56 protein-coding genes (2 of these 56 cut by a window edge) are annotated in these 56,287 nt (G+C 67.4%); 27 read left to right on the top strand and 29 right to left on the bottom strand.

Features of this window, described 5'->3' with window-relative positions:
- The 7 genes from IM738_RS05395 to gabT form a co-directional block, all read right to left on the bottom strand.
- Positions 1–237, bottom strand: the start of a protein-coding gene (locus tag IM738_RS05395; RefSeq protein WP_236964867.1) for a GNAT family N-acetyltransferase. It extends 369 nt beyond the left edge of the window; 237 of the gene's 606 nt are visible here — the first part of the coding sequence; its start codon is at positions 235–237; its stop codon lies off the left edge, out of view.
- Between the two features lie 13 nt (positions 238–250).
- Complete coding sequence (locus IM738_RS05400; RefSeq protein ID WP_236964868.1) at positions 251–1,066, bottom strand: ABC transporter permease; 816 nt, start codon at positions 1,064–1,066, stop codon at positions 251–253.
- Positions 1,067–1,162: 96 nt separating this feature from the next.
- Positions 1,163–2,407, bottom strand: coding sequence for an ABC transporter permease (locus IM738_RS05405; RefSeq protein ID WP_442908513.1), 1,245 nt, complete (start codon positions 2,405–2,407; stop codon positions 1,163–1,165).
- Complete coding sequence (locus IM738_RS05410) at positions 2,407–3,438, bottom strand: ABC transporter substrate-binding protein (RefSeq protein WP_236964870.1); 1,032 nt, start codon at positions 3,436–3,438, stop codon at positions 2,407–2,409. Before IM738_RS05410 ends, IM738_RS05405 begins: the two co-directional genes overlap by 1 nt.
- 189 nt (positions 3,439–3,627) lie before the next feature.
- Positions 3,628–4,710 carry an ABC transporter ATP-binding protein gene (locus IM738_RS05415; RefSeq protein WP_236964871.1) on the bottom strand — a complete coding sequence of 361 codons (1,083 nt, stop codon included), beginning with the start codon at positions 4,708–4,710 and terminating at the stop codon, positions 3,628–3,630.
- Positions 4,711–4,749: 39 nt separating this feature from the next.
- Positions 4,750–5,910, bottom strand: a complete 1,161-nt coding sequence (locus IM738_RS05420) for a CaiB/BaiF CoA transferase family protein (protein WP_236964872.1) — start codon at positions 5,908–5,910, stop codon at positions 4,750–4,752.
- Positions 5,907–7,205 (bottom strand): 4-aminobutyrate--2-oxoglutarate transaminase, encoded by a 1,299-nt coding sequence (gene gabT, locus IM738_RS05425; protein ID WP_236964873.1) that lies wholly within the window; start codon positions 7,203–7,205, stop codon positions 5,907–5,909. Before gabT ends, IM738_RS05420 begins: the two co-directional genes overlap by 4 nt.
- Positions 7,206–7,350: 145 nt before the next feature.
- Between gabT and IM738_RS05430 the strand changes: the two genes are divergently transcribed.
- Positions 7,351–8,769 carry an aminotransferase-like domain-containing protein gene (locus IM738_RS05430; protein ID WP_236964874.1) on the top strand — a complete coding sequence of 473 codons (1,419 nt, stop codon included), beginning with the start codon at positions 7,351–7,353 and terminating at the stop codon, positions 8,767–8,769.
- Here IM738_RS05430 and IM738_RS05435 read toward each other — a convergent pair.
- From IM738_RS05435 to IM738_RS05455, 5 genes are all read right to left on the bottom strand, one after another.
- Entirely contained in the window at positions 8,753–10,192 is a 1,440-nt protein-coding gene (locus IM738_RS05435; protein ID WP_236964875.1) for a gamma-aminobutyraldehyde dehydrogenase, read from the bottom strand. The genes IM738_RS05430 and IM738_RS05435 overlap by 17 nt on opposite strands.
- Positions 10,193–10,241: 49 nt before the next feature.
- A complete protein-coding gene (locus IM738_RS05440; RefSeq protein ID WP_236964876.1) occupies positions 10,242–11,039 on the bottom strand; it encodes an ABC transporter permease in 798 nt (265 codons plus the stop codon).
- On the bottom strand, positions 11,029–11,931 hold the full coding sequence (locus IM738_RS05445) for an ABC transporter permease (protein WP_236964877.1): 903 nt from the start codon (positions 11,929–11,931) through the stop codon (positions 11,029–11,031). The genes IM738_RS05440 and IM738_RS05445 overlap by 11 nt, the downstream gene beginning before the upstream one ends.
- 7 nt (positions 11,932–11,938) lie before the next feature.
- Positions 11,939–12,964: an ABC transporter ATP-binding protein gene (locus IM738_RS05450; RefSeq protein WP_236964878.1), complete on the bottom strand. Its 1,026-nt coding sequence runs from the start codon at positions 12,962–12,964 to the stop codon at positions 11,939–11,941.
- 186 nt (positions 12,965–13,150) lie between these two features.
- Entirely contained in the window at positions 13,151–14,302 is a 1,152-nt protein-coding gene (locus tag IM738_RS05455; RefSeq protein ID WP_236964879.1) for an ABC transporter substrate-binding protein, read from the bottom strand.
- 230 nt (positions 14,303–14,532) lie between these two features.
- On the opposite strand from IM738_RS05455, the gene IM738_RS05460 reads away from it, so the two are divergent.
- Positions 14,533–15,462 (top strand): LysR family transcriptional regulator, encoded by a 930-nt coding sequence (locus IM738_RS05460; RefSeq protein WP_210829953.1) that lies wholly within the window; start codon positions 14,533–14,535, stop codon positions 15,460–15,462.
- A gap of 89 nt (positions 15,463–15,551) precedes the next feature.
- Positions 15,552–18,173, top strand: a complete 2,622-nt coding sequence (gene alaS / locus IM738_RS05465; RefSeq protein ID WP_236964880.1) for an alanine--tRNA ligase — start codon at positions 15,552–15,554, stop codon at positions 18,171–18,173.
- Between the two features lie 98 nt (positions 18,174–18,271).
- On the opposite strand, the gene IM738_RS05470 is transcribed toward alaS, so the two are convergent.
- A complete protein-coding gene (locus IM738_RS05470; RefSeq protein ID WP_236964881.1) occupies positions 18,272–19,216 on the bottom strand; it encodes a pseudouridine synthase in 945 nt (314 codons plus the stop codon).
- Between the two features lie 60 nt (positions 19,217–19,276).
- On the opposite strand from IM738_RS05470, the gene IM738_RS05475 reads away from it, so the two are divergent.
- Entirely contained in the window at positions 19,277–19,537 is a 261-nt protein-coding gene (locus IM738_RS05475; RefSeq protein ID WP_236964882.1) for a hypothetical protein, read from the top strand.
- A gap of 19 nt (positions 19,538–19,556) precedes the next feature.
- On the opposite strand, the gene IM738_RS05480 is transcribed toward IM738_RS05475, so the two are convergent.
- The 3 genes from IM738_RS05480 to trmB form a co-directional block, all read right to left on the bottom strand.
- Positions 19,557–20,864 carry a glycosyltransferase family 2 protein gene (locus tag IM738_RS05480; RefSeq protein WP_236964884.1) on the bottom strand — a complete coding sequence of 436 codons (1,308 nt, stop codon included), beginning with the start codon at positions 20,862–20,864 and terminating at the stop codon, positions 19,557–19,559.
- Positions 20,861–21,409, bottom strand: coding sequence for a dTDP-4-dehydrorhamnose 3,5-epimerase family protein (locus IM738_RS05485; RefSeq protein ID WP_236964886.1), 549 nt, complete (start codon positions 21,407–21,409; stop codon positions 20,861–20,863). Before IM738_RS05485 ends, IM738_RS05480 begins: the two co-directional genes overlap by 4 nt.
- 244 nt (positions 21,410–21,653) lie before the next feature.
- Positions 21,654–22,415, bottom strand: a complete 762-nt coding sequence (gene trmB, locus IM738_RS05490; protein WP_236964887.1) for a tRNA (guanosine(46)-N7)-methyltransferase TrmB — start codon at positions 22,413–22,415, stop codon at positions 21,654–21,656.
- Between the two features lie 213 nt (positions 22,416–22,628).
- On the opposite strand from trmB, the gene IM738_RS05495 reads away from it, so the two are divergent.
- Positions 22,629–23,786, top strand: a complete 1,158-nt coding sequence (locus tag IM738_RS05495; protein WP_236964889.1) for an ABC transporter substrate-binding protein — start codon at positions 22,629–22,631, stop codon at positions 23,784–23,786.
- A gap of 6 nt (positions 23,787–23,792) precedes the next feature.
- Here IM738_RS05495 and gluQRS read toward each other — a convergent pair whose 3' ends face one another.
- The 3 genes from gluQRS to IM738_RS05510 form a co-directional block, all read right to left on the bottom strand.
- Positions 23,793–24,695: a tRNA glutamyl-Q(34) synthetase GluQRS gene (gene gluQRS / locus IM738_RS05500; RefSeq protein WP_236964890.1), complete on the bottom strand. Its 903-nt coding sequence runs from the start codon at positions 24,693–24,695 to the stop codon at positions 23,793–23,795.
- A gap of 120 nt (positions 24,696–24,815) precedes the next feature.
- On the bottom strand, positions 24,816–25,955 hold the full coding sequence (locus tag IM738_RS05505) for an NAD(P)/FAD-dependent oxidoreductase (RefSeq protein ID WP_272907794.1): 1,140 nt from the start codon (positions 25,953–25,955) through the stop codon (positions 24,816–24,818).
- A 71-nt stretch (positions 25,956–26,026) separates the two neighbouring features.
- Positions 26,027–26,974, bottom strand: a complete 948-nt coding sequence (locus IM738_RS05510) for a LysR family transcriptional regulator (RefSeq protein ID WP_236964892.1) — start codon at positions 26,972–26,974, stop codon at positions 26,027–26,029.
- Between the two features lie 150 nt (positions 26,975–27,124).
- Here IM738_RS05510 and IM738_RS05515 point away from each other — a divergent pair, with 150 nt between their 5' ends.
- The 4 genes from IM738_RS05515 (at position 27,125) to IM738_RS05530 (ending at position 29,650) form a co-directional block, all read left to right on the top strand.
- Entirely contained in the window at positions 27,125–27,826 is a 702-nt protein-coding gene (locus tag IM738_RS05515) for a pirin family protein (protein ID WP_236964894.1), read from the top strand.
- 61 nt (positions 27,827–27,887) lie between these two features.
- Positions 27,888–28,295 carry a DoxX family protein gene (locus tag IM738_RS05520; RefSeq protein ID WP_236964895.1) on the top strand — a complete coding sequence of 136 codons (408 nt, stop codon included), beginning with the start codon at positions 27,888–27,890 and terminating at the stop codon, positions 28,293–28,295.
- Positions 28,296–28,353: 58 nt separating this feature from the next.
- A complete protein-coding gene (locus IM738_RS05525) occupies positions 28,354–28,908 on the top strand; it encodes a flavodoxin family protein (RefSeq protein ID WP_236964896.1) in 555 nt (184 codons plus the stop codon).
- 46 nt (positions 28,909–28,954) lie between these two features.
- On the top strand, positions 28,955–29,650 hold the full coding sequence (locus tag IM738_RS05530) for a DUF599 domain-containing protein (protein WP_236964897.1): 696 nt from the start codon (positions 28,955–28,957) through the stop codon (positions 29,648–29,650).
- Between the two features lie 8 nt (positions 29,651–29,658).
- On the opposite strand, the gene IM738_RS05535 is transcribed toward IM738_RS05530, so the two are convergent.
- A complete protein-coding gene (locus tag IM738_RS05535) occupies positions 29,659–30,390 on the bottom strand; it encodes a phosphatase PAP2 family protein (protein WP_236964898.1) in 732 nt (243 codons plus the stop codon).
- Between the two features lie 180 nt (positions 30,391–30,570).
- Between IM738_RS05535 and IM738_RS05540 the strand changes: the two genes are divergently transcribed.
- From IM738_RS05540 to IM738_RS05610, 16 genes are all read left to right on the top strand, one after another.
- Positions 30,571–30,825 carry an acyl carrier protein gene (locus IM738_RS05540; RefSeq protein WP_236964899.1) on the top strand — a complete coding sequence of 85 codons (255 nt, stop codon included), beginning with the start codon at positions 30,571–30,573 and terminating at the stop codon, positions 30,823–30,825.
- On the top strand, positions 30,822–32,081 hold the full coding sequence (locus tag IM738_RS05545) for a beta-ketoacyl-[acyl-carrier-protein] synthase family protein (protein ID WP_272907795.1): 1,260 nt from the start codon (positions 30,822–30,824) through the stop codon (positions 32,079–32,081). Before IM738_RS05540 ends, IM738_RS05545 begins: the two co-directional genes overlap by 4 nt.
- 16 nt (positions 32,082–32,097) lie before the next feature.
- A complete protein-coding gene (locus tag IM738_RS05550) occupies positions 32,098–32,379 on the top strand; it encodes a phosphopantetheine-binding protein (RefSeq protein WP_236964903.1) in 282 nt (93 codons plus the stop codon).
- A gap of 76 nt (positions 32,380–32,455) precedes the next feature.
- Complete coding sequence (locus IM738_RS05555; RefSeq protein WP_336886550.1) at positions 32,456–33,805, top strand: AMP-binding protein; 1,350 nt, start codon at positions 32,456–32,458, stop codon at positions 33,803–33,805.
- A complete protein-coding gene (locus IM738_RS25965; protein WP_336886551.1) occupies positions 33,792–34,097 on the top strand; it encodes a 3-hydroxyacyl-ACP dehydratase FabZ family protein in 306 nt (101 codons plus the stop codon). Before IM738_RS05555 ends, IM738_RS25965 begins: the two co-directional genes overlap by 14 nt.
- The gene (locus IM738_RS05560; RefSeq protein ID WP_236964904.1) at positions 34,094–35,011 is read left to right on the top strand and encodes an LpxL/LpxP family acyltransferase; all 918 of its coding nucleotides are present in this window, start codon (positions 34,094–34,096) and stop codon (positions 35,009–35,011) included. The genes IM738_RS25965 and IM738_RS05560 overlap by 4 nt, the downstream gene beginning before the upstream one ends.
- Positions 35,011–35,577, top strand: coding sequence for a LolA-related protein (locus IM738_RS05565; RefSeq protein WP_236964905.1), 567 nt, complete (start codon positions 35,011–35,013; stop codon positions 35,575–35,577). Before IM738_RS05560 ends, IM738_RS05565 begins: the two co-directional genes overlap by 1 nt.
- Before the next feature lie 118 nt (positions 35,578–35,695).
- Positions 35,696–38,038 (top strand): MMPL family transporter, encoded by a 2,343-nt coding sequence (locus IM738_RS05570; protein ID WP_236964906.1) that lies wholly within the window; start codon positions 35,696–35,698, stop codon positions 38,036–38,038.
- A 189-nt stretch (positions 38,039–38,227) separates the two neighbouring features.
- A complete protein-coding gene (locus tag IM738_RS05575) occupies positions 38,228–38,674 on the top strand; it encodes a hypothetical protein (RefSeq protein ID WP_236964907.1) in 447 nt (148 codons plus the stop codon).
- Complete coding sequence (locus IM738_RS05580; RefSeq protein WP_236964908.1) at positions 38,671–39,471, top strand: polysaccharide deacetylase family protein; 801 nt, start codon at positions 38,671–38,673, stop codon at positions 39,469–39,471. The genes IM738_RS05575 and IM738_RS05580 overlap by 4 nt, the downstream gene beginning before the upstream one ends.
- A 37-nt stretch (positions 39,472–39,508) precedes the next feature.
- Entirely contained in the window at positions 39,509–40,297 is a 789-nt protein-coding gene (locus IM738_RS05585) for an SAM-dependent methyltransferase (RefSeq protein ID WP_236964909.1), read from the top strand.
- Between the two features lie 56 nt (positions 40,298–40,353).
- On the top strand, positions 40,354–41,544 hold the full coding sequence (locus tag IM738_RS05590) for a beta-ketoacyl-[acyl-carrier-protein] synthase family protein (protein WP_236964910.1): 1,191 nt from the start codon (positions 40,354–40,356) through the stop codon (positions 41,542–41,544).
- Positions 41,541–42,350, top strand: coding sequence for a beta-ketoacyl synthase chain length factor (locus tag IM738_RS05595; protein WP_236964911.1), 810 nt, complete (start codon positions 41,541–41,543; stop codon positions 42,348–42,350). The genes IM738_RS05590 and IM738_RS05595 overlap by 4 nt, the downstream gene beginning before the upstream one ends.
- Positions 42,351–42,400: 50 nt before the next feature.
- Entirely contained in the window at positions 42,401–42,787 is a 387-nt protein-coding gene (locus IM738_RS05600) for a 3-hydroxylacyl-ACP dehydratase (protein WP_236966253.1), read from the top strand.
- A complete protein-coding gene (fabG, locus tag IM738_RS05605; protein WP_236964912.1) occupies positions 42,784–43,521 on the top strand; it encodes a 3-oxoacyl-ACP reductase FabG in 738 nt (245 codons plus the stop codon). The genes IM738_RS05600 and fabG overlap by 4 nt, the downstream gene beginning before the upstream one ends.
- Before the next feature lie 39 nt (positions 43,522–43,560).
- Positions 43,561–44,040, top strand: a complete 480-nt coding sequence (locus IM738_RS05610) for a hypothetical protein (protein ID WP_236964913.1) — start codon at positions 43,561–43,563, stop codon at positions 44,038–44,040.
- Positions 44,041–44,482: 442 nt separating this feature from the next.
- Here the strand turns inward: IM738_RS05610 and IM738_RS05615 are convergent, their stop codons facing one another.
- From IM738_RS05615 to IM738_RS05655, 9 genes are all read right to left on the bottom strand, one after another.
- Positions 44,483–45,676 carry a cation:proton antiporter gene (locus IM738_RS05615; RefSeq protein ID WP_236964914.1) on the bottom strand — a complete coding sequence of 398 codons (1,194 nt, stop codon included), beginning with the start codon at positions 45,674–45,676 and terminating at the stop codon, positions 44,483–44,485.
- Positions 45,673–46,434: a class I SAM-dependent methyltransferase gene (locus IM738_RS05620; RefSeq protein WP_236964915.1), complete on the bottom strand. Its 762-nt coding sequence runs from the start codon at positions 46,432–46,434 to the stop codon at positions 45,673–45,675. Before IM738_RS05620 ends, IM738_RS05615 begins: the two co-directional genes overlap by 4 nt.
- Positions 46,431–47,219 (bottom strand): glycosyltransferase family 2 protein, encoded by a 789-nt coding sequence (locus IM738_RS05625; protein ID WP_236964916.1) that lies wholly within the window; start codon positions 47,217–47,219, stop codon positions 46,431–46,433. The genes IM738_RS05620 and IM738_RS05625 overlap by 4 nt, the downstream gene beginning before the upstream one ends.
- Positions 47,212–47,991 (bottom strand): lysophospholipid acyltransferase family protein, encoded by a 780-nt coding sequence (locus IM738_RS05630; RefSeq protein ID WP_236964917.1) that lies wholly within the window; start codon positions 47,989–47,991, stop codon positions 47,212–47,214. Before IM738_RS05630 ends, IM738_RS05625 begins: the two co-directional genes overlap by 8 nt.
- A complete protein-coding gene (locus IM738_RS05635) occupies positions 47,984–48,850 on the bottom strand; it encodes a MipA/OmpV family protein (protein WP_236964918.1) in 867 nt (288 codons plus the stop codon). Before IM738_RS05635 ends, IM738_RS05630 begins: the two co-directional genes overlap by 8 nt.
- A complete protein-coding gene (locus tag IM738_RS05640) occupies positions 48,847–50,181 on the bottom strand; it encodes an NAD(P)/FAD-dependent oxidoreductase (RefSeq protein ID WP_236964919.1) in 1,335 nt (444 codons plus the stop codon). Before IM738_RS05640 ends, IM738_RS05635 begins: the two co-directional genes overlap by 4 nt.
- 150 nt (positions 50,182–50,331) lie before the next feature.
- Positions 50,332–51,969, bottom strand: a complete 1,638-nt coding sequence (locus tag IM738_RS05645) for an NAD(P)/FAD-dependent oxidoreductase (RefSeq protein WP_236964920.1) — start codon at positions 51,967–51,969, stop codon at positions 50,332–50,334.
- A 39-nt stretch (positions 51,970–52,008) separates the two neighbouring features.
- On the bottom strand, positions 52,009–52,863 hold the full coding sequence (locus IM738_RS05650) for a beta-ketoacyl synthase chain length factor (protein WP_236964921.1): 855 nt from the start codon (positions 52,861–52,863) through the stop codon (positions 52,009–52,011).
- Positions 52,860–54,086 (bottom strand): beta-ketoacyl-ACP synthase, encoded by a 1,227-nt coding sequence (locus IM738_RS05655; RefSeq protein WP_236964922.1) that lies wholly within the window; start codon positions 54,084–54,086, stop codon positions 52,860–52,862. Before IM738_RS05655 ends, IM738_RS05650 begins: the two co-directional genes overlap by 4 nt.
- Positions 54,087–54,291: 205 nt before the next feature.
- Here IM738_RS05655 and IM738_RS05660 point away from each other — a divergent pair, with 205 nt between their 5' ends.
- Together IM738_RS05660 and dnaE are read left to right on the top strand one after the other, a co-directional pair.
- The gene (locus IM738_RS05660) at positions 54,292–55,032 is read left to right on the top strand and encodes a hypothetical protein (protein ID WP_236964923.1); all 741 of its coding nucleotides are present in this window, start codon (positions 54,292–54,294) and stop codon (positions 55,030–55,032) included.
- A gap of 51 nt (positions 55,033–55,083) precedes the next feature.
- Positions 55,084–56,287: the beginning of a DNA polymerase III subunit alpha gene (dnaE, locus tag IM738_RS05665; RefSeq protein ID WP_236964924.1), read on the top strand. 2,363 nt of this gene lie beyond the right edge of the window; the window shows 1,204 of its 3,567 coding nt (coding positions 1–1,204); its start codon is at positions 55,084–55,086; its stop codon lies off the right edge, out of view.

Genomic DNA, 56,287 nt, shown 5'->3' on the forward strand with positions numbered 1-56,287 from the left:
CACGGCCTTGCCGCTGGCATCGAGCACCGCGAAAGGCAGCATGCTGCCCGCTTTCTGCAGGCCCAGGCGGCGCTGGATCTCTGCCGCCATGCCCTCGGGCGTGGGGATGGCGGTGTACCAGAGCTTCCAGAGTTCGCCGTCGCGCACGGCCTCGACCAGGTCGTCGTGGTGGGCCGCGGTCAGGGGAACCAGGCTGGCGTGCTGGCCGCGCAGCGTCGTGTCTTGGGTGAAGGACATGGGATGTTTCAGCTCACTTGCGGCGGCCGCGCAACCACTCCAGCGTCAGCATCAGCGCGGTCGTGAACAGGATCAGCAGCGTGGCGACGGCGGCGATGGTGGGCGAGATGTTTTCGCGGATGCCGGTGAACATCTGGCGCGGCAGCGTGACCTGCTCGGGGCCGGCGAGGAACAGCGTGACCACGACCTCGTCGAACGAGGTGGCGAACGCGAACAGCGCGCCCGAGATCACGCCCGGTGCGATGACGGGCAGCGTGACGCGGAAGAAGGTCTCCAGCGGGCTGGCGCCCAGACTCAGGCTGGCTTTCACCAGGTTGTGGTTGAAGCTCTGCAGTGTGGCCAGCACGGTGGTCACCACGAAGGGCGCGCCGAGCGCGGCGTGCACGATCACCAGGCCGAGGTAGCTGTCGTTCAGGCCCCAGCGTGCGAAATAGAGGTAGGTGCTCACGGCCACCACGACGATGGGCACCACCATGGGTGAAATGAGCAGGCCGGTGATGAAGCTCTTGCCGAAGAACTTGGTGTGGGCCAGGCCCATGGCGGCCAGCGTGCCGAGCGCGGTGGCCAGCAGCGTGGCCAGCGGGGCGACGATGAAGCTGTTTTTCGCGGCGCGCGACCAGTCGTCGGAGGCGAACATCTCGCGGTACCACTTCAGCGACCAGCCTTCGATCGGGTAGGCGAGGAACGAAGAGTCGCTGAACGACAGCGGGATGATCACCACCACCGGCAGCAGCAGGAAGGCCAGCACGGCCACCCCGCCAAAGCGCAGGGCGAACCAGCCGAGCTTGTCCAGCAGGGTGTAGTAGGCGGGGAAGTCGGGCAGTTTCATTTTGAAAGAACGACCCGCCGGGCCGCCCCAAGGGTTGTTCGCGCCCCCTCGGGGGGCAGCGAGTACATGTAATGACGAGCGTGGGGGCTCATGGTTCTAGCCCAGGCTGAGTTCCGACTTCGAGACCTTGCGGTAGACCGCGTAGAGGATCAGCGTGGTGGTCAGCAGCACGCCGCCGAGCGCGCAGGCCATGCCCCAGTTCACTTCCACGTTGGTGTACTGCGCCACGTAGTAGCTCAGCATCTGGTCGCTCGGGCCGCCGAGCAGGGCGGGCGTCACGTAGTAGCCGATGCTGGTGATGAAGACCAGCAGGCCGCCCGCGGCCACGCCGGGGTAGGTCTGCGGCAGGTAGACGCGCACGAAGGCGGCGAAGGGCGCGCTGCCCAGCGAGATGGCCGCGCGCAGGTAGTTGGGCGGCACCGACTTCATCACGCTGTACAGCGGCAGGATGGCGAAGGGCAGCAGGATGTGCACCATCGCGATGATCACGCCCACGCGGTTGAACAGCAGCGGGATCGGCGTGTCGGTGACGCCCAGCCACATGAAGAAGCGGTTGACCAGGCCGTTGTTCTGCAGCAGCACGATCCAGGCGGCGATGCGCACCAGCACCGAGGTCCAGAACGGCAGCAGCACGAGGATCAGCACCACGTTGGCCTTGCGTTCGGAGAGCGTGGAGAGCCAGTAGGCCAGCGGGTAGGCCAGCAGCAGGCAGAAGAAGGTGACGACCGCGCTCATCTGGAAGGTGCGGCCGAGGATGTCGCTGAAGGCGGCTTCGCCTTCGCCCACCTTGACGATGTCGCCTTGCGGTGTGCGCTTGAGGTCGACCGCGGTCAGCAGGTAGTCGGGCGTCCAGCGCGAGCTGTTTTTCGCGATGGCCTGCCAGTAGGGCAGCTCTTCCCAGCGGGCGTCTTGTTCGATCAGTTTGGCCCTGGCCGCGTCGGGGCCGAGGGCCTCGCCCTTGACCTCTTCGGATTGCAGGGCTCGGTAGGTGCCCATGACCAGCGAACGGCCACCGGCCACTTCGCTGTTGAGGCGCCGCGCCAGCACGCCGGCCTGCGAGGTCTCGGAAATGGCCGACAGGTCGGTCAGCAGGGCGGCGTAGGCCTCGGAAGGGGGCGGGCTGTTGCGGTCCCAGTCGCTCAGCGCCTGCCCCGTGCGGGGCAGGACGTCGGCGACCTCGGGGTTCTCAACCGCCCGCACCAGCAAAGACGCCAGTGGAACCAGAAAAAACACCAGCAGGAATGCCAGCAGGGGCACGGTCAACGCGAACGCGCGCACCTTGCGGCGCCGCTCGGCGCGGCCCAGCTGGGCTGCCAGATCAAGGGTTCCACCGGCCATCATCATTGCGCTGCCCAGGCCGAGAAGCGCTTCTCCAGGGCTTCACCCTGGTCGGCCCAGAAGGCGATGCCGAACTGCAGCGCGTCCTTGCTGTTGGCCGCAGACGTGGGCAGCAGCCCCAGCACCTTGGCGTCGAGCTTGCCCAGCGCCTTGTTGTTGGTCGGGCCGTAGCTGATGTTCTTCGCGTATTCGGCCTGCGCGTCGGGCGAGCTGGCCATGGCGATGAACTTCAGGGCCGCGTCCTTGTTGGGCGTGCCCTTGGGCATGACCCAGTAGTCCAGGTCGTAGATGCCGCCGGTCCAGGTGATCTTCAGGTTCTTGCCTTCGCGCTGGGCGGCGTCGATGCGGCCGTTGTAGGCGGTGGTCATGGCCACGTCGCCCGCCACCAGGAACTGCGGCGGCTGCGCGCCGGCTTCCCACCACTGGATGTTGGGCTTGAGCTCGGTCAGCTTCTTGAACGCGCGCTCGGCGCCGTCCTTGGTGGCCAGCACCTTGTAGACGTCGGCGGGCTTGACGCCGTCGGCCATCAGGGAGAACTCGAGGTTGTAGCGGGCGCCTTTGCGCATGCCGCGCTTGCCGGGGAATTTTTTCACGTCCCAGAAATCGGCCCAGGTGGTGGGCGCGGTCTTGAGCTTGTCGCCGTCGTAGGCCATCACGGTAGACCACACGAAGGTGCCCACGCCGCACTCGTGCACGGCGGCTTTCTGGAAGTCGGCCTTGTTGCCGACCTTGGCCCAGTCCATCTTCTCGAACAGGCCTTCGTCACAGCCGCGGCTCAGGTCCGGGCTTTCGACTTCGACCACGTCCCAGGTGACCTTCTTGGCTTCGACCATGGCCTTGATCTTGGCCTGTTCGCCGTTGTATTCCACCGCGGTGATCTTGCCGCCACCGGCTTTTTCGTAGGCCTCGAAATAGGCCTTCTTCTGCGCGGCGCCGTTGGCACCGCCGAAGTTCACGACGGTCAGCTGGCTCTGGGCCATCACGGGCAGGCTGGCCATCAAGGCCACCGCCAACAGAACGGGTTTGAGTTTCATGGGTCTTATCTCCAGGGGGTTGAGGAACAGGAAAACAGAAGTTGGCTTTCGATCACGCCGAAGCCCGCAACGCGCGGCATGACGTGGTCCAACCGGGGGACACCGCCGGGCCGGCTTTGCCGGACGGCTGGTGTCGCCCCCTTGAGGGGGTAGCGCGAAGCGCTGCAGGGGTGGGCTTCGGGGTGGGCTTCATCTGTACACGCGCAAATGCGCGGCGGGCAGGTGCAGGTGGACCGTCTGGCCAGCGGCCATCTGGCCCAGGTGCTGCAGCGGCACCTTCACGCTGAGTTCGGGCTGGTCGGGCACCACGCAGCGCAGGCGCAGGTGGTCACCGAAATAGATCACGTCGTTCACCTTGGCGGGCAGGCAGTTCTCGCTGCCGCCCTCGGCGCCGACCAGGGCGATGCGCTCGGGGCGCACGCTGCACTGCACGGCGTCGCCCACCTGGGCGTGGTTGACGTTGACCCCCTGCAGGTGCACGCCGTCGGCCAGCTGCACCTCGCAGGTGTCGCCGTGGTTCTGGATCACGCGGGCATCGAGCACCGAGTTGTCGCCCACGAAGCTGGCGACGAACCGGTTGGCCGGGGTTTCGTACAGGCGATCCACGGTGTCGATCTGCTGGATCACGCCTTCGCTGAACACGGCCACGCGATCGGACATGGTGAGCGCTTCCGACTGGTCGTGCGTCACGTAAACAAAGGTCACACCCAGGCGGCGGTGCAGGGCCTTGAGCTCGATCTGCATGTGCTCGCGCAGCTGTTTGTCGAGGGCGCCCAGCGGTTCGTCCATCAGCACCAGCTGCGGGTCGAACACCAGCGCGCGGGCGAGGGCCACGCGCTGCTGCTGGCCGCCCGAGAGTTGCGACGGATAGCGCTGGCCCATGTGGCCCATCTGCACCATGTCGAGCGCGCGCTTGACCTTGGTGTCGACGTCGTTCTTGTCGAGCTTGCGCACGGTCAGCGGGTAGGCGATGTTGTCGGCCACCGTCATGTGCGGGAACAGCGCGTAGTTCTGGAACACCATGCCGAAGTTGCGCTTGTGCGGTGGCGTGCGCGTGATGGGCACACCGTCCAGACTGATCTCGCCCGAGGTCGGCGACTCGAAGCCGGCCAGCATCATCAGCGTGGTCGTTTTGCCCGAACCCGAGGGGCCGAGCAGCGAGAGGAACTCGCCCTTCTGGATCTCCAGGTTGAGGTCGCGCACCACCAGGGTGTGGCCGTCGTAGGTTTTCTGCACACCGGTGAAGGTGACGAGTGCGGTGCTCTGTGTCATGAACGCGATCGGGTCGTGGGTCGTGGGCTGAAAAAAGGTTCAGGGCGTTGCATGCAACCATCGTGCCTGGTGGGCGCCGAGTGCCGGTGGCGGCAGTTCGGCCACGGGGCGTTGCCCGTCCATCACCATCGGGTTCGCGATCATGGGCGGTCCGGCGTCCACTCCGGGTTGTAGCCGCAAACCGCGCGCAGCGACATGGGGATGTTCCATGACTTGAGCAATGTCAAGGATCGGGGAGCAGGGAACGCCCGCCACATCCAGCCGCTGCACCCAATCGGCGGTGTCGCGCTGCAGGGTCCATCCGCTGAGCAGCGGCACCAGCGTGGCGCGGTGTTCCACGCGCGCCGGGTTGGTGGCGAAGCGCGCATCGCGCGAAACCTCCGGGTGGTCGCAGGCCTCGCAGAAGCGCGCGAACTGGCCGTCGTTGCCCACGGCCAGCACCATGTGACCGTCGCGCGTGGGGAACACCTGGTAGGGCACGATGTTGGGGTGGGCGTTGCCCATGCGGGTGGGGGTCTTGTGGCCGATCAGCTGGTTGCTGGCCTGATTCGCGAGCATGGCCACCTGCACGTCGAACAGGGCGGCGTCGATGTGGCGACCGTGGCCGGTGCGCGCGCGCTCGTGCAGGGCGGCCAGGATGGCGGTGGTGGCGTAGACACCCGTCATCAGGTCCGTCACGGCCACGCCCACCTTCTGCGGCTCTTCCCCTTTATTGCCGGTGATGCTCATGAGCCCCGCTTCGGCCTGGATCGCGAAGTCGTAACCGGCCTTGTGCGACAGCGGGCCGGTCTGGCCGTAGCCGGTGATCGAGCAGTAGATCAGGCGCGGGTTGATGGCCTGCAGGCTGGTGGCGTCGAGGCCGTATTTGGCGAGCTGGCCGACCTTGTAGTTCTCGATCAGCACGTCCGCGTCGCGCGCCAGTTCACGCACCTGCTGGATGCCTTCGGCACTGGCGATGTCGATCGCGACCGAGCGCTTGCCGCGGTTGGCGCAGACGAAATACGCGGCCACGCGGTCGGCGCCTTCGCCCCACCAGGGCGGACCCCAGCTGCGCGTGTCGTCACCGGCGCCCGGGCGCTCCACCTTCAGGACTTCGGCGCCGTAGTCGGCCAGCAACTGGCCCGCCCAGGGGCCGGCCAGCACGCGGGACAGGTCGAGCACGCGCACGCCCGCGAGCGGGCGGGGAGGCTGGGGGCTCATCCTGCCAGAGCGGCTTCGAGGGACGCGCCGATGATCGCCAGGCCTTCGTCCAGCACGGCGTCGCTGGCGGTCAGCGGCACCAGGATGCGCACCACGTTGCCGTAGGTGCCGCAGGTCAGGATGATCAGGCCGCGTTTCGTGGCTTCGGCGGCGAGGGCCTTGGTCAGGTCGGCGTCGGGCTGGTGCACGTCACCGTTCTTGCACAGTTCCATGGCCACCATGGCGCCCAGGCCGCGCACGTCGGCGATGCACTTGTGCTTCTTCGCCAGCGTCTGCAGGCTGGCGGTGATGCGCGCGCCCACGTCGCGGCTGCGCTGCAGCAGGTCGTGTTTTTCAAACTCGTCGAGCACGGCCAGGGCCGCGGCACAGGCCATCGGGCTGCCGGCGTAGGTGCCGCCCAGGCCACCGGCAGCGGGCGCGTCCATCACCTCGGCGCGACCGACCACGGCCGAGATCGGGAAACCACCGGCCATGGACTTGGCCAGGGTGATCAGGTCGGGCGCGATGCCGCTCTGCTCGCAGGCGAACCAGGTGCCGGTGCGGCCAGCGCCGGTCTGCACCTCGTCACAGATCATCAGGATGCCGTGCTGGTCGCACAGCGCGCGCAGGCGCTGCATCAGCTCGGGCGGCGCCACGTTGAAGCCGCCTTCGCCCTGCACCGGCTCGATGATGATGGCCGCCACGCGGCTGGCTTCGATGTCGTTCTTGAAGATGGACTCGACCGAGTCGATCGCGCCCTGAACGCTCACGCCGTGCAACGCGTTGGGGAAGCGGGCGTGGAAGATTTCGCCCGGGAACGGACCGAAGCCGGTCTTGTAGGGCGCGACCTTGCCGGTCATGCCCAGGGTCAGCAGGGTGCGGCCGTGGTAGCCGCCGGTGAAGGCGATCACGCCCGAGCGGCCGGTGTGGGCGCGCGCGATCTTGATCGCGTTTTCCACCGCTTCGGCGCCGGTGGTCAGGAACAGGGTTTTCTTGGCGAAGTCGCCGGGGGCCTTGGCGTTCAGGCGCTCGGCCAGTTCCACGTAGGGCTCGTAGGCCAGCACCTGGAAGCAGGTGTGGGTGTACTGGTCGAGCTGGGCCTTCACGGCCTCGATCACGGCCGGGTTGCGGTGGCCGGTGTTGAGCACGGCGATGCCGCCGGCGAAGTCGATGTAGCGGCGGCCTTCCACGTCCCAGATTTCGGCGTTTTCGCCCTTGGCGATGAAGATCTGGTGGCTGTGACCGACGCCGCGGGGGATGGCGGCCTGGCGGCGGGCCATGAGCATGGCGTTGGTGGCTTGGGATTCGCGTTGCATACAGGGGGCTCCGGTGAAGAAGGAAGTTCAGGCTGGGGCGGACTGTAGGGCTCGCGGGCGACCGCTAACATATACAGACAGTGCCTGCACAGCGATGCACTGTGCAGCCCTGCGGACCAGTACACATTTACCCTGATAGCGCCCCATGTTCACCCTGAACCCCAAAAGCACCAGCCCGCTCGTGGTGCAGATCGTCGAGGGGTTTCGCGACCTGATCCAGAGCGGCAACCTGCGCCCGGGCTCCAAGGCCCCCTCCATCCGCCAGTTCGCCCACGCCCACGGCGTGAGCGTCTACACCGTGGTCGATGCCTACGACCGGCTGGTGGCGCTGGGTTATTTCGTCTCGCGCCCGCACTCGGGCTTTTTCGTGCGCAAGCGCGAGGGCGTGGCGCCGCAGGCCCCGGGCACCGTGCCGGCCGAGACGGCCAACTACAACTTCGACTCCATGTGGTACCTGCGCCGGGTGTTCGAAGCCCGTGCGCTGCGCATGAAACCCGGCTGCGGCTGGCTGCCGGGCGACTGGCTGTTTGAGGAAGGCCTGCGCCGCAGCCTGCGCACGCTGGCGGCCGAAAACGTGGATCTGGGCGGCTACGGCGAACCCAAGGGGTTTGCGCCGCTGCGCCAGCTGGTGCGCGACCTGCTGGCCGAGCAGGAGATCGCCGTCAGCGCCGACCAGGTGCTGCTCACCCAGGGCTCCAGCCAGGCCATGGACCTGGTGGCGCGCCGCCTGGTGCGCCCGGGCGACGCCGTGCTGGTGGACGACCCCGGTTACCCCAACCTGCTGTTTTCGCTGCGTTTCCTGGGCGCCCGGCTGATCGGCGTGCCACGCACCCCGGCCGGCTACGACCTCGCTGCGCTCGAAGCCCTGGTGCTGGAGCACAAGCCCAAGGTGTTCTTCACCCAGCCGCGCCTGCAAAGCCCCACCGGCTCGGTGGCCAACCTCGCGCACCTGCACCGTGTGGTGCAGCTGGCCGAGCAGCACCATTTCACCGTGGTCGAAAACGACATCTACGCCGACCTCGACCCCGAGCCGCGCCCCTCGCTCGCCAGCCTGGACCAGCTGCAGCGCGTGGTCTACATCAGCAGCTTCTCCAAGACCATCTCGCCCAACATCCGCGTCGGCTTCCTGGCCGCGCCGCCCGATCTGCTGGAGGACTTTGCCCAGCTCAAGATGATCTCGGGCCTGACGTCGTCGGAGTTCAACGAGCGCCTGGCCTACGGCGCGCTGGTCGACGGGCGCTGGCGCAAGCACCTGCGCGGCCTGCGCGAGCGGCTGGCACAAGCGCATCAGCGCGTGGCCCAGCAGCTGGAGAACCTGGGTTTCGAGCTGTTCTGCGAGCCCAAGGCCGGCATGTTCCTCTGGGCCCGCCACCCGGACATCGCCAACGCGACCGAGCTGGCCTACAAGGCGGCGGAGCAGGACATCCTGCTCGGCCCCGGCCACCTGTTCGCACCCGACCTGCAGCCCAGCCCCTGGTTCCGCTTCAACGTGGCCTTCACCGAAGAGCCGCAGGTGCTGGCGTTTTTGAAGGCGCAGGGGGTGCTTCCTAATGCTTCACCATGATGTGTCGCGCACAGCTGTAGTCTTCCAGCGCGTAGACCGACATGTCCTTGCCGTAGCCTGAATGCTTCATGCCGCCGTGCGGCATTTCCGACACCAGCATGAAGTGGGTGTTGACCCAGGTGCAGCCGTACTGCAGGCGGGATGCGATGTTCATGGCGGTGCCCACGTTGCTCGACCAGACCGAGCTGGACAGGCCGTACTCGGAGTCGTTCGCCCAGGCGACGGCCTGTTCCGCATCCTTCACGCGGGTGATGGACACCACCGGCCCGAACACCTCGCTGCGCACGATTTCGTCTTCCTGCAGCGCGCCGGCGATGACGGTGGGTTTGTAGAAGAAGCCCTTGTTGCCCACGGTGCTGCCGCCGGCCGTGACCTCGGTGTGGGCCAGCTGGGCCGCGCGGTCCACGAAGCTGGCCACGCGGTCGCGCTGGCGGGCCGAGATCAGCGGGCCCATCTCGACGCCGGGTTCCTGCTGGCTGCCCACCTTGATGGACGAGACGGCGCTGCTCAGGTCGGCCACCAGTCTTTCGTAGATGCCTTCCGTGGCGTAGACGCGGCAGGCCGCGGTGCAGTCCTGGCCCGCGTTGTAGTAGCCGAAGGTGCGCAGGCCTTCGACCACGCTACCGAGATCGGCGTCGTCGAGCACGATCACCGGCGCCTTGCCGCCCAGCTCCAGGTGGGTGCGTTTGATACCGCGTGCGGCGGCCTCCATGATCTTGCTGCCGGTCGAGACGTCGCCGGTCAGCGAAGCCACGCGGATGCGCGGGTCGCGGATCAATGGCGCGCCCACCGAGTCGCCGCGGCCGCACACGATGTTGACCACGCCCGGGGGCAGGATGCCGGCCAGCAGTTCGCCGAAGCGCAGCGTGGTCAGCGGTGTGTTTTCCGAAGGCTTGAGCACCACGGTGTTGCCCATGGCGATGGCCGGGCCGAGCTTCCAGGCGGCCATCATGAGCGGGTAGTTCCAGGGCGCGATCGAGGCGACCACGCCCAGTGCGTCGCGCCGGATCATGCTGGTGTGGCCAGCGAGGTATTCACCCGCCAGCGGGCCCGACAGGTTGCGGATGGCGCCGCCAAAGAAACGGTAGACGTCGGCGATGGCGGGAATCTCGTCGTTGCGCGCGGCCGCCAGGGGCTTGCCGCAGTTCAGCGATTCGAGCATGGCGAGCTCGTCGCCATGGGCTTCGATGGCATCGGCGATCTTGAACAGGTAGCCGCTGCGGTCGCGCGGCGTGAGCGCGGCCCAGGCGGGGAAGGCGGCGCTGGCCGCGTCCACCGCCAGGCGCAGCTGGTCGGCGCTGGCCTCGCGCACGTCGCACAGCAGTTCGCCCGTGCTGGGGTTGAGGATGGGCTCGGCGCGCCCTTCGCCGGCGACGCTGTGGCCATTGATCAGGAGCTGGGTGGTGAAGCGGGTGGCGGCCATGTCGGGTTCCAGAGGTGGGGTTGAAACAGAGCGGACGGTATGGGTGTGTTCAGCGGGCGTTCGGGCTGGCGTCGCCGTCGCGCGTGAGGCGCCAGGCCAGCAGGATCAGCGGCATGGTGATGACCATGATGGCCAGCGCCACCACGTTGGTGATGGCCGCCTCACGGGGGCGCCCCAGCTGGCCCATGAGCCAGATGGGCAGTGTCTTGTCGGTGCCGGCGGTGAAGGTCGTCACGATGAGCTCGTCCACTGACAAAGCGAAGGCCAGGATGCCGCCGGCCAGCAGGGCGGTGCCCAGCTGCGGCAGGATGATGTGGCGCAACGTGGTCAGGGTGTCGGCGCCCAGGTCCATCGATGCCTCCCACAAGCGGTCGGGCAGGCGCCGCAGGCGGGCCACGACGTTGTTGTGCACGATGACCACGCAGAAGGTGGCGTGGCCGACCACGATGGTCCAGAAGCCGGGGTTGACTTCCATGAGCCGGAAGGCCGAGAGCAGGGCGATGCCGGTGACGATGCCTGGCAGGGCGATCGGCAGGATCAGCATGGTGGTGAACGCGTCCTTGCCAAAGAATCGGTCGCGGTTCAGGGCCGCGGCGGTGAGCGTGCCCAGCACCATCGCGATGACCGTGGCCATGGCCGCCACCGCCAGCGAGAGGTAGATGGCCTCGTGGATGTCGGTGCGTTCGAGGGCGCGGGCGAACCAGCGCAGGGTCAGCCCCTCCATGGGGAAGCTGTAGTTGCTGTCGGCGCTGTTGAAGGCGTACAGCGCGATGAACAGCAAGGGCAGGTGCAGGAAGGCCAGGCCCGCGTAGGCGGCGACGCGCAACAGGGTGGGCTTAGAGCGCATTGAAGGCCCCCAGTCGGCGCGCCATGGCGAGGTAGAGGGTGATCAGCACGATGGGCACGCAGGTGAAGGCCGCGGCCATGGGGATGTTGCCGATGGTGCCCTGCATGGTGTAGACCATGTTGCCGATGTACAGGCCCGAGGGGCCGACCAGCTGGGGAATGATGTAGTCGCCCAGCGTGAGCGAGAAGGTGAAGATGGAGCCCGCCACCACACCCGGGAAGGCCAGCGGCCACAGCACGGTGCGGAAGGTCTGGAACGGGCGGGCACCGAGGTCGCCCGAGGCCAGCAGCAGGTTGGCCGGCACGCGTTCGATGGCGGCCTGGATGGGCAGCACCATGAAGGGCAGCCAGATGTAGGTGAACACCAGGAAACGGCCGAGGTTGGAGGTGGCCAGCGTGTCGCCGCCGATCACCGGAATCGCCAGCACCGCCTGCAGGACGCCTTGCAGGCCCAGTGCATTGATCACCCAGTAGATGACGCCGCCCTGCGCCAGCAGCACGGTCCAGGCGTAGGCCTTGACGATGTAGCTGGCCCACATGGGCAGCATCACGCCGACATAGAAAAAGCCCTTTTCGGCCGGGCTGGCGTGGTGGGCCATGTACCAGGCCATGGGAAAGCCGATGAGCGCGGTGGCCAGCGTCACGGCGACGGCCATGGCCAGCGTGCGCAGCACGATGTCCAGGTTGGCAGGGACCAGCAGGTTGGCAAAGTTGTCGGTGGTGAATTCGGCCACCACCGACATGCTCATGTCGTCGAACACGAAGACGCTCTGGCTCAGCAGCGTCAGCAGCGAGCCCAGGTACACCACGCCGAACCACAGCAGCGGCGGCGTGAGCATCAGCAGCAGCGTGAGCGTGCGCCGCTGGTAGAAGAGGTTGGAGAGGGCGCGCATGGGGGCCTCAGGCGTCCAGCATCACCATGTGCTGCTCTGCCCAGCTGAGTGCGACCCGCTGGCCCGCCTGCGTGTGCGCGGCCAGCGCCGAGGCGGCTTCGCCCTCCGCGTGCAGGGCGGTGATCACCTGCCCGCCCACCTGCACCTCCAGCCGTTGGCTGGCGCCGAGAAACTGGATGGCCAGTACCTCGCCCTCGACCTGCAGTCGGCCCGCAGCAGCGGCGGTGCCCGCCGGGTGCATGGCGATGTGTTCCTGACGCACGGCAAACGCCTGCGGCCGGCCGGTGAGCGTTTGCGCGAGCGCGGTGTCGATCACGTTGGCGCTGCCGACGAAGTCCGCCACGAAACGCGTGCGCGGCCGGTGGTAGAGCTCGCGCGGGCTGGCGATCTGTTCGATCCGGCCCTGGTTGAACACGGCGACGCGGTCCGACATGGAGAGCGCTTCGCCCTGGTCGTGCGTCACGTAGACGAAGGTGATGCCCAGCTTGCGGTGCAGCACCTTGAGCTCGACCTGCATCTGCTCGCGCAGCTTCATGTCGAGCGCTCCCAGGGGCTCGTCCAGCAACAGGATGCGCGGCCGGTTGACCAGGGCCCGCGCGAGTGCCACGCGCTGGCGCTGGCCGCCCGAGAGCTGGGCCGGTGTGCGTTCGGCGTGGTCGGGCAGGGCCACCATGGCCAGCGCCTCGCGGGCCTGGGCATGGCGCTCGGCCTTGGGCACCTTGCGCACCATGAGACCGTAGGCCACGTTGTCCAGCACGTTCATGTGCGGGAACAGCGCGTAGTCCTGGAACACGGTGTTCACGTCGCGCTCGTAGGGCGGTGTGCCCGAGGCTTCCCGGCCCATCAGCGTCAGGCTGCCGCGGCTTGGTTGTTCAAAGCCGGCCATCAGCCGCAGCGAGGTGGTCTTGCCGGAGCCCGACGGCCCCAGCATGGAAAAGAACTCACCTTCCTGCACGGTGAAGCTGACACCGTCCAGCGCCTTCACGTGGCCGTAGTGCCTGGAAACGTCTTTGAACTCGATGGCGTCGGTCATGCAGAAATCTTCAATCAGGGATGCGGTTCGGTTGACCGTGTTGTCGCAGCGAAACTCAGTGAGGGCGCGAGGTCTTCCTCAGCCCAGGGCACCGCCGGGCCGGCTTCGCCGGGCCTCTGGTGCCGTCCCCCTCCCGCCGAAGGCGAGAGAGGGGGGTGACGCGAAGCGGCGCGGGGGGTGTTCCTTCTACCGCCCGCCCATGATCGCGATGTAGTCCATCGCCCACTTGGCATACGGCACGCAGGTGCCCTGGGTGGCGCACTTGGCCTGGGGGGTCTTCCAGAACTTGATCTTGGCCAGATCGTCGAAGCCGTTGACCTTGCAGAAGTCGCTGCCGTTGGGGGCTTTGGCCTTGCAGGCGGCAGGTGTCACCGGCACAGTGCCGAACCACTCGGCCAGCGGGGCCTGCAGCTGGTCGCTGAGCTGGTGCTCCATCCACTGGTAGGCGCAGTTCACGTTCTTGGCGTTCACGTGCAGCATGGTGGTGTCGGCCCAGCCGGTGGCGCCTTCCTTGGGCACCACGGAGGCAATCGGCTTCTTCTCGCCCTTGAGCGAATTCACCATGAAGCCCCAGGAGCCCGAGGCCGCGACGCCTTCGCTCTTGAAGTCGTTCATCTGCACCGTGGCGTCGTGCCAGTAGCGGTGGGTCAGCTTCTTCTGTCCGCGCAGCAGCTCCAGCACGGCGGCGTACTGTTTTTCATTGAGTTCGTAGGGGTCCTTGATGCCCAGTTCGGGCTTCTTGGACATCAGGTACAGCGCGGCATCGGCTATGTAGATGGCGCCGTCGTAGGCCTGCACGCGGCCCTTGTTGGACTTGCCGTCAGGCAGGTTCTGTTCTTCGAACACCACCGACCAGGAGTCGGGCGCTTTCTTGAAGACGTCGGTGTTGTACATCAGCACGTTGGGGCCCGACTGGTAAGGCACGCCGTAGTGCTTGCCGTCCACGGTGTGCCAGGCGGCCTTCTGCAGGCGGGGGTCGATGTTCTTGTAGCTGGGCACCAGGCCCACATTCACTTCCTGCACCAGCTTGGAGGCGATCAGGCGTCCGCTGGCGTCGCCCGAGGCGGTCACGATGTCGTGGCCACCGGCTTTCATCAGGGCCACCATTTCGTCGGAGGTGGCGGCGGTCTTGACGTTGACCTTGCAGCCCGAGGCCTTTTCAAAGCTGGTGGTCCAGTCGTAGGCCTTGACGGTTTCACCGCGCTCGATGTAGCCGGCCCAGGCAATGATGTTGAGCTGTCCCTCACCCTTGCCAACGGCCTTGGGCGGGGCTGCGAGGCTGGAGGCGGCGGAGGCAACCGCCAGCAAACCAAACAGAAGTGTGCGGGTCTGGGACATAAGGAACTCCTGACAGGGGTGGTTGGGGCGCGCTGATGCGAGCCTGGGTCATCTTAGGTATTGCCCCTGTGCGGAACCATCCCGGGCAGACAATAGAATCCATCGGTAAAACCGAAACCTCGCACCAGGAAGCGTTTTTTTAAGGGCTTACCCTGTGCCTCAAAGCGGTGCCATTGCGGGTTTACCCTTTAATTGGTCCAAAAGAGTGCCTGAAACGGCGAAATGACCCGATGAGCACCTCGTTCAAGAGCATTCGGTATTTCATAGCGGTGGCTGAATCCGGCTCGATCTCGGCCGCCATCCACGAGCTCGGGGTCTCGCAATCGGTGGTGTCGCAGGCCATCGCGCAGATGGAGGCCGATCTCGGCACCTTGCTGTTCGAGCGCCGGGCCCGGGGCATGTCGCTCACCCACGCGGGGCACCAGTTTTTGCGCCACGCGCACCAGATCGACGTGGCCATGCGCAACGCGCGCGACGCACTGGCCTCGCGGCCACACACCGTCACCGGCAGCCTCAATGTGGGCGTGACCAGCCTGATGGTGGGTTACTACCTGCCGTTCCTGCTCGACCGGTTTCGTCGCGTGTTCCCGCGCATCCAGGTGCAGATCACCGAAGACCGGCGCGACTACCTGGAGCACCTGCTGATCAGCGGCGAGCTCGACGTGGCGCTGATCGTGGTGTCGCAGTTGCAGAACCGCCAGGCGCTGGAGACCGAAACCATCCTGCGTTCGGGCTGGCGGGTGTGGCTCCCGGTCAACCACCGCCTGGCCGGCGAGGAAAAAATCGAGGCCACCGAGCTGGCCCGGCAGTCGCTCGTTTTGCTGCAGGTGGATGAACTGGGCGACGCCACCACCGCCTTGTGGAACGCCGGCGGTGCGGACCCCACGGTGCTGATCCGCACCTCGTCGGTGGAAGCCGTGCGCAGCCTGGTGGCCACCGGTGCGGGCTGCTCGGTGTTGCCCGACATGTTGTACCGGCCCTGGTCGCTGGAAGGCGACCGCATCGAGGCGCGGCCGCTGGCCCAGGGCCTGCCGCACCTGGAGGTGGGGCTGGCCTGGCGCAAAGGCGCCGTGCTGCCGGAGTCGCTGAGCAACTTCCTCACGGCCGTTCGCCCCACGCTCGAAGGGCATGCGCCGGGCGGTGTTGGCCACGTCCGGTAGCTGCCTGCCCGCAGGCGCGCTCAGCGCCCCGGGCGCCCGGTCGGGCGATAATGTAAAGCTGTTCAGAACCTGCACGAAGCACCACCGACATGACCCGCCCCGCCTCCGTTGCCGACATCCGCAAGACCTTCCTGGACTTCTTCGCCTCCAAGGGCCACACCGTGGTGGCGTCCAGCCCGCTGGTGCCGGGCAACGACCCCACGCTCATGTTCACCAACTCGGGCATGGTCCAGTTCAAGGACGTGTTCCTCGGCACCGACAAGCGTCCCTACGTGCGCGCGGCCTCGGTGCAGGCCTGCCTGCGCGCCGGCGGCAAGCACAACGACCTGGAAAACGTGGGCTACACCGCCCGCCACCACACCTTCTTCGAGATGCTGGGCAACTGGTCGTTTGGCGACTACTTCAAGCGCGAGAGCCTGAAGTGGGCCTGGGAGCTGCTGACCGAGGTCTACAAGCTGCCCAAGGAGAAGTTGCTGGCCACGGTGTACGAAGAGGACGACGAGGCCTACGACATCTGGACCAAAGAAATCGGCCTGCCGCCTGAGCGTGTGATCCGCATCGGCGACAACAAGGGCGGCCGCTACAAGAGCGACAACTTCTGGATGATGGCCGACACCGGCCCCTGCGGCCCCTGCTCGGAAATCTTCTACGACCACGGCGACCACATCGCTGGCGGCCCCCCGGGCAGCCCTGATGAAGACGGTGACCGCTTCATCGAGATATGGAACAACGTGTTCATGCAGTTCAACATGGACGAGACCGGCGCGGTGACGCCGCTGCCCGCGCCCTGTGTGGACACCGGCATGGGCCTGGAGCGCCTGGCCGCGATCCTGCAGCACGTGCACAGCAACTACGAAATCGACATCTTCGACGCGCTGATCAAGGCCGCCGGCCGCGAGACCGGCACGGCCGACCTGAGCAACCCATCGCTCAAGGTGATTGCCGACCACATCCGCGCCACCTCGTTCCTGATCAGCGATGGCGTGATCCCGTCGAACGAAGGCCGCGGCTACGTGCAGCGCCGCATCGTGCGCCGCGCCATCCGCCACGGCTACAAGCTCGGGCAGAAAACCCCGTTCTTCCACAAGCTGGTGCCCGATCTGGTGGCCGTGATGGGCGAGGCCTACCCGAACCTGGCGAACCAGGCGCAGCGCATCTCCGAGGTGTTGCGGGTGGAGGAAGAGCGTTTCTATGAGACGTTGGCCAACGGCATGGACATCCTCGACGCCGCCCTGGCCGATGGCGCCAAAGTGCTGCCGGGCGACGTGGCCTTCAAGCTGCACGACACCTATGGCTTCCCGCTGGACTTGTCGGGCGACGTCTGCCGCGAACGCGGCCTGTCGGTGGACGAAGCCGGTTTCCACGCCGCCATGGAAGCGCAGAAGGCCAAGGGCCGCGCGGCCGGCAAGTTCAAGATGGACAAGGCGCTGGACTACACCGGTGCCGGCAACACCTTCGTCGGCTACGACAAGCTCGAAGCAACGGCCAAGGTGGTGGCGCTGTACCTGGACGGCACGCCCGTGGCCGAGCTCAAGGCAGGGCAACAAGGTGTCGCGGTGCTGGACACCACACCGTTCTACGCCGAGAGCGGCGGCCAGGTCGGCGACGAAGGCGTGATCACCAGCGGCTCGGCGACCTTCGCCGTCGGCGACACGCAGAAAATCAAGTCGGACGTGTTCGGCCACCACGGTGCGATGGAGCAGGGCACGCTCGCCGTGGGCGACACGGTGACCGCCAGCGTCGATCTGGCGCAGCGCGCCGCGACCATGCGCAACCACTCGGTCACGCACCTGATGCACAAGGCCCTGCGCGAGGTGCTGGGCACGCATGTGCAGCAGAAGGGCAGCCTGGTCGACGCCGACAAGACGCGCTTCGACTTCACGCACAACGCGCCGGTGACGGACGCGCAGATCCGCGAGATCGAGCACCTCGTGAACCTCGAGATCGTCGCCAACGCAGCGACCCAGGCGCGCGTGATGGACATCGAATCTGCGCAGAAGACCGGCGCCATGATGCTGTTCGGCGAGAAGTACGGCGAGACCGTGCGCGTGCTCGACATCGGCTCCAGCCGCGAACTCTGCGGCGGCACGCACGTCAGCGCCACCGGTGACATCGGCTTCTTCACCATCACCGCCGAAGGCGGCGTGGCCGCCGGCGTGCGCCGCGTGGAAGCGGTGACGGGCTTGAATGCCTTGAGCTACGTGCAGGGCATGGAAGCCACGCTCGGCGGTGTGGCCGGCACGCTGAAGGTCACACCCGGCGAGGTGCCCGCTCGCGTGGGCGCTTTGCTGGACCAGATGCGCGATCTGGAAAAAGAGATGAACGCGCTCAAGAGCCGCCTGGCTTCGGCCCAGGGCGACGAGCTGGTGAACCAGGCGGTCGAGGTCAAGGGCATCAAGGTGCTGTCGGCGGTGCTGGCCGGTGCCGATGCCAAGGGCCTGCGCGAAACCATGGACAAGCTGAAGGACAAGCTGAAAACCGCCGCCATCGTGCTGGCCGCCGTGGACGGTGGCAAGGTGCAGATCGCTGCGGGTGTGACCGCCGACGTGATGGGCAAGGTCAAGGCCGGCGAGCTGGTGAACTTTGTGGCCCAGCAGGTGGGCGGCAAGGGCGGCGGCAAGCCCGACATGGCCATGGCCGGTGGCACCGATGCGTCGGGTCTGCCGAAGGCGCTGGCTTCGGTGCAGGCCTGGGTCGCCGAGAGGTTGTAACCCCCCCGCGCCGCCTGCGGCGTCACCCCCCCAGGGGGGCGTGCCTGGCGGACCGGCGAAGCCGGACCCGTGGGCACCTGGCCTATGCGTTGACTCGGTTATGGGTTGGGCCAGTCCAGGCTCAGCCCGCTTTCAAACTGCCGCGCCTCACCCGTCACCGGGTCGGTGAAGGCGATGCCCTTGGCCAGCAGGCGCAGCGGTTCCGAAAAATCTTCTTCGTCGTCCGGCCCGTGCAGCACGGTCGGGTAGAGCTGGTCGCCCAGGATGGGCAGACCGAGCGCGTTCATGTGCACCCGCAGTTGGTGGCGTTTGCCGGAAACCGGACTCAACCGGTAGCGCGCCCAAGGGCCGTGTTGCTCCACCAAATCGATGTGCGTCTCGCTGTTGGGAGCCGCGTCTTCACTGGCTTCGCACATGCGGTAGAAGTCGGTCGGGTGCTCCATGATGCGGCTGCGGCGGACGTGCGGCCAGGTCAGTGCTTCGGTGGCCGGCGCGATGGCCTCGTAGGTCTTCTGCATGGTTCGCCCACTGAAGAGCGCGTGGTAGGTCCCACGCTCGGCGGGGTTCACGGCCAGCAGCACCAGCCCGGCGGTTTCGCGATCGATGCGGTGCAGCGGTGCCAGCTGTGGCAGACCCAGTTGGCGTTGAAGGCGCACCAGCAAGGTCTGCTGCACATAGCGCCCGCCCGGCGTCACGGGCAGAAAGTGCGGTTTGTCGGCCACCACCAGGTGCTCGTCCTGGTGGATCACCGTCGCCTCAAACGGCACCACCGCTTCGTGCGGCAACTCGCGGTAGTAATACAGCCGCGTGTCGCCCCGGTACGGCGCGTCGGGCGGCACGGCCTGGCCCGCTTCATTCAGCACCGCGCCTGTGGCCATGCGATCCGCCCACACCTCGCGACCCACCGTGGGCAGGCGCTCGTCCAGAAAGTCGATCACGCCCGGCCAGCGTCCATCACCGGCTTTGACCCCGGGCAGCGCGACGCAGCTGGGCGACACGCCGTCGCGGGCAGGAATGAGGGGGTTCTTGGAGGATCGGGCCACGGTGGAGGGTGCGCGAGGGAAAGCAGTTATTCTCTGCGCCTTCACCACAGGACCCCAGCCGTGACCGCCCCTGACTCTCCCAACACCGTCATTCGTGGCCGCGTGGTCCGTGTGCGCCTGGCATTCCTGCTCGGTGTGTCCTGCCTGCTGCTGAGTGGTTGCGCGGTGGTGGCCGTGGTGGATGTGGCCGCTTCGGCGGTCGTTGGCGTGGCCGGTCTGGCGGTGGACGCGGTCGTGGGTACCGCCAAGATCGGCGGCAAGATCATCGGTGCGGGTGCCGATGCCGCGCTCGATTCAGACGACGAGGACCAGGACGACTGAGATGCTCCTGGGCGTGGGCTCAAGCCGGGCCGACCTCCATCCAGGCGATGGCCAGACCCAGCCAGCGCCGGTCGTCATTCACACCGAGGTCCAGCGGACGGTGCGTCGATGGCACCGTGATGCCCACCTGCAGCTCGGTGCGGTCTGCCTCCGGCCAGTGGGTGGGATCCAGATGCGCATGCCATTCGAAGCCTTGGTCACAGGGCTGGATCCAGGCGGAATCGACCGGGCGGTGGTTCACGCTGAGTGACGACCCGTTCAGCAGCCCCTCCTGGATCTCGATCAGGACCCGGATCCTGAGGTTCAGGGGTCTGTCCAAGCCCACCGGCAACGTCCGCGAGGCGTGGTGGCATGGCCCGGTCCAGCGGAACAGGGTGCCGTCGGCGTCCGTTTCGAGACCATGCCATTCGAAACCGGCGAACTCGTCTTCGCAGTCGAAACGCAGCGTCTTGTCCGGCACCATGGGCGCGCGCGTGTCTGCAAGGTCGTGTGAGCCCTTGAAGGTCTGGTTCCGCCCGGCACCCGCCGTGGCGCCGCGCTCGGCGTTCAATGGGGTTTCGATCCGCACCAGCCGGTCTTCGGTGGCCGCACGCAGCGCGGCCGTCAGCTCTTTCATGAGGTGGTCCGGGCTGTTCTCGCGCAGGGCGGCCAGACAGGCGCGCTGTTCGGCCACATCGCGGCGCCGGTAGGCGTTGCGGCGCCAGGCGGCATTGAACTTGAAGACCGAGACTTCGCCGGTCGACGCGAACCGTGCCCCGGACCCGTGCAGACGCAGCAGAAACTCCTGGTCCACGGCGGTGCGCGACACCTCAGGGCCCACCCACCCGCCCGCGCGGCGTGCGGCCTGGCGCGTGTGGATCAGCGACGATGGCGGGAAGAAGTGCAGGGGGGTGAACCGGTCGTTGGGGAAAAAACCGGTCAGCGCCCGCAGGCCCGAGGTCGGCGGGCCATAGAGCAGGCACCCGGCGGCCAGCACCTCGGCGTGGGTGGCATCAAAACACCGGCGCGCGGCCTCCAGGTGCCGGGGCGCCCACAGGTCGTCATGGCCCAGGTAGGCCACCAAGCGCCCCCGGGCCAGCGACAGGCCGACATTGTTGGGCCCCCATTGGCTGCCACAGTTGCTGTCCAGGTTGACCCAGCGGATGCGGCGATCGTTCAGCGCAACAACCACGGCCTCGCTGTCGTCGGTGCAGGCATCGCCGATCACCAGCAGCTCAAAATCCGGTTCGGTCTGGTCCAGCACGCTGGACAAGGCCAGCGCCAGCGCGCTGCTCCAGTTGTAGGTGGCGACGATGACGCTGAAGAAGGGCGCGGCCGCTTCGCTCACCAGCCCGGGCCTTTGTCGAAGCTGTAGGGGACGCTTTCAGGTGCCACGCGGTACTTGTCCGGACTCTCGTGGTTGTAGGGTTCGGTGGGCATGTTGATGAAGACGGCGTCGGTCAGACCGATGTTCTGCACCGCGTGCACCACGTAAGGGGGAATCAGGAGCAGGCCACGGTTCCGCTCCGTCAGGTAGATTTCGTTGATCAGGCCGTGCGTGGGCGAGTCCTCCCGCATGTCCCAGAGCACGTACTTCACAAAGCCCGTCAGCGAAAACATGCGGTCGCACTGGTGCTGGTGGTAGACCCAGCCTTTGATCTTGCCTGGCCGGATCATGGAGGCATACACATGGTGCACCGGGGCCGGGTGGAATCCCCAGGACTGACTGAGCATCTCCACAATCTCCCCTCGCTCGTCTTCATGGGTGATCGCCTCGCGCAACTGGACGTCCTGGATCAGACGCTGTTTTCGCTGACCTGTCGGGGTGACGGTGGACAGGTCTTTGGTGGCGATGTGGGGGTCAACCGCTCTCGTTGGCGTGGCGTGGGTCATGATGAAGGGCGCTTCTTTCTTTCTGGCAGGAACAGCATCGCGGACGTTGCGATGGGACAGTGTGGCAGGTCAGTGCAGGTGCTGACCACCGAAGTGTGCGAAATGGCACCGCCAGAACCATCTTTCAGCCACACGTTACCGCCCGATCCTCAACCGCAGGAAGCGACGGTCCGTTCAATGCAGCCCCGCCCGACCAGACCGCTCAGCGGGAAGGCCCGCTCCCAGCGCTGGGCCCAGGTGTGACTCAGACCCGGCGGAACACGAGGTCCCAGACGCCGTGGCCCAGCTTGAGGCCGCGGTTTTCAAACTTGGTGAGCGGCCGGTAGTCAGGCTGGGGCGCGTAGCCATCGCCGCCCGCTGTGTTGGCCAGCAACGGCTCGGCGCTCAGCACCTGCAGCATCTGCTCGGCGTAGGGCTGCCAGTCGGTGGCCATGTGCAGGTAGCCACCGGGCTTGAGGTGGCGTGCCAGGCGGTTGACGAACGGGGTCTGGATCAGGCGGCGCTTGTGGTGGCGGCTTTTGTGCCAGGGGTCGGGGAAGAAGATGTGCACACCGTCCAGGCTTTGCTCGGGCAGCATGTGGTCCAGCACCTCCACCGCGTCGTGGCGGAAGATGCGGATGTTTTCAATGCCCTGCTCGCCACACAGTTTCAGCAGCGCGCCCACGCCGGGTTCGTGCACCTCGCAGCAGAGGAAGTTGTCGCCCGGGCGCACCTGGGCAATCTGTGCCGTGGCGCCGCCCATGCCGAAGCCGATCTCCATGATGAGCGGTGCGCTGCGGCCGAAGGCGGCCGTGGTGTCCAGCGCTTGCGCGGCGTCGTAGTTCAGCAGGAAACGCGGGCCGAACTGTTCGTAGGCCCGCTGCTGTCCCGGGCCGGTGCGCCCGGCTCGCAGCACATAGCTCTTGACCACCCGCATGAACGGCTTGCTCGCGCCGTCCTCGTCGCGATCGACAGGGGTTTCCTGGGGCTGGGCGTCGGCGTTGTGGGTCGGGCTGGCGGGGTTCATGGCAAGGGGCGAAAAAAGGGTGGCAGATTGTAGGCCGGTGCCTGGATCGCACCCCGGGCGCTTGTACTGAAAAATGCCGCAAACGATGGGTGGTCGTCTGGGAGGTCTGAAACGGTCTTGCCACAGGGCGGTTGGCCGTTAGGATTTAATCCAAGCACATTTTGAAACTGGGGCCGTGGTATTCGCAGACTGCAGCCCTCTCGTTGGATCCCCATGACAAAAACTCTTCCTCTGCCTGTGGGCCTGTCCCGTCGCGAATTTGCCCGTTGCGCGGCTGGTGTTGCGGCTCTCGCGGTTCCAGCGCTGCACGCGCAGTCGTCCAATCGCATCGTTCTGGGGCAGTCGGCCGCGTTCACCGGAGCGGCGGCCCAGCTGGGCATCCAGTTTCATGCCGGCGCCAAGCTGTTTTTTGACCAGTACAACGCACAAGGGGGTTCGGGTCGCCAACGGGTGGAGATCGCGCAGATGGACGATGGCTACGAGCCGGACCGCTGCGCAGAGAACACCCGCAAGCTGCTGGCCGACGACGTGTTCGCGCTGTTCGGGTACATCGGCACGCCCACCAGCGTGGCCGCGTTGCCGCTGGCCACCAAGGCGGAGGTGCCTTTCATTGCGCCGTTCACCGGCGCCATGTCGCTGCGTCAGCCTTTCAACCGCATGGCCTTTCACCTGCGTGCGTCGTACAACGACGAGACAGAGCTGATCGTGCGCAACCTGCACAACCTGGGTCTGAACCGGGTCGCGGTGTTCCACCAGAACGACGCCTACGGCAAGGCCGGGCTCGATGGCATGACGCTGGCACTCTCGTCGCGCAACCTGAAGCCGGTGGCGACCGCCACGGTCGAGCGCAACTCGGTGGACGTGGCCGCGGCCGTGGCCACGATCAACGCCGCCAACCCGCAGGCGGTGGTGCAGATCAGCGCCTACAAGTCCTGCGCCGCCTACATCCGCGCGGCCCGCAAGGCGGGTTACGGCGGCAGCTTCTACAACGTGTCCTTCGTCGGCACACAGGCCCTGGCCGACGAGCTGGGCAAAGACGGCGCCGGTGTGGTGGTGTCCCAGGTGGTGCCCAACCCCTACGCGGGCTCCAAGCCGATCTCACGCGAGTTCCGTGACGCGATTGCCGAAGGTGGCAACAAGGTGCAACCCAACTTCTCCAGCATGGAGGGGTATCTCGCCGCCAAGTTGGTGGCTGAGGGTTTGCGGCGCGCCGGCTCGCGGGTCACCCGGGAATCGCTGATCAGCGGGCTGGAGTCGCTGGGCGAGCAGTCGCTGGGTGGGTACTCGGTGTCGCTGAGCGGCCGCGATCACGTGGCCTCGTCGTTTGTCGAGCTGTCGATGCTGACGGGCGACGGCAAGATCCGGACCTGAACGCCTTCAAACCGGCGCCAGGTCTCTCCAGGGCCAGGCGTTGACCCACTGTGAGAGCGCGTCGGGCAGGGAGCCGGTCGCGGCTGGCAGCCCCAGGTGCTGCGCCGCCTGGTTCAGGGCGATCAGCGGGTGGGCGAGGTCCAGCGCCTGCGCGCCGTTTTGTTTGCTCAATTTTTCGCCGTTGTCTCCCATGACCAGGGGTGTGTGCAGGCAGCTCGGCACCGGCAGACCGAGTGCCTGTTGCAGCAGCCGCTGGCGCGGCGTGTTGTCGCTCAGGTCCTCGCCCCGCACGATCTGGGTGATGCCCTGCTCGGCGTCGTCGACCACCACCGCGAGCTGGTAGGCCCACAGGCCGTCCGCGCGCCGCAGCACGAAGTCGCCCACCTCGGTGGCCACGTCCTGTGCCTGCGGTCCCAGGCGGCGATCGGTCCAGTGCAGCTTTCCAGGTTCGACCCGAAAACGCCAGGCTCGCGCTTCCCTGCCGTGGAGTCCGCCACGCTCGGGCCGGCAGGTCCCGGGGTAGACCGCCGCGTGGTGGCGCTCACGACCGAGGCCTGCGGCGTTCAGGGCGTTCTCGATGTCTTTGCGCGAGCAGGCGCAGGGGTAGGCGACTCCGTCGGCGATCAGCCGGTCGAGTGCGGCCTGGTACAGGGTGCCACGGCGCGACTGCCTGACCACGGGCTCGTCGCTGACCAGGCCACAGGCGGCCAGCTGCCGAAGGATGAGTTCATCGGCGCCCGGCACGCAACGCGGTGTGTCCACGTCTTCGATGCGGACGATCCAAATGCCGCCGTGGGCGCGTGCGTCCAGCCAGCTGGCCAGCGCCGCGACCAGCGATCCGGCATGCAAGGGTCCGGTGGGTGAGGGCGCGAAACGACCGCGGTAGGTGGGGCCAGGGATGACGGACAAAAGCATGTCTCCGGAGCGCGTGAACGTGCCAGCAGACACCGCGGAACCGCCCTTCGACAGGCTCAGGACGGGCCGCTGGTGTGTCCCCCTGGGGGGAAGACGCAGCGCGGCGCAGGGGGATCAGATGACCGCGAGCGCCAGCTCCAGCCCGGAGACAAAGGCGTCTTCGACCCGGTGGCCCAGGCACCAGTCGCCGCACAGGCCGATGCCCAGTTCCTTGTCGAAGATGTACGACTGACCCAGCGGTTGCTGGGTCTGTGCAAAACGCCAGCGGTGCACCACGGCATGGCTGGGCGTGGCGCGGATGCCGGTGATTTCGGCGAAGCCCTTGAGCAGCTTGGCCTTGACGCGGTCGGCGTCGTCTTCCAGGTGCTTGGTCGACCAGGCGGGGCTGGCCTGGATGGTCCAGCGCTCGATCGGCTCACGGCCCGGTTTGCTGTTTTCGCGGGCCAGCCAGCTGATGCGGTGGTGCGTGCTGCGCGCAGCGTTCCACTGCGGCCCCAGGTGGGGCAGTCCGGGCTGCATGGCGTTGGGGTAAGCGACCATGAGGGTCCAGCAGGGGGCCACCTGCACCGAGGCCAACTGGTGGCGCAGGTGGGGCGCGTGGCCCGACGCCAGCAGCAGGTCGTGGGCCTGCAGGTGCGGCAGCGCCAGCAGCACGCGGTCAAAACCGCCGATCACGTGTTGCCCGCCTTCCGCGTCTTCGGCGCGCAGCTGCCATTGTTCGGGGTGCAGCACATCGCGCTCGATGTGGGTGACGCGCGTTTCAGTGAAGGTGCGCGCCTTCAGGTTGCCGAAGAGTTCGGGGTGGGCCAGGGGCTGGGCCCAGTGGTTGACCAGCCCGCTCATGCCGGGAACGGCCACGAAATGGGGTTCGGTCGGTGGCGGCGCGCTGGCCAGCACGTGACCCAGTTCGTCGAGCACGCGCACCGTGCTCACGCTCCAGGGACGCACCATGGTCTGCGCGGTGAGCAGGGCCCGGGCGAAGCGCTTGTCTCGCACGGTGAAGTACTGTGCGCCGTGGTCAAAGCCGCCGAATTCGGTGCGGCGCGTGGACATGCGTCCCCCAAAGCCGCGGCTCTTCTCGAACAGGGTGACCCTGTGCCCGGCCTGAACCAGGGTGCGCGCGCAGGCCACACCGGCCATGCCCGCACCGACCACCGCAAAGTGCAGAGTACCGGGGCGGTCGGCTGCCTCGGCCTTGGGCGCCCGCGCGGCGGAAACAGGGGGTCGGGGACGTGGTGTCTTGTTGTTTTTCATGGCGCTGTGCGGTGGTTGGATGGGATGGTTGCACTGTAGCAGTCCTCGTGCGCCGGACGCCCTGATTCGCGTCAGCCGAGGTGATGGTTTTCCAGCAGGGCGCTGCGGGTGGTGGGGTGTTGCAGGCGATCGAGCCACCAGCGCAGTGCCCGTCCCGTGTCGGTCGCGTTGCGCGAACGCCGCCAGGCGTAGGCCACCCGGATGACGTGGCCGGGGCGCTGTGTGGTCATGACCACCAGGTGGCCCGCGGTGATGTAGGGCTGGGCCATGGGCAGCGGCAGGAAACCGCAGCCCAGGCCGCGCAACTGCGCTTCGAGCTTGTGCTGCATCGTGGGCACGGTCAGCACATCCTGACCCGGCAGGATGTTGAACGACTGGCCGTTGCCGCGCTGGGTGCTGTCGGCCACCGCGACCGCGCGGTGGTGCCGCAGGTCGTCGTCGCACAGGTGGTGCTGCACCGTCGCGAGAGCGTGGTGGGGTGCCACGGCAAACACGAAGCGCATCTGGCCCAGGGGCGCGGTCTGGATGTCGGGCAGCGAGATCTCGGCCGATACCCCCAGCGCCAGATCGGCCAGGCCGTTCTGCAGCGCTTCGAGCGTGCCGGAAAGCGTCTCGGCGCGGAGTTTGATGCGCGTGGGCGCGCCGGTCGCGTAGAAGGCCTCGCACAGCTCGAACAGCGTGCCACGCGCGACGATGGCATCGGCAGCGATGGTGAGCTGAGGTTCCCAGCCGGTGGCGACCCGTTTGACGCGCTGGGCCACGGCGTCCAGCTCGCCCAGCAGGTACTGCCCGGCGCGCAGCAGTTCGGCGCCGGCCGGTGTGAGCTGGGCACGCCGCGCGCTGCGGTCAAACAGCAGCACATCCAGTGCGTCTTCGATCTGTCGCACCCGGTAGGTCAGGGCGCTGGGCACCATGCCCAGTTCGCGCGCTGCGGCGGCCATGCTGCCCAGCCTCGCCACGGCCTCCAGCAAGCCCAGGTTTTCCGGCGACAGCGCGGAGCGGGGGGAGTGGGTGGCCATGGTGCTGCTGTCTCAGGAGTGGAGGTTGATCGGTATTTTCATTCAAATGAATTGAATGATGCCATCAAATCCCTGCCGCCTGCAATGGGCCTCCCTTGCCCACAATCACCTTCATGCAGCCACTGAGGCTGGGCCTACAGGAGATTCACCATGATGCAGATCAGACGCTCGCAGGAACGCGGTTACGCCGACCACGGCTGGCTCAAGAGTCACCACTCGTTTTCGTTTGCGGGCTACCACGACCCGGCCTGGATGGGCTGGGGCAACCTGCGCGTGATCAACGAAGACCGCATTGCACCCGGCATGGGTTTTGGTACGCACGGTCACCGCGACATGGAAATCATCAGCTACGTGCTGCAGGGCAACCTGGCGCACAAGGACAGCATGGGCAATGTCAAGGGCATTCCGCCGGGTGATGTGCAGCGCATGAGCGCGGGCAAGGGCGTGATGCACAGCGAGTTCAACCATGCGCCCGACCAGACCACGCATTTCCTGCAAATCTGGATCGAGCCCAACGTGAAGGGCATCGAGCCTGGCTATGAACAGAAGACCTTTGCTGACGTGGACAAGCGCGGTCAGCTCCGGCTGGTGGCCTCGCCCGATGGCGCGCAGGGTTCGGTGAGCATCCACGCCGACGCGGCGCTGTACGCCGGGCTGCTGGATGCCGAAGAAAGTGCCGAACTGGCCCTGGACCCGAGCCGCAAGGCCTATGTGCACGTGGTGCGCGGCACGCTGGACGTGAACGGCCAGCGCCTGAACACGGGCGACGCCGCGCTGTTGCAAGGCGAAACACAGCTGCAGCTGGCCCACGGCGAAGATGCCGAGGTGCTGGTGTTCGACCTCGCGGCCTGATGCCCCGGCCTTGTTCCCGTCAACCTCGTCAAGGTTTTTTTCAACTCCCAAGGAGATTTCCATGAATGCTCTGCAAAACCCCCTCGCCCTGATTTCCCGCCTGCTGCTCGCCGCCCTGTTCCTGCCCGCTGGCATCGGCAAGATCACCGGTTTCGAGGGCACCGTGGGCTACATCGCTTCGGTGGGCCTGCCGATGGCGACAGCCGGTGCTGTCGCTGCCATCGTGGTGGAGGTGCTCGGTGGCCTGGCGCTGCTGGTCGGTTTCGGCACGCGCTGGGCGGCCCTGGTGCTGGCGCTGTTCACGTTGACCGCATCGTTCTTTTTCCACAATTACTGGGCGGTGCCCGCTGAACAGCAGTTCATGCAACAGTTGCTGTTCATGAAGAACGTTGGCGTGACCGGTGGCCTGCTCGCGCTGGCGGCCTTCGGTGCGGGTGCCTTCAGCCTGGATGCCCGCCGCACGAACTGAACTGTTTTTCCCGTCGTTTCAACCCCGCGCCCAGGCGCTCTCTTTCTGGAGTTATCAAATGGCACACGTTGTGGTGGTTTATCACTCAGGCTACGGTCACACCCAGCGCATGGCGCAATCGGTGGCCGAGGGCGCTGGCGCGGAGCTGATCGCGATCGATGCCGAGGGCAATCTGCCCGAAGGCGGCTGGGACACGCTGAACGCGGCCGATGCGATCATCATGGGCTCGCCGACCTACATGGGCATGGCCAGCTGGCAGTTCAAGAAGTTCGCTGATGCGTCGAGCAAGCCCTGGTTCACCCAAGCCTGGAAAGACAAGGTCTTCGCCGGCTTCACCAACAGCGCCACCATGAACGGCGACAAGCTGTCCACGCTGCATTACCTGTTCACCCTGGCCATGCAGCACGGCGGGATCTGGGTCGGTACCGGCATGATGCCGAGCAACAGCAAAGCTGCGCAGCGCAACGATCTGAACTACGTGGGCTCGTTCAGCGGCGCCATGGCGCAAAGCCCGTCCGATGCGGGCGCCAACGAAATGCTCCCGGGCGACCTGGAAACCGCGCGCCAGTTTGGCGCCCGCGTGGCCGCCATGACCGTCAAGTTCAAAGGTTGAGGTGGTGTGAGCGTGGTTCATGTCACGGATGGGTAACATCCGGGGCATGAAAATTTTCTCGCTCCTTCCCTGGGCAGACTGGCTGGCGCTGGTCTGCTTTTTTGCTTTGTGGGTGGGCTATGCCTGGTTTGCGCGCGTGTGGGGGCAGCGGCGTTCATCGCTGCTGGTCACCACCAACCGCTACCGGGGGTACTGGATGCGCCAGGCGGCCATGCGCGACCCGCGGATGCTCGATGGCCTGATCACGCAGACGCTGTCGAACACGCCGGCCTTCTTTTCGTCCACGTCGATCCTGGTGATCGGCGGACTGTTCGCGCTGCTGGGCACCACCGACAAGGCCACCGAGCTGATGAGCGAAATCCCCTTCGCCCAGACGACCTCGCTGGTGGTGTTCGAGTTCAAGATCCTGGTGCTGGTCGCGATCTTCGTCTACGCCTTTTTCCGTTTTTCGTGGTGCATGCGGCAATACACCTTCGTGGCCCTCGTGATCGGTGCGATGCCGCCGCCCTCGGAATTCCAGTCGGGCAAATTCGACGCGCTGAAGTACGCTGACCGGGCCGCGGCCATGGTGGGCGCCGCGGCAGAGACCTTCAACGACGGCCTGCGGGCGTATTACTTCTCGTTTGCTGCGCTGGCCTGGTTTGTGTCGCCACTGATCATGGTGATCGGCACGCTCACGGTGGTGGCCATTCTCTACAGCCGCGAGTTCCACTCTGACGTTTTGCGGGTACTGCGCGACTGAGTGCCGGTTCAGGCCGTGTTTTTCACGTGGGCCAGCGATGCAGCCGCAAAGGCCAGGCCCACCGCGATGCCCGCGAACACGTCCAGCGCGACGTGCTGCAAGGTCGCCATGGTGGACCAGATGATCGCGACGCATTGCACGGCCGACATCCACTGCAGCACCACCGGGGTTCGCAACTGCCTGAGGATGCGCTGCAGCCAGCAGAAACTGAACACCGCCGACCCCACGTGCAGCGATGGGCATGCGTTGCCCGGCGCGTCCATGTCTTTGACAAAGGACACGCCGGGATACTGGCTCCAGTCCATGTCGAACACCGGTGTCTGGGTCGGAAACCACCAGAACAGGGCCAGACAGAAGACGCACATGGCCCCCACCCACACCCCGAACCACACCAGGGCGCGCAAATTGCCCATCACCGCCGGCGGGAGAAAAACGTAGAGCCAGAGCATCAGGTACACCGGAAACGCAGCCGGTGTGAAGTCGATCCAGCGGTCGAGCCAGATTTCGGGCATGACCACGGCGTCGCCTCGCGGGTTCTTCAGGATCCAGAAATAGCTCCAGAAAAACAGAAACATGAAGGTGGTGGTGCCCACCCCCTTGAGCGGCCAATAGAGGACAAACCGGCGGCCCAGCCGGCCTGGCCATCCCGATGTGTCGGAGATGCCCTTTGCCGCGTGGCTGGGCAACGAGTCAAAAGGGGCAGGATGGACGCGCGCGGGGTCGCGCTGTGGGTGGGTCATGGTGGCAATGGGAGAACAGCTTCGCGCATTGTGCCGGCTGTACAATCAAAAGCTGTCAATTCTGTGCTGATCAGCGGTGTGCGCCGGGCTTCTGGCGCTGTGCTGGCCCCTCACACCTGCACAGCCTGTGTGACCGGGAGGCGGGGTCGAAGCAAGACAGCCAATCATGAAATGTATGCCATGCAATCGACCGAACTGATTCGCCAATTTCTCCACGAGCGCGTGGGAACCCAGCCCGACCAGGTGGTCAACGACGCGCTGCTCGCCGATCTGGGCGTGGACTCGCTGATGCTGGCCGAGCTGATGTTCGAGGCCGAAGATCGCCTGGGCATTTCCATCGACTCCAATGTGACCGTTCCGAAAACCGTCGGCGACATGGTCCGGTTGATCGACAACCTGCGCGCGGTCAAGGCAGCCAAAGCCGCGCAATCATGAGTTGCCGCCGTGTGGCCATCACGGGACTGGGAATGGTCAGCCCGTACGGGGGTGGCGTCGACGCGTTCTTCGAACACCTGCTCGCCGGTCGTTCGGCGGTGCGCTACCTGCTGACCGAGGACAAGCCGCGACCGTTGTCGATGCCGTTCGTGAGCTGCGGTCAATTCGACCCCGTTGTCGCGCTGGGCAAACCGCTGGCGGCGATGATGGAGCGCTTTGCCCACCTCGGCGTGTCGGCGGCCTTTGACGCCTGGCAAGACGCTGGGCTGGAGCGGCAGCCCGCCAACCTCGATGATCGCAACGACTGGGCCTGCATCTGGGGCACGGCGCTGGGCGGCATTCTCGCTTTTGAGAAGGGCTACCGCGAGATGTGGCAGAACGGGCGCGAGCGCGTCTCGCCCCTGTCGGTGGTGATGGGCATGAACAACGCGGTCAATGCCCACCTGTCCATCCAGCTCGGCTTGGGTGGGATCAGCATGAGCCACACGGTGGCCTGCGCCTCGTCCACGGTGGCGATCGGTGAGGCCTTTCGCCGCGTGCGCTCAGGCGAGGCCACGGTGGCCATCACGGGCGGATCCGATGCCACCCAGGCTTATGCCGTGGGCAAGGCCTGGGAGGCCATGCGGCTGGTGGCGCCGGGCAATGTCGATACGGCCCCGGCGGCCTGCCGGCCTTTTGCTGCCGATCGCGCCGGTCTGGTGCTGGGCGAAGGGGGGGCTGCCATGGTGCTCGAAGACTGGGATCACGCGGTGGCGAGGGGCGCACGCATCCACGCCGAGATCGTGGGTTATGGCGCGAGCTGTGACCGCAGCCACCTGGTTCGCCCCGAGGCAGAGGGGCAGGCGCGTGCGCTGCGGGCGGCGCTGGCAGACGGTGGTCTGACCGCCCGCGACGTCGGTTACGTCAATGCCCACGGCACCGCCACGGTGGAGGGAGACCCCATCGAGGTCAGCGCGCTCAAGACGGTGTTTGGCGACCATGCGCCTTCGCTGGCGGTGAGTGCCACCAAGTCCATGCACGGTCACCTGATGGGCGCGGCGGGTGCCATTGAGGCGTTGGCCACGGTGCTGGCGCTGCGCGAGCAGGCCATTCCCCCGACGGCCCACCTTCAAGGGCGGCTCGATCCTGCTTGCGAAGGGGTCGATCATGTCTTTGAAGGACGCCAAGGCGTGCCACTGATCGCCGCCTTGTCCAACTCTTTTGCCTTTGGTGGCAGCAATGCCGTGCTGGCTTTCCGCGCTGCGCACCCGTCCTGATACCGAGAACCACGACATGTCCCAATTACCCGAAATTTCATTCGACGACCTCATGGCCGAGGTGGCTGCGCTGATCGTGGAGGCCCTCAATCTGGAGGTGCAGCCCCAGGATGTGAAACCTGACGATCCGCTTTACGGCGAAGGTCTGGGGCTGGACTCCATCGACATGCTGGAGATTTCATTGGTGATTTCCAAGCACTACGGGTTTCAGTTGCGCTCGGACAACGAGAACAACGACAAGATCTACGCGTCGCTGCGCGCGCTCTCGACCCACGTCGCAAGCCAACGCACCAAATGACGCTGGGTGTAGGGTGCACGAGCGCTGCGCCGGACCTTGCTCTGGCCAGCACGCAGCGCAGGGTGGAGGTGTTGTTGTGAACCGTTTGCCGCTGATCAGCGGTCGCGGTCTGGACGACGTGCTGGCCTGGCGCCCTGCGGGTCCGGTCACGGTGCGCGAGTTCCTCGCCGACGCCCAGTCGGTCGCGGCGGTGCTTCCCGCGGGTGACGGCGTGATCAACCTGTGCGAGGACCGTTACCACTTCGCGGTGCTGTTTGCCGCCTGTCTGCTGTCTGGCAAGACCAGCCTGCAGCCGGCTTCCCACTCGGCCGAGACCTTGCAACGGCTCGCGCTCGACCGGCCTGGTGCTTTTGGTGTCGTGGACGGCGCGTTCGAATCGGCCGGGCTGGTGTGCATCGATTTCCCGGACCTGGCCACGTTGCCCCGCCCGCAGGTGCTCGACATGCCCACCGTGGACGCCGATCGCGTGGTCGCGATCCTGTTCACCTCGGGTTCCACGGGCTTGCCGCAGCCGCATGCCAAAACCTGGGGCCGGCTGGTGCAAAACGGCCGGGCCGAGGCCGTGGGCCTGGGTTTGCTGGATCGTCCACCCGTGCTCGTGGGCACGGTGCCCGCCCAGCACAGCTACGGCTTCGAGTCCACCTTCCTGATGGCGCTGCACGGTGGCTGCAGTTTCTGGAGCGGCAAGCCGTTTTATCCGCAAGACGTGGTGGACGCGCTGAACGCCGTGCCGCGCCCCCGCATGCTGGTGACCACGCCTTATCACCTCTCGGCCCTGCTGGCGTCCGATCTGGCGTGGCCGGCCCTGGACACATGTCTGTCGGCCACCGCGCCGCTGGGCGCCGAGCTGGCCGCGCGCGCCGAAGCCCGGGGCGGGGCGCCGGTGCACGAAATCTACGGCTCCACCGAGTCGGGTCAGCTGGCGTGCCGGCGCACCACCGACGGCCCTTTGTGGCAGCTGCTGCCCGGCGTGGTGCTGGAGCAGGAGAACGACACCACCTATGCCCGTGAGGGCCATGTGGAAGGCCGGGTACCGCTGTCGGACATCATCGAACTGAAGGAAGCTGGGCGTTTCCATCTGCATGGCCGGCATGCCGACCTGGTCAACATCGCCGGCAAACGCAGCTCGCTGGCCTATCTGAATCACCAGTTGTGCGCCATCGAGGGCGTGCAAGACGGTGCTTTTTTCCTGCCCGACGACACGGCGGAAGAGGCCGGTGGCATCACACGCTTGACCGCGTTCGTGGTCGCACCCGGTCTGTCGGCGGACGCCGTGCAGCGCGCGCTGCGCCAGCGCATCGACCGCGTGTTCCAGCCACGTCCCCTGGTGTTGGTTGATGCACTGCCGCGCAACAGCACCGGCAAGCTGCTGCGCACCACATTGCAGGCGCTGTACCAGGAGCGGGTGGCGCATGGCCGTGTTTGAGCGGGCCTGGCGGGTGCCACTCGACCACCCAGCCTTTGCCGGCCATTTCCCGGGACACCCGATCATGCCCGGTGTGGTCTTGCTGGACCATGCCGTCTTGCTGGCCGGACAGCACCTGGGGCTTCAGTGCTGCGCCTGGCAGGTGACTCAGGCCAAGTTCCTCAGCCCCTGCGGGCCTGGTGACGAGCTGGTGTTCGCGCTTCAGGACGGTGCGCGCGGTGGGGTGTCGTTCGTGGTGCGTTGTGGCGATCGCGATGTTGCGTCGGGCAACCTGCAGCCTTCGACGCCATGACGGACACCACCAGCCAGACCGGCGCGCAACCCGAGTGGATGCGGCGACAGGAGCGCAGCAACCTGGCGATCCTGCGCCTGATGGTCTGGATTTCACTGTCGTTCGGCCGCCGTGCGGGGCGAATCGTGTTGCACGGCATCGCCACCTATTTCGTGCTGTTTGCCCCGGCCGCGCGCCGGGCGAGCCGTGCCTACCTGCACAAGGTGCTGGGGCGCTGGGCGGGGTGGCGCGACGGTTACCGCCACGTGTTCAGTTTTGCCAGCACCATCCACGACCGCATTTACCTGCTCAACGACCGCTTCGACGTGTTTGACATCGAGGTGATTGGCGACCAGGCGTTGCTGGAGCAGCTTCAGAAACAGCCCGGCGCGTTGCTCATGGGTGCCCACCTCGGCAGCTTCGAGGTGTTGCGTGCCATGGGTCGTGGCAAGAAAGGTCTGCGCGTGGCCATGCTGATGTACGAGCAGAACGCGCGCAAGCTCAACGCCACACTCGCCGCCATCAATCCCAAGGCGATGCAAGATATCATCGCCCTCGGTCACCTGGAGTCGATGCTGGAGGTCCGCGACAAGCTCGACGAGGGGTTTCTGGTGGGCATGCTGGCCGACCGCTCGCTGGGCGATGACGCCACGGTCAAGGTCGAGTTTCTGGGTGAACAGGCGGCCTTCCCGCTCGGTCCCTGGCGCATGGCGGCGATGCTCAAGCGCCCGGTGTTCCTGATGGCGGGTCTGTACCTGGGGGGCAACCGATACCAGTTGCATTTCGAGCCGCTGGCCGATTTTTCCCAGATCGAGCGCGGCGGGCGCGACGCGGCGATCAAGGGCGCTGTGCAGGCCTACGCAGACAGCCTGGCCCGCCTGTGCAAACTGGCACCGTACAACTGGTTCAACTTCTTCGACTTCTGGAAAAAATGATGCGACGCTTTGGTATGGCCCTGCTGTGGCTGGGACTGGCGACCGCTGCTCATGCGGCGTACGACATCGATCAGCTGATGACCGATCTGGCCGGGCAAAAGGGTGGGCGCGCGCGCTTTGTCGAAAAACGCCATGTGGCCCTGCTCGACAAACCGGTGCAGGCCAGCGGCGAGATGGTGTACAGCCCGCCCGACCGGCTGGAGAAGCGAACGCTGCTGCCCAAGGTGGAAACCATGGTGCTGGACAAGGACATGCTCAGCATGGAACGCGACAAGCGCAAGCTCACCATCAACCTGCAGAGCCGCCCGGAGGCCCTGGCCTTCGTCGACAGCATCCGCAGCACACTCGCCGGCAACCGCAAGTCGCTGGAACAGAGCTACGCGCTCAAGCTTCAGGGTGAGAGCGCCCAGTGGGTGCTGACCCTGGTGCCGAGCGAACCCGCCATCGCTGCGCTGCTCCAGCGCATCACGGTGACCGGCAGCAAGAGCCAGGTGCGACACATCGAGTATCTGCAGGTGGACGGCGACCGTTCGGAGATCAGCATCGAACCGATTGAAGCTCAATGAGCCCCGCCCGGCCGCCCGAAGGGGCTCGCACCGCAGTCCGCCGGACGGAGGTTTCAAGACGCCCCGCCCGGCCGCCCGAAGGGGCTCGCACCGCAGTCCGCCGGACGGAGGTTTTCCAATGAGGTCGCGTGCGGTCAAGGTGTTTCTGGTCTGGCTGGCGCTGATGCTGGCCGGGGTGGCCGTGGTGTGGAACAGCCGCTTTTCGGCGGACATGTCCTTTTTTCTGCCGTCCAAGCCCACGCTGGAGCAGCAGGCGCTGGTGGGGCAACTGAAGGACGGCACGGTCTCACGCCTGCTGATGCTGTCGATCGAAGGCGGTGACGCGCCCCAGCGCGCCGCAGTCTCGCGCGAATTGCGCAAGCGACTGGCCAGCGACCCGGCTTATGTGTCGGTGCAGAACGGCGAGGCGGGCGGGCTGGAGAGCGAGCGTGATGTGCTGCTGCGCCACCGCTACCAGCTCAGCCCGGCGGTTTCGCCCGAGCGCTTCACCGAAGAGGGTCTGAAGTCGGCAGTCACCGACACCATTGACCTGTTGACATCGCCCGCTGGCGTGTTGCTCAAGCCCTACCTGGCCAACGACCCCACGGGTGAGGTGCTGGCCGTGCTGGGGCAGCTGAACCCGGCGACACAGCCGCAGACCCGCGCGGGCGTGTGGGCCTCCCGCAATGGCGATCGCGCCATGCTGCTGCTGCAGACGCGTGCGCTCGGGTCCGACACGGACGGGCAGGCCGCCGCGATCGACAGCGTGCACCAGGCCTTTGCCCAGTCCCTGCAGACCACCGGTCATTCGGCGCTGACACTCAACCTGTCCGGGCCCGGCCAGTTCGCGGTGCAGTCACGTGAAACCATCAAGAAAGAGGTGGCCCGGCTGTCGCTCATCAGTTCCGTGGCCATCTGGCTCGTGCTGTTCTGGGTTTACCGGTCGTTTCGCCTGCTCGCCCTGGGCCTGATTCCGGTGCTCAGTGGCACCCTCGCCGGCATCGTGATGGTCAGCCTGGTGCACGGCACGGTGTTCGGCATCACGGTCGGCTTCGGGTCGGCCCTGATCGGCGAGGCGGTGGACTACGCCATCTATTACTTTGTGCAGGCCGGTCATCAGGGCGTCGACCAATGGCGCCGGGTGTTCTGGCCGACCATCCGGCTGGGGGTCATGACCACGGCCATCGGTTTCGGTGCCTTGTTGTTCTCGGGTTTTCCGGGCCTGTCGCAGCTGGGCCTCTACGCCTTGTCGGGCGTGGTCACCGCGGCCCTGGTGACCCGTTTCGTGTTGCCCGCGCTGACCGGTGCGGGCGTCAACGTGCCGCAGTCAGGGCCCTGGGTGAGGAAAGGGCTCTCGCTGCTGAACCAGGCCCACCGCCTGCGCTGGCTGGCGGCGGTGCTGACCGTGTTGGTCGGCGCCTACCTGTGGCAGGTGCGCGATGGTTTGTGGGACGGCAACCTCTCGGCGCTGTCCACGGTGAGCGAGGCCGAGGCGACGGCCGATTCGCGCATGCGCACCGACCTGGCCGCGCCCGACGCACGTTACCTCGTGACCGTGACGGCGCCCGACCAGGAGGGCGCTTTGCAGGCCGCCGAGCGCGCGGGTGAGCGGCTGGACCGGCTGGTGGAGGCGGGCGTGATCGGCGGTTACGACAGCCCCGCGCGGTTCCTGCCCAGCGAACAGCTGCAGCGCCAGCGCCTGTCCAGCCTGCCCGAGCCGGCCGAGTTGCAGGCCCGGTTGGACCGGGCGCTGGTTGATTCGCCCTTGCCGGCCAGCAAGCTCGGCCCGTTCCTGAGCGACGTGACGGCAGCCCGCAGCCAGGGCGTGATGCAGCGCGCCGATCTGGAGGGCAGTGCCCTGGCGCTGGGGGTGGACTCGATGCTGACCCGCACCGAGAACGGCGGGTGGACCGCGATGCTGCCGCTGCGCCCCACGGCGGACGCCCTCGATGCCAGCCTGCCGGCCGACCAGCTTCGCGCCGCGCTGGCCGGCAGCGGCGCCGTGTTCGTTGATCTCAAGACCGAATTCGAATCGCTATACAGTGGTTACGTGAGCGAGGCGGTGCAGCTGTCGCTGGCGGGTGTGGCGGCGATCGCGCTGCTGCTGGCGTTCACGATGCGCTCGGCCGCCCGGCTGTCGCGGGTGCTGTTCACTCTGGCCCTGACCGTGGCCTGCGTGATCGCGCTGCTGCATCTCTCGGGCGCGCGCCTGCACCTGTTGCACCTGGTGGGCATGTTGCTGATCGTGGCCGTGGGCTCCAACTACGCGCTGTTCTTTGACCGCGCGGCGGCGGGGGAGCCGCTGGACGAGGCCACGCTGATGTCCATGGCGGTGGCCGTGCTCACCACGGTGATCGGGTTCGGCACGCTGGCCAGCTCCAGCGTGCCGGTGCTGCAGGCCGTGGGTATCACGGTCGGGCCGGGCGCGTTGCTGGCGCTGCTGTTGTCGGCCGTGCTGGTGTACCCCAAGGGCGGGAAGTGAACCCCACCGAGCGTCACGAATGCGGCGCCGACAGCGTGCTGATCATGCTGCCCGGCGCACTCATGACGCCCCAGCACATGATGGCCGCCGGGTTGTTCGCCGAGGTGAAACACCGGGCGCTCGCGCTGGATCTCATTGCGCCCGACCTGCACGCCGAAGGCGCCGACAACCAGCGGGCGCTGCGCACCCTTGAAACCGACTGGCTCGCGCCCGCGCGCGCGCTACCAGCGGGTGTGGCTGGGCGGCATCTCGCGGGGCGGCCAGCTGGCCTTGTCGTGCCTGGCGGGGCGGCAGGGCGAGATGCATGGCCTGTGCCTGCTGGCGCCCTACGCGGGCGGGCGCATCACCACCAATGCGATCCGGCGGGCCGGCGGGCTGAGCGCCTGGCAGGCAGAAGCTGCCCAACAAGCCGACCCCGACGTGCGCCTCTGGCAGTGGCTGAAAGAACCACTGCCCTCGGTGCCAATGTTCATGGGCTACGGCGCACAAGACCGTTTTGCCGATGGCATGCAGATGCTGGCCGAGCAACTGCCCGACGCGACCCACCTCACCGTGCCGGGCGAGCACGACTGGGCGGCCTGGTTGCCGCTCTGGCAGCGTTTTCTCGACCTGGGCCACTTTTCCACCCTGCCATGAGCCGCCCCTGGACCGTGTCTCCCGCGCTCAAGGCCTCGGCGGCCTTGCACGTTGGCGCCGCGCTCGGCACCGTGGCCGCGCCAGCGATCTGGCCCTGGGCGCTGGGGGCGGTGGCGCTGAACCACGCGGTGATCACCGGCGCGGGCCTGCTGCCTCGCACCAGCCTGCTCGGCCCCAACCTCACCCGCCTGCCAGCGGCGGCGCAAGCGCGGCGCGAGCTGGCGCTGACCATCGACGACGGTCCCGACCCCGAGGTCACGCCGCGCGTGCTCGACCTGCTGGACGCCGCCGGCGCCCGGGCCAGTTTTTTCTGCATCGGCTGGCGCGCGCGCCAGAGCCCCGCGTTGTGCCGCGAGATCGTGGCGCGCGGTCATCGGGTCGAGAACCACGGCGACTCGCACTCCAACGCGTTCTCCCTCTTCGGCCCCCGGCGCATGCGCGCCGACGTTGCGGCCGCCCAGGCCACGCTCTCTGACATCACCGGCCAGGCCCCGCTGTTTTTTCGGCCCACCGCCGGTCTGCGCAATCCGTTCCTGGAGCCGGTGCTGGCCAGCCTCGACCTGCAGCTGGCCGCCTGGACCCGCCGGCCCTACGACACACGTGACGGCCGTCCGCAGCAGGTGCTGCAGCGCCTGACCCGCGGACTGGGGCCTGGCGACATCCTGCTCATGCACGACGGCCACGCGGCCCTCACGCCCGAAGGGCAACCCGTCATCCTGGCCACCTTGCCATTGTTGCTTCACCGGTTGAAGGCCGAGTCCTTGCAGGCCGTGACGCTCCAGCAGGCCCTGGCATGACAGCCCGTACAGAAGCCCGCAGGGCGAAAGTACTCCCATGAACACGGCGCCGGGCGGTCCTCCATCTGGCGCGCACCGCCGCGCGCAGAACAAGAGGGCGCCCGCACCCCGGGCGTTTCTGAACACCCTGCGGACCGACGCGAGCCGCCTTTTCTGGGCCGGTGGCCGTTTCGCGTTTTTCCACGCGTGGGGCAAGCTGGGTGGCGATCCGATCTTCCGCGAGGTGCTGCGGCGCGGCCTGTTGCCGTCGGGTGCCCGGCTGCTCGACCTCGGCTGCGGGCAAGGCTGCCTGTTCGCCTGGCTGCTCGCGGCGCAGCGGCTGTCCGAACGGGGGCAGTGGCCTGCCGACTGGGCGATCGCGCCCCGTTTCCTGAGCCTTCGTGGTGTCGAACTGCTGCCACGCGACGTGGAGCGCGCGACAGCGGCTTTCGCGGACCAACACCCGCTGGTGCGGGTGGAGCAGGGCGACATGACCCGGGTTGAACTGGGTCAAGTGGACGCTGTCACCATCCTCGATGCCCTGCACTATGTGGATCACGCCTCGCAAGAGCGCCTGCTGCGGCGCATTCGCGCCGCGCTGCCGCCCGGCGGCCTGTTCCTGACCCGCGTCGGCGATGCCAGCGCCGGGTGGTCGTTCGGGGTGTCGAACTGGGTGGACCGTGCCGTGACCCTGGCACGCACCCACCAGCGTCCGCGCCTGTTTTGCCGCAGCCTGGGTGAGTGGCAGGCGCTGCTGACCGGGCTGGGTTTCGAGGTGGAGACCGAGCCCATGAGCGAAGGAAAAACCTTCGCCAATGTGATGCTGGTGTGCCGCGTGCCGGCTTGAACCTCCCTGTTTGAACCCTTCCTCTACACTGCGGGTTTTGACATCCGCCGCCCCACGTGACCCCTCTGCAACTCTCCGCCTACACACTGACCACCGCCCTTGGGCGCGGGCTGGCGGCCCACCGTGAGGCCTTGCGCGCCGAGCGCTCGGCGCTCGCTCCCTGCGCCTTCGAATCGGTGGACCTCGACACCTGGGTCGGCGAAGTCCCGGACGTGGACGCGCAGACCCTGCCCGAAGCGCTGGCCCGTTACGACTGCCGCAACAACCGCCTGACCCTGATGGGCCTGGAGACCGACGGGTTTGCCGAGCGCGTGCGTGAGGCTTCTGCCCGGTATGGCGCCGATCGCGTGGGCGTGTTCCTCGGCACCAGCACCGCCGGCATCCTGCAGACCGAGCTGGCCTACCGCCGGCGCGACCCGGCCAGCGGCGCACTGCCCGATCACTTCCACTACCGCACCACACACAACGCCTTCTCGCTCGCCGAGTTCACGCGCGACCACTTCGCGTTGGAAGGCATGGCGATGGCGATCTCCACCGCGTGTTCGTCCAGTGCCAAGGTGTTCGCCGCCGCCGCGCGCCAGCTCGCGCTCGGCACCATCGACGCGGCCATCGTGGGCGGCGTCGATTCGCTCTGCCTGACCACGCTCTACGGCTTCGCCTCGCTGCAGCTCACCTCGTCACAACCCTGCCGGCCCTACGACGCGGCGCGCGACGGCATCTCCATCGGCGAGGGCGCGGCCTTTGCGCTGCTGGAGCGCAACGACGCGCCCGTTGCCGGCACGGTGATGTTGCTCGGCGTGGGCGAGTCCAGCGACGCGTACCACATGTCGGCGCCGCACCCACAGGGCCTGGGCGCGCGCCTGGCCATGGAGGCCGCGCTGCGCTCGGCGGGTCTGGGCGTTGGCGACATTGATTACATCAACCTGCATGGCACCGCCACGCCCGCCAACGACTCGGCCGAAGGCCAGGCGGTGAGTGCGCTGTTCGGCGACACCGTGCCGGGCAACTCCACCAAGGGCTACATGGGCCACACCCTGGGCGCCGCGGGCGCCATCGAAGCCATCATCTGCGCGATGGCGCTGACCGACGGGCGCCTGCCCGGCAGCCCGGGCACTGGTGCGCTGGACCCTTCGATTCCCATCCGCTACCAGCGCCACGGCGCCGACGCGCCACTGCGTCACGCGCTCAGCAATTCGTTCGGGTTCGGCGGCAGCAACTGCAGCCTCGTGCTGGGGGTGACCGCATGAGTGCAGCACCTCTGCAAGCCTGGATCAACGGCATCGGTCTGATCGCGCCCGGCCTGCCCGACTGGGCCACCGCTGCGGCGGTGCTGCGCGGCGAGGCGGCTTATGTCTCGGCACCGAGCGTGCTGCCCGTGCCCTTGCTGCTGCCACCGGCCGAGCGCCGCCGCGCCAGCCGCGTCATCCGGCTCAGCCTGGGCGTGGGGCTGGAAGCGGTGACCCACGCGGGCGCCGACGCATCCACGCTGGCCACGGTGTTCGCCGCGTCGGGCGCCGACGGCCACAACTGCCATTCGCTGTGCGAGCAGCTCGCGGGCGACGACCGCCAGATTTCGCCCACGCGCTTCCACAACTCGGTGCACAACGCCGCCGCCGGCTACTGGGGCATCGCCACGCACAGCATGGCACCGTGCCAGGTGCTCGGTGCGTTCGACGCCAGCTTCGGCGCCGGCCTGCTCGATGCGCTGGCCCAGGTGGCCATGGACGGCCAGCCGGTGCTGCTGGTGGCCTACGACAGCGAGTACCCCGAGCCGCTGCACGCCAAGCGCGACACGCCCGACTGCGGCGGCGTGGCCTTGTTGCTCAGCGCCCAGCGCAGCGCGGCTTCGCTGGCGTCGATCACGGTGGCCCCCAGCCGGGCACCGGCGGAGGTGCTGGGCGACGCTGCCATGGAGGGGTTGCGCCAGAACATCCCGGCCCTGCGCGCCTTGCCCCTGCTGCAGCGCCTGGCGCGCGGCACGGCTGGCCCAGTGGTGCTCGACTACCTCGCGCCCATGCAGCTTCAGGTGGACCTTCAGGACCTTCGGCAGTGACCGTGTTGAACCACGCCTGGATCGCCGCGCACATTCCCCACCAGGGCAGCATGTGCCTGCTGGAGAACGTGCTCGAATGGAATGAGCAGCGCATCGTCTGCGACGCGCTGAGCCACACCGACCCCCTGAACCCCCTGCGCGCGGCGGACCGCCTGGGGGCCGCGACCGGTGTGGAGTACGCCGCGCAGGCCATGGCCGTGCACGGCGCCTTGCTGGCGAAGTCCGACGCCGCGCCCACGCAGGGCTACCTCACCAGCGTGCGCGGCTTGAGCCTGCACGTGGACCGGCTGGACGACCTGGCCGGGCCGCTGCGCGTGACCGCCGAGCGACTGTCGGGCGACGCACGCCTCATCCTTTACCAATTTCACATTCACCACGGTGAGCGCTGCCTGATCGAAGGCCGGGCCTCGGTGGTGCTCGACGCACAGTCCCTATGACTCCTTCATCCAAAAGCCGGCGCGCCCTGGTCACCGGTGGCAGCGGTGGCATCGGTGCCGCGATCTGCCAGCGCCTGGGCGCCGACGGCCACCACGTCATCGTGCACGCCAACCGGGGCCTGGAGAAGGCGCAGGCCATCGCCGCGCAGATCGTGGCCGAGGGCGGCAGCGCAGAGGCCGTGGCCTTCGACATCACCGACCGTGCGGCGACCGCTGCCGCGCTCGAAGCGCTGACCGAGGCCGGTGCGATCCAGATCCTGGTGAACAACGCGGGCATCCACGACGACGCGGTGTTTCCCGGCATGAGCGGCGAGCAGTGGGACCGCGTGATCGACGTGTCGCTCAACGGTTTCTTCAACGTGACCCAGCCGCTGACCATGCCCATGATGCGCACGCGCTGGGGCCGCATCGTCAGCATCTCGTCGGTCGCGGCCGTGGCGGGCAACCGGGGGCAGGTGAACTACTCCGCCGCCAAGGGCGCGCTGCACGCCGCGAGCAAGTCGCTGGCGCTGGAGCTGGCGAGCCGGGGCGTGACGGTCAACGCCGTGGCGCCCGGGCTGATCGCCACCGGCATGATCGAAGGCACGTTCGACGCCGACATGGTCAAACGGATGGTGCCGATGCAGCGGGTGGGCCAGCCGAAAGAGGTGGCCGACCTCGTGGCTTTTCTTGCATCCGATCAGGCGGGCTATATTTCCGGGCAGGTGATTTCGATCAACGGCGCGATGATCTGAGCAGCGCCATCGCTGCCGCAGCGGCAAGGAGTTCCAGTCATGAAATCTGGCGATGTTTCACGGTCCCTGGCAGTGATCCTTCTGGGCCTGATGGGCAGCGGTCTGGCGCAAGCGCAGGCGGACAGCCCGGCACTCGAAGCCTGCCTTCGTGCCTGGGGCGAGAACCACCCCTTCGGCAGCCGCCCCACCTACCGGACGTTGGCCACCTCGGTGAAGGTGTTCGGGCGCGGCCCCAGCACCGCCGACCGCGAGGTCACCGACACGCCCGCGCTGATCCTGGTCAACCCGGGGGTGAACGTGATGGGCGCCTCCGAGATCGAGCTGCTCAACCCCAACGGCTGGTACTGCCTGCGCTCGGCCGTCAACGTGATGGGGGGCATGGACATCAAGCTGCACTGCCGCGCGCGCCTGGCCTCGGCCTCGGGTGGTACCACGGTCTGGGGCGGCGACAACGCGGCCAAGGGTGTGACGGTGATGGGCGCGATCACGGTCGAGCGGGTGGGTTGCCCGGACACTTGAGGGTCCCATCGGGGGAGTGACTTGCCTGCACCTCGCGCAGGCCGATGGCGTCACCCCCGTTCTCCGGCCCACGCTCGCCGTCGGAGGTTTGCGCAGGCGGCTGTTACTCCATCAACAACGTGTGAGCAAGCCGCCTCTGTGGCAACGGCGAATGGGGCCTGCGCCCGAGGGAGCCACCATCGTCCCAGAAGACGTGTGGGCGTGCCTGCTGGTTCGCTCTGACATCACTTCGGGGGCAGGTGGGTTGGGTGAGCGGGCGGAGTCCCCATTCGCGGTTGCCGCAGAGCGTGCGCGCTGCAATGATCTTGATGAAGCAACGGCAGCTTACCCGGGCAGCCGCCCGAGAGGTGGGACGGAGAACGAGCACCCGGACCACCTGCCCCTGCCCGCACAGCCGAGTGCCGAAGGACGGTGCAGGAAAACAAAAAACCAGTGAAGCCGGTCAGCCGCCCAAAGCCTGACCCAGCCGCCGCAGTTTCGGCGCCACCACCGGCACGGTCAGCATGGTGCTGGCCACGGCCATCAGCAGCAGGGCGGTGAAGGTCTCGTTGGTGATGATCTGTTTGTCCAGCAGGATGTTGGCGAAGATGATCATGATCAGCGCCTTGGTCTGCAGCAGCCAGCCGATCAGCGACGCCTCGCCCGGGCCCCAGCCCAGCACCTTGCCGGCAATGCGCACGCCGATCAGCTTGCCCGCCACCGACACCACCAGCAGCAAGGCGGCAGCAGCGAACACCTCGAAGCCACCGACCGCCCAGTTGGTGCGCAAACCGGTGGAGAGGAAAAACACCGGCATCATCACCAGCAGCACGTGGTGGCGCAGCTGATCGAGCTTGTCCTGGTTGAACCAGTGCGCGTCCATGATGGCGCCCGCGAGGAAGGCGCCCACCATGTAGTGCAGGCCCGACCAGTCGGCGCCGAAACCGCAGATGGCCAGCCAGATCAGCGCCACGTACCAGCGGTCTTTCTCGTCCAGCCAGGCCATGAGGCGGCGAAACGCCCAGCCCAGCACCACGAAGCCCACCAGAAACACCACCTGTTTGCCGATGCGGCTCCAGTCCATCAGGATCAGCGCGAGCACGCCCCAGATCGCGATGTCGTCCAGGCTGGCGTAGCGCAGGATGCGCTGGCCCAGCGGTGCGCGCAGGATGTCGAGCTTCTCCATCAGCAGGATCAGGATCGGCAGGGCGGTGACCGCGCAGGCCATGCCGATGCCCAGAATGAACTGCCAGCCCAGCGCCTTCGGGCCCACCCAGCCGTCAAAGCCCAGCAGCACGACCGCCGCGCCACAGCCCAGCAGCAGCGGCGCGCCCAGCGCCAGGCCGGCGGTGATGCCACTTTCCCGGCGGTGTTTCCAGGCCTGGCCGAGGTCCAGCTCGATGCCCGCGATCATCACGAACAGCATCACCGCCCACCAGGCCACGCCGTTCAGCGACTGCACCACCGGCGGCGTGAAGACGAACTGGTAGTACTCGGGAAACCAGTGGCCCAGCACGCCCGGGCCGAGCACGATGCCCATGAGGATCTGCACCACCACCAGCGGTGCGAAGTAGTCGGTCTTGAACACCCGCCACACCAGCCAGGGCAGGCTGAAGATGATGAGCATCGCGATGAGGAAGAGTTCGGTGGCGTTCAAGGTTTGGTTCCTGTGTATTCACGAAAGATGCCCAGGCTGACCGAGCAGGCGACGTCGGCAAAGCCGGCGCGGCGCAGCGCATCCTGAATGGTGTCGGGGTCGAGCGAGGCCTCGATGGTGTCGCCGTAGTAGGCCCAGAGGCGCTTCACATCGGCGTGGCGGCCGGTCAGCCGGGCGAGCAAGGGCACCAGCACCGAAATGTGGAACCACAACACCCCCCGCAGCAGGCGGCTGCGCGGGCGGCTGATCTCCATGATGCAGACCTGGCCGCCCGGGCGCAGCACGCGCAGGTACTCGGCGAACGCCTTGTGGAGGTCGCCGACGTGGCGCAGCGCGTAGCCCATGGAGACAAAGTCCACCTCCCCTTCGGGCAGCGGAATCGCCTCGGCGTACCCTTCCAGGGTGTCCACCGCGACCTTCTTGCGCAGCTCGGCCAGCATGCCGGGGGACGGGTCCAGCGCGATCACCCGGCCGCTCTGTCCGACCAGTTCCACGCCCGGCACCGTGACCAGACCGGTGCCCGCCGCCACATCCAGCAACGTCATGCCGGTCGTCAGGCCATTGCGCATCAGCACCTCGCGCCGGTACCAGGCGCCGCTGCCCAGCCCGGTCAGCGATTCGGCCGTGTCGTAGCCGGGAGCGGCCTCGTCAAACATGGCCTTCGTCAGGCTGCGGCGCTGATCCTCGCTGCTGAAATACTGCTTCATGCGCGGATCGGGTTTCAGCGCGCCGGTGGGGGGTGGGCTCGATGGGTTCATGCTCGGTTTCCAGAGTGGTTCAAACGGCGCCAGATCAACACCGGTAGCCGCAATACAAACCCGATGAACAGCCGCGTGTGCATCCAGGTCAGCAGGGTGTTGTCGCGCAGGTATTTGAAGTGCGACACGCCGCCTTCTTCGGCGCTCAGGTAGCGCACCGGCGCGTCGATGTTGACCGGCCGCACGCCCGCCCAGCACAGGCGCACCACGGCCTCGGGATCGAAGTCGAAACGGCGCATGAAACGGTTGCCGCGCATGACCCGGATCAGCGGCGCGATCGGGTAGACGCGAAAGCCGTAGAGCGAGTCGCCCACGCCCATCCACAGCGTTTCCAGGTTGGCCCAGCCGTTGGACACCTTGCGTCCGTTGACGCGCAGCGCGGGCGCTTCGGGGCCGAACACCGGCTTGCCCAGCACCATGGTGCCGGCGTCGCGCTGCGATGCGGCCATGAAGGTGGGGATCAGGTCGGCCGGGTGCTGCCCGTCGGAGTCCATGGTGAGCGCGTGCGTGAAACCGGCCTGGGCCGCGAGCGAAATGCCTTCGAGCACGGCGGCGCCCTTGCCCTGGTTCTGCGGCAGCACGATCACCTTGAGACCCGGGTCATCTTGCGCAAGGGCCTGCAGGCTTTGGTCGGTGCCGTCGGTGCTGCCATCGACCACGACCCAGACGGGGGCCCACTGCGCGCGCGCCTGGCGCACGGTCTCCAGCACGCCAGGTCCGGGGTTGTAGCTCGGGATCAGCACCAGGTGGGTGGTGGAGGGGTTGGGCGTGGTTCGCTCAGTCATCTTGGGCAGGTTCGGTGGGCGGGACGATCTCGCGGCGGAAATACGCGTCCAGCTCCTGGGTGAAAGCGGTGAAGTCGGTGGGGATGTCGAAGCGCCGGCCCAGGCGGGCCCGGACGTGCAAGGGCAGCTCCGGTCGGCGGAACAGCGGCCATGCCTTGCCCAGGTAGGGCGTGGAGAACTCCAGGATCACGGTTTGCACCGGGGCCCTGGCGCGGCTGGCGATCATGCCCAGCGTCAGGGTCAGCGGGTTGATCGGGAAGGCGGTGGTCCGGGTGCCCTCGGGAAAGATCAGCACCTGCCCACCCGCCTGCAGCCCGTCGCGGCTCTGCCCGACGATCTGCATCACGCCGTCGTTGCGGATGTAACGCGCCAGCCGCGCGGCCGAGCCGAACAGCAGGTTGTCCATCAGACTGGCCTTCATCACACAGATCACGTTGGGCAGGCGGGAGATGATCAGCACCGCGTCGAGCAGGGAAGGGTGGTTGGCCGCGATGACCAGCGGGCCTTTGTCGCGCAGGCCGTCGAGTTCGCTCAGGTCGAAGCGGCAGGCGCACAGGGTGCTCAGGATGCGCAGGTAGAAACGGAAGCCGAGCATGATGGCCCGCCGCCCCACGCGCTGGCCCAGCGGCGCCGGCAGCAAGGGATGGAGCAGCATCGCGAAGGGCAACCAGGCCAGGCAGAGGGCCGCCAGACTGCCCAGGCCGATGTGCATGGCCACGCGCTCGTACAGGGCCCACAAGGGACCGCTGCGGAGCCGGCGGTGGTCATTCATCAACCACGACGCGCTCTGCCGACTCACCCAGGATCCAGGAGACCGCCACGCCCGCGGCGACGTAGTTCTTGGTGCGCACCAGCGGGCTGTCGGCAAAGCGCGCCCCGCTCAGGTTGTCGTAGCGCAGAAAGGCACCGACCCAGTGTTTGGGGTAGCGCTTGGACACGCCGACGATGTACTGCATGCCCGCGAAACCGCCGCCGGCGGCATAGGCCGGGCGGCTGGCGGTGGCGTAGGCGGCATCGACGCCATAGAAGTAGTGGTGCTGCTTGCGGTCGCCGAAGAGCGGCCCGAGTTGCATGCCCACATTCCAGTCGGCCAGACCGGACAGGTCGCCGATGTCGAGGTTGAGCTTGGGGTGCACGACCCAGCCCAGGCTCCTGGAGTTCTTCTCCAGCGTGAAGGCGGCGCGCATGGGCAGCAGCAGCTTGAGCTGGCGGGCGCGGTTCTCGCTGCGCCACAGGGTCAGGTTCAGCTGTGGCCCGAGCTCGAAGTTGGCCTTCAGGTCGGGCATGCCCGCGCGCACGCGGATGTCGTCGCTGGAGGCGGGTGGCGACAGCGCCACCGAGAACGTCAGTTCCGCCAGGTCCGAGTCGAACAGTTCGGCACGCACCCCGTCGCGGTCGGCCTTGAGGAACTCACCCCGGTAGACGAAGTAGGGCGAGGGCAGCAGGAAGTTGTGGCGCTGGTCGGACCCGCGGTAGGCGGGGAAGCTGACCGTGGCGACGCCGACGCCGGCTTCCCACAGAGGCTTTTCTTCGGCGGCCAGGGCAGCCTGACCGAACACACACAGCAGCAAGGCGCCCGCAGCCGCCCGCTTGAAAGAAGACGTGGGCAGGGGGCTGAGGGTGGGGGTCATGCGTTGTACAGGGCGTGGTCGTCCACCCGGCGGATGTTGAAGCGGCGGCGCTGCCAGGCCATGAACGCGCGCTTGGGTTGAAGGACGTTGGCCGTGTAGTACAGGGCCTTGAAGAACAGGATCGAGCGCCAGATCGGCGTCTTGCCGAACACGTCACCGGCCAGCACCGACAGGATGGCCTCTTCGACGCGGAAGATGTTTCGGGGGCCCATCAGGAAGTCCCGCATGATGGGGTTGGTCACACGGTAGATGAACCACGAGAACGCCTTGGGGCCGTGCCGCATCACGCGGTCAAAGCGCCTGAGCGCGGCGCCCGCCTTTTTCGGTTCACGCAGGCAGGTGTCGACGGTGTCCGCGCCGACGACCGCGCTGTGCATGGCCAGCCACACCCCCGAGGAAAACACCGGATCGATGAAGGCGTAGGCGTCGCCGAGCAACAGGTAATTCGCGCCGTGGTTGCTCTGCGAGACATAGGAGAAGTTGCCGGTGGCCTCGACCGGGCTCACCTGGGTGGCATTCTTGAGGCGCTCGACGAGGGGCGCGCACGTCGCGATGTTGTCCATCATGAACTGCTGCAGGCTGCGCTGCCCGCGCGTCTTCATGTGGTACGGCCAGGTGACCATGCCGATGCTGGTGGTGCCGTTGGTCAAGGGGATGAACCAGAACCAGCCGTGCGCGAACCAGAAGATGGTGATGTTGCCTTCGTCGCTGCCTTCGTGCCGCTGGGCGCCGTCGAAGTGGGCGTAGACCGCCGAGCTGTTGTGACGAGGGTTGCGCTGCTTGATCTTGAAGCGGTTGGCGAGGAAGGTGTCGCGACCCGAGGCGTCGATCACATAACGCGCACGCCACCGTTGCTCCTGGCCATCGTCGCAGCGCGCGGTGATGTCGGCGCCACCGTCGGCCAGGAATTCCACCCCCGTGACCTTGACGCCTTCGTGCATCTCGGCGCCCTTGTCCGCCGCGTGGCGGAACAGGATGTTGTCGAAGTCGGCGCGACGCACCTGGTAGGCGGCGGGCATGGATTTGTCCCAGGCGCCTGCAAAATGAAACGTCTGTGTCCAGTCGTGATCGGGCGACACGAACTCGGCACCGGGCTTGTGCATGCCAATGGCCTTGACCTGCTCGGCGATGCCCATCTTCTCGAACAGGGGCAGGTTGGCCGGCAGCAGCGATTCGCCGATGTGGAAACGGGGGTGGTGGGCTTTTTCGAGCACCACCACGTGGTGCCCCTTGTCGGCCAGCAGGCTGGCCACGGTCGAACCGGCGGGGCCGCCGCCGATCACGAGCACGTCACAGCGCTGGCCTGGTTCCCCTTGGGCCTTTGGATTCATGGGATGAGATTCTGAAAGGCCGACCGGGCGGTCGGCGTTGCTACGGGGCGATCAGGCTCGGATGATAGTCGCTCCGGTGCTCCTGTCAGCATCCGGCAGGCCCGGCCTCCACCCCCCGTTTCAGGGCGCTGCGAGCCGCCCTGGAGCCGTTCAGCAGACCGCTTCGGGCAGCATGCTGGCGCTGTCTGCGGGCTCGGCGTCGGCCGCATGGGCCGGCAGCGACGCCACCAGTTCGCGGGTGTCCAGTGCCGGGTGATCGCTCAGGGCCCGCTGCAGGATCTCGGTGGCGAGCTGTTGCAGCTGCGTGTGCGACCCCCGGATGCGGGCCACGAAGCCGTCGGTGTCCAGGTTGTCGTTCAGGCTGCGGTTGAGTTCGGCGAACCAGGGAATCGACGCCTGATCCAGCATCACCGCCGGGTTGCGCTTCTGGCTCCGCGTGGACCACTGGCGCAGGAAGTTCTGCACCGCCACGTTGAGCCGCTGGCACTCGGCCAGCTCGGTGCGCAAGGACGCGAGCACCGAAAGGTCGGTCAGGCGGTTCTGGAAGAAGAACTGGGCCAGCACGCCCCAGTAGTAGGTGTAGTCCCAGATCACCTTGACCGGGAGCACCTCGGGGTCGCCGAACAGCGGGTACTGGTCCTGGTACAGCGCCATGGTGCTCTCGTAGAACGAGTGGAACAGCTGGTCGAAGATCTGGGCACGCGCGCCCAGGCGCTCACCCCGGCGGTCCATCGCGACCAGCTCCGTGATGTAGGTGTTGCTGATCGCGATGAAGTCGCTGCCCGGTGAATAAAACGGATCGAGGAACAGGCCGGCCTCACCCGTGAGTGCCCAGCGGTCGGCGGAGAACACCTGCTTGCAGCCGTAGGAAAAGCGCTTGAAGAAGGCGAAGTCCTGCAGCAGCTCGCGTTTGGGGTCGAGTTCGTCGAACAGCAGCGGCTGGTACTTCTCCAGCCAGGTCATGGCCTTGTCGAAGCTGTCCATGGTGGCGAGCGGGTGGATCGCCGGGTCGGCCACGATGCCCACCGAATGCGAGCCCGAGGCCAGGGGAATCAGCCAGACCCAGTAGCCCGCACCCACGAGGTGGTTGGTGGAGAGCCAGCGCGCCTGCGGGTCGCAGCGCTCCTGCCACTCGGTGTTGTCGCTCCATTGGTCGAGGTGGATGCGGTCCTTGATGCGAAACCACACCGCGTGGGCCGCGTGACCGTTGGGTTCGGCCAGGTTGAGCTTGCGCTTGAGCAGGCCGGCGCGGCCACAGGCGTCCACCACCCATTTCGCGCCCACGGTGTGGGAAACGCCTTCGTGTTCGTACACCACCTGGTGCTTCGCATCGGCGGCGGACCCGCTGTCGGCCAGTTCGATCTGCCGCACCATGCCGCCTTCGACGAGCCGGATGCCACGGTTTTGCACCTCGGCCGACAGGAAGTTCTCGAAGATGCCGCGATCGATCTGGAAGCTGGGCACCGCCAGGTATCGGCTGGCGCCGATCTCGGTCACCTGATCGATGTCGCGGCGGCCTTCGGAAAAGAAAAAGCGGAAGCCGAACTTGCGCAGTTGCTGGTTCTTGAGGTGGTCCCCCAGCCCGAGCACCTTGTCGAAGTAGTGCGCGCCGATTTCCACGGACGACTCGCCCACCTTGTGCGCGGCTTCGGGGGCCGGCTGTGCTCGCCGCTCCAGCACCAGGACATCGAGGTCGGGATCGCGCCGTTTCAGCTGCAGGGCCAGCGTGAGACCGGCAAGACCGCCGCCGAGGATGACGACATCGTGAAGGGAGGGGGTGTTGACCATGGGGGGAAGTATCGCCTCAAACGGTGACCGGGCGGCCTGTCAGGGGGTGTCGCCAGCGGTAACGGGCGACAGGCGCCTGGGGGCGTCGCCATCCCGGGCTGTCCATTCGATGTGCAGGGATTGGTGGGCGGAAAGGGCCAGTACCAGCGGCGCGCCGTCGTCCCGTGCCAGCGATTCGAACAGTGGCAACGCGGGGGACATGCCGTTGCCCGCCAGGGCACGCGCCGCGTCGCTGTGCAGGACGGGCGCCTTGACACGGCCGGAGGCCAGCCGCCAGCGCCAGGTGGCCTGCGTGCGGCGACCGCTTCGCGGGCTCAGCACCAGCGCCACCGCCAGCGCCCCCTCGCTGCGCGTGGTGTGCTTCAGGGCGTCCACCGCCCCGGTGTCGTAGCCCGTGAGCAGCACCGGGCGGCGCTCGGACTCGCAGAGCACCAGGGCCTCCAGCAGCCCGTTCGCGAAGCTGTGGCCCGCGCCGTTGACGGCGGTGTTGGCGCGGACGTTGTGGCTGAGCATGCTCCAGAGCCCCACAGGGGCATTGTGGATGGAGTGCAGGAACCGGGTCGGTGAGACCAGCAGGGGCGTGTGCACCAGCGTGCTGCACAGGTGGTCGATGATGGGCAGGTCACCGTGCGCCGAGCAGAACACCGCCAGCAGCTCGCCGGGGTCACGGCCCGCGTCCCGAACCGCTTCGTCGCTCGCGGTCAGCGCCAGCGCCACCGTGTGCGGGGCCCGGCGCCGCTCGGCCGCCGACAGCGTGGCCGGCGGTGGGCACACGGAGCGCGGTGGCTGTGCCGGTCCGGCTTCACCGCGCAACGCCGCTCGCGCCAGCGCCCAGCCCGGCAAGGTGGGTGCCCAGAGGGCGATGCCTTCCACATGGGCGGTGAAGCCGCTCATGCGCCGGCCGCCGCAGGGTTCGTGGGGTGGCCCAGCACCAGCACGCAGTTGCTGCCGCCGAAGGCAAAGGCGTGGCTCACCGCGTGTCGCACCCGGGCGCGAACCGGGCCGATCCGCAGGTGGTCCCGCATGCCCGGTTCCACCGAGGTGGTGTTCACCGTGCCGGGCAGGATGCCGTGCTCGAGCGCCAGCAGGGTGAACACCGCGCCGAGCGCGCCCGCCGCACCCAGGGTGTGGCCCGTCATGCCCTTGGTGGAGCTGGCCGGGGTGCCGGGCGCGAAGCGACGGGTGATCAGGCCGGCCTCGACGTCGTCGTTCTTCGGCGTGGCGGTGCCGTGCAGGTGGATGTAGCCCACCTCGCTGGCAGGCAGACCCGCCCGGGCCAATGCCTGATCGAGCGCGGCCTCCGCGCCCGCGCCGTGGGGGTCGGGGGCGGAGAGGTGGTGGGCATCGCTGGATTCCCCGCACCCGAGCAGCTGCAGCCCGCCGGGCGCCCGTTCGAGCAGGGCGAAGGCGGCGGCCTCACCGACGTTGATGCCCCGGCGGCGGGTGTCAAACGGCTGGCAGGGGTCGGACGACACCAGTTGCAGCGCGTGGAAACCGAACACCACGCTGCCGCACAGGCTGTCCACCCCGCCCACCACGGCGGCGTCGACCAGGCCCAGGCGCATCAGCCGCTCGGCGCAGGCAAACGCCTTGGCGCTGGACGAGCAGGCGGTGGAGATGGTCTGCGCCGGGCCGCGCAGACCCAGCGCCTCCTGGACGAAACCGGTGAGCGAATGCAAGGTGTGCAACGCGGGGTTGTCGGGTTGAGGAGGGAATTCGCCGCACTGTGCCAGCACCTGGTAGGCGTCCTCCGTGGCCCCGATGCTCGCGGTGGACGAGCCCATCACCACCGCCACCCGGTGGGCGCCGTGCTGGTCTGCGGCGCGCTTCACGGCGTTCATGAATCCGTCGGCCTGCAGGCCTCGCCAGGCCAGGCGGTTGTTGCGGCAGTCCCAGTGCTGCCACGGATCGGGCAGCGGCTCGTCAAGCCCCGCCACCCGCCCGACCCAAGTGTTCAGGGCCTGGGCCATGGGCACCACGCCAAAGTCGTGGGGACCCAGCGGGGACAGGCCGCAGCGGCCGTGGGCAACGGCATCGAGGTGGTGTTGGTTGCCAGATCCCAGGGCGGAGGTGGCGGTGTAGGCGCTGACACGAACGGGGCACGGTCGGTATGTCACGGCGGGCTTGGTCGGCGAAGGTCGGCAAGATGGCGCAGCCGGATTCTAGGGAGAACACAAAGGCTTTGTCGGGCAAGGGACTCGTTAAAATCAGGCGCATCCCTCCGGGTCTGCCGCAGCGCTCGCTGAACCGCCGGCACGGCCTCCGCACCGCGCGCCCACCCCACTGGGGAGTGCCCCCTCCCTTTCTTCGACCCCGCGCCCCATGCCCCCCCAATTGCCCGCCGCCGAAGTTCTGCCGTCTGAAGTGGCCCCAGCGTCCAGCGCGTCCGTGCCTCCGGTGCCCGCCGGCTCGGCCTCCAGGGTGTGGCCCTGGGTTCGCGGGGGCGGGCTGGCCCTGCTGGCCGTGGCCTGGGCGCTGGCCGCCCATTTCACCAGCGCCCACCAGGCGTCGTCGGGTTGGGGCGCGCTCCTGGCGCTGACACCCATGAGCACCGCTCTCGCGGTGGTCTTGTGGCGCATGCCCGCGCGCTGGCTCGGCGCCCTGCTGGGCGCGGCGGTGCTGGGCGGGCTGGTCTGGTTCTGGCCATTTCTGACGGGGCAGGTGGCGCTGCTCTTTTACCTGGAGCACCTGGGTGTCTACCTGCTGCTCTCGGTGTTTTTCGGACGCAGCCTGGCGGGCCCGGAGGAGTCGCTGGTGACGCGCATGGCCCGCAGCGTGCACGGCGGCGTGCTCTCGCCCGCGCAGGCCGTCTATACCCGCAAGGTCACCCTGGCCTGGTGCGTCTTTTTTGCCGGCATGGCGCTGGTGTCCACGTTGCTGTTCCTGCTGGCGCCCACCGTGGTCTGGTCCACGTTTGCCAACCTGCTCGGCGGACCGCTGATCGCGCTGATGTTCGTCGGCGAGTTCCTCTGGCGCCGCCGTGTGCTGCCCGAAGAGAAGCCGGCCACCATGGCCGATGCCGTGCGCGCCTGGAAAGCCGAACGCTCGGACAAGGCGCGCTGACGGCGCACGCCCCCTCCCGCCCGCAGACCCACCCCGACACCCGATTCACCGATGTTCATCCACCTTCGCCTGCACACCGAGTTTTCCGTCGTCGACGGCACCAACCGCATCGACGATGTGGTGGCCGCGGCGGCCGCCGACGGCCAGCCCGCGCTGGCCATCACCGACCTGAACAACCTGTTCGGTGCGGTCAAGTTCTACAAGGCCGCGCGCGGCGCGGGCGTGAAGCCGCTGCTGGGTGCCGAGGTGATGCTGCAGGGCTTTGCCGACCAGACCCCGGGCGCGATGCCCGGCAGCCACCAGCCGGCCGCGCCGCGCGTGATCCTGCTGGTGCAGGACAAGCAGGGTTACCTCAACCTGAGCGAGCTGCTGGCCCGCGCCTGGACGCGCAGCGACGGGCGCAGCGGCGCGCTGGTGCAGCGCGAGTGGCTGGAGGAGCTGAACGCCGGCCTGCTGATGATCTCGGGCGCACAGGCCGGGCCGGTCGGCCAGGCGCTGATCCAGGGCGACACCGAGCGCGCCGCCGACATCGCCCTGCAACTGGCCAGCCTGTTCACCCACCGCTTCTACATCGAGCTGCAGCGCGCGGGCCGTCCCGACGACGAGCGCCACGTGGTCGCGGCGGTGCAGCTGGCCGCGCGCCTGCACCTGCCGGTGGTGGCCACCCACCCGGTGCAGTTCCTGGAAACCGACGACTACGAGGCGCACGAGGCCCGGGTCTGCATCTCCGACGGCGAGATCCTGGGCAACAACCGGCGCGTGCGCCGCTTCACGCGCGAGCAGTATTTCAAGAGCGCCGCGCAGATGGAAGCGCTGTTCGCCGACATCCCGAGCGCCGTGGCCAACACGCTGGAGATCGCCAAGCGCTGCAGCATCACGCTGGTGCTGGGCAAGCCGCAGCTGCCCAACTTCCCGATCCCGCCGGTCAACGGCGTGGTGATGTCGGTGGACGAATACTTCCGACACGTGTCGCACGAAGGGCTGGAGGGTCGCCTGAAGCACCTCTTCCCCGACGAGGCCAAGCGCGAAGCGGTGCGCGCGCGTTACGTGGAGCGCCTGGAGTTCGAGCTCAACACCATCCTGAAGATGGGCTTCCCGGGCTACTTCCTGATCGTGTCGGACTTCATCAAGTGGGCGAAAGAAAACGGCTGCCCGGTGGGTCCGGGCCGGGGCTCCGGAGCCGGCTCGCTGGTGGCTTACGCGCTGTTGATCACCGACCTCGACCCGCTGCAGTACAACCTGCTGTTCGAGCGCT

Source organism: Hydrogenophaga sp. SL48 (assembly GCF_021729865.1).
Taxonomy (GTDB): Bacteria; Pseudomonadota; Gammaproteobacteria; order Burkholderiales; family Burkholderiaceae_C; genus Hydrogenophaga.

Coding starts and splice junctions, on each gene's coding strand:
- IM738_RS05460 (WP_210829953.1), top strand. CDS start 14,533: ATGAGCACCTCGTTCAAGAGCATTCGGTATTTCATAGCGGTGGCTGAA.
- IM738_RS05580 (WP_236964908.1), top strand. CDS start 38,671: ATGAGCCGCCCCTGGACCGTGTCTCCCGCGCTCAAGGCCTCGGCGGCC.
- IM738_RS05610 (WP_236964913.1), top strand. CDS start 43,561: ATGAAATCTGGCGATGTTTCACGGTCCCTGGCAGTGATCCTTCTGGGC.
- IM738_RS05495 (WP_236964889.1), top strand. CDS start 22,629: ATGACAAAAACTCTTCCTCTGCCTGTGGGCCTGTCCCGTCGCGAATTT.
- IM738_RS05400 (WP_236964868.1), bottom strand. CDS start 1,066: ATGAAACTGCCCGACTTCCCCGCCTACTACACCCTGCTGGACAAGCTC.
- IM738_RS05560 (WP_236964904.1), top strand. CDS start 34,094: ATGACGGACACCACCAGCCAGACCGGCGCGCAACCCGAGTGGATGCGG.
- IM738_RS05530 (WP_236964897.1), top strand. CDS start 28,955: ATGAAAATTTTCTCGCTCCTTCCCTGGGCAGACTGGCTGGCGCTGGTC.
- IM738_RS05625 (WP_236964916.1), bottom strand. CDS start 47,219: ATGACTGAGCGAACCACGCCCAACCCCTCCACCACCCACCTGGTGCTG.
- IM738_RS05485 (WP_236964886.1), bottom strand. CDS start 21,409: ATGACCCACGCCACGCCAACGAGAGCGGTTGACCCCCACATCGCCACC.
- IM738_RS05535 (WP_236964898.1), bottom strand. CDS start 30,390: ATGACCCACCCACAGCGCGACCCCGCGCGCGTCCATCCTGCCCCTTTT.
- IM738_RS05410 (WP_236964870.1), bottom strand. CDS start 3,438: ATGAAACTCAAACCCGTTCTGTTGGCGGTGGCCTTGATGGCCAGCCTG.
- IM738_RS05660 (WP_236964923.1), top strand. CDS start 54,292: ATGCCCCCCCAATTGCCCGCCGCCGAAGTTCTGCCGTCTGAAGTGGCC.
- IM738_RS05565 (WP_236964905.1), top strand. CDS start 35,011: ATGCGACGCTTTGGTATGGCCCTGCTGTGGCTGGGACTGGCGACCGCT.
- IM738_RS05405 (WP_442908513.1), bottom strand. CDS start 2,407: ATGATGGCCGGTGGAACCCTTGATCTGGCAGCCCAGCTGGGCCGCGCC.
- IM738_RS05635 (WP_236964918.1), bottom strand. CDS start 48,850: ATGACCCCCACCCTCAGCCCCCTGCCCACGTCTTCTTTCAAGCGGGCG.
- trmB (WP_236964887.1), bottom strand. CDS start 22,415: ATGAACCCCGCCAGCCCGACCCACAACGCCGACGCCCAGCCCCAGGAA.
- IM738_RS05430 (WP_236964874.1), top strand. CDS start 7,351: ATGTTCACCCTGAACCCCAAAAGCACCAGCCCGCTCGTGGTGCAGATC.
- IM738_RS05550 (WP_236964903.1), top strand. CDS start 32,098: ATGTCCCAATTACCCGAAATTTCATTCGACGACCTCATGGCCGAGGTG.
- IM738_RS05540 (WP_236964899.1), top strand. CDS start 30,571: ATGCAATCGACCGAACTGATTCGCCAATTTCTCCACGAGCGCGTGGGA.
- IM738_RS05450 (WP_236964878.1), bottom strand. CDS start 12,964: ATGACCGACGCCATCGAGTTCAAAGACGTTTCCAGGCACTACGGCCAC.
- IM738_RS05455 (WP_236964879.1), bottom strand. CDS start 14,302: ATGTCCCAGACCCGCACACTTCTGTTTGGTTTGCTGGCGGTTGCCTCC.
- alaS (WP_236964880.1), top strand. CDS start 15,552: ATGACCCGCCCCGCCTCCGTTGCCGACATCCGCAAGACCTTCCTGGAC.
- IM738_RS05515 (WP_236964894.1), top strand. CDS start 27,125: ATGATGCAGATCAGACGCTCGCAGGAACGCGGTTACGCCGACCACGGC.
- IM738_RS05570 (WP_236964906.1), top strand. CDS start 35,696: ATGAGGTCGCGTGCGGTCAAGGTGTTTCTGGTCTGGCTGGCGCTGATG.
- IM738_RS05640 (WP_236964919.1), bottom strand. CDS start 50,181: ATGAATCCAAAGGCCCAAGGGGAACCAGGCCAGCGCTGTGACGTGCTC.
- IM738_RS25965 (WP_336886551.1), top strand. CDS start 33,792: ATGGCCGTGTTTGAGCGGGCCTGGCGGGTGCCACTCGACCACCCAGCC.
- IM738_RS05650 (WP_236964921.1), bottom strand. CDS start 52,863: ATGAGCGGCTTCACCGCCCATGTGGAAGGCATCGCCCTCTGGGCACCC.
- IM738_RS05445 (WP_236964877.1), bottom strand. CDS start 11,931: ATGCGCGCCCTCTCCAACCTCTTCTACCAGCGGCGCACGCTCACGCTG.
- IM738_RS05520 (WP_236964895.1), top strand. CDS start 27,888: ATGAATGCTCTGCAAAACCCCCTCGCCCTGATTTCCCGCCTGCTGCTC.
- IM738_RS05585 (WP_236964909.1), top strand. CDS start 39,509: ATGAACACGGCGCCGGGCGGTCCTCCATCTGGCGCGCACCGCCGCGCG.
- IM738_RS05415 (WP_236964871.1), bottom strand. CDS start 4,710: ATGACACAGAGCACCGCACTCGTCACCTTCACCGGTGTGCAGAAAACC.
- IM738_RS05505 (WP_272907794.1), bottom strand. CDS start 25,955: ATGAAAAACAACAAGACACCACGTCCCCGACCCCCTGTTTCCGCCGCG.
- IM738_RS05595 (WP_236964911.1), top strand. CDS start 41,541: ATGAGTGCAGCACCTCTGCAAGCCTGGATCAACGGCATCGGTCTGATC.
- gabT (WP_236964873.1), bottom strand. CDS start 7,205: ATGCAACGCGAATCCCAAGCCACCAACGCCATGCTCATGGCCCGCCGC.
- IM738_RS05620 (WP_236964915.1), bottom strand. CDS start 46,434: ATGAACCCATCGAGCCCACCCCCCACCGGCGCGCTGAAACCCGATCCG.
- IM738_RS05630 (WP_236964917.1), bottom strand. CDS start 47,991: ATGAATGACCACCGCCGGCTCCGCAGCGGTCCCTTGTGGGCCCTGTAC.
- IM738_RS05440 (WP_236964876.1), bottom strand. CDS start 11,039: ATGCGCTCTAAGCCCACCCTGTTGCGCGTCGCCGCCTACGCGGGCCTG.
- IM738_RS05435 (WP_236964875.1), bottom strand. CDS start 10,192: ATGGCCGCCACCCGCTTCACCACCCAGCTCCTGATCAATGGCCACAGC.
- IM738_RS05545 (WP_272907795.1), top strand. CDS start 30,822: ATGAGTTGCCGCCGTGTGGCCATCACGGGACTGGGAATGGTCAGCCCG.
- IM738_RS05525 (WP_236964896.1), top strand. CDS start 28,354: ATGGCACACGTTGTGGTGGTTTATCACTCAGGCTACGGTCACACCCAG.
- IM738_RS05600 (WP_236966253.1), top strand. CDS start 42,401: ATGTGCCTGCTGGAGAACGTGCTCGAATGGAATGAGCAGCGCATCGTC.
- IM738_RS05645 (WP_236964920.1), bottom strand. CDS start 51,969: ATGGTCAACACCCCCTCCCTTCACGATGTCGTCATCCTCGGCGGCGGT.
- IM738_RS05510 (WP_236964892.1), bottom strand. CDS start 26,974: ATGGCCACCCACTCCCCCCGCTCCGCGCTGTCGCCGGAAAACCTGGGC.
- fabG (WP_236964912.1), top strand. CDS start 42,784: ATGACTCCTTCATCCAAAAGCCGGCGCGCCCTGGTCACCGGTGGCAGC.
- IM738_RS05420 (WP_236964872.1), bottom strand. CDS start 5,910: ATGAGCCCCCAGCCTCCCCGCCCGCTCGCGGGCGTGCGCGTGCTCGAC.